54 protein-coding genes and 1 tRNA gene (2 of these 55 only partly in view) are annotated in these 54,550 nt (G+C 70.9%); 30 read left to right on the top strand and 25 right to left on the bottom strand.

Annotated elements, in window-relative coordinates; translation table 11 throughout:
• Nucleotides 1–2,221, top strand: the 3' portion of a protein-coding gene (locus QSJ33_RS15355) for a helix-hairpin-helix domain-containing protein (protein ID WP_285727821.1). It extends 716 nt beyond the left edge of the window; 2,221 of the gene's 2,937 nt are visible here — the last part of the coding sequence; its start codon lies beyond the left edge, outside the window; the stop codon is at nucleotides 2,219–2,221.
• Between the two features lie 108 nt (nucleotides 2,222–2,329).
• On the opposite strand, the gene QSJ33_RS15350 is transcribed toward QSJ33_RS15355, so the two are convergent.
• The 7 genes from QSJ33_RS15350 to QSJ33_RS15320 all read right to left on the bottom strand — a co-directional run bounded on the left by QSJ33_RS15350 (nucleotide 2,330) and on the right by QSJ33_RS15320 (nucleotide 7,375).
• Nucleotides 2,330–2,926, bottom strand: coding sequence for a hypothetical protein (locus tag QSJ33_RS15350; RefSeq protein WP_285727819.1), 597 nt, complete (start codon nucleotides 2,924–2,926; stop codon nucleotides 2,330–2,332).
• A 124-nt stretch (nucleotides 2,927–3,050) separates the two neighbouring features.
• A complete protein-coding gene (locus tag QSJ33_RS15345; RefSeq protein ID WP_285727817.1) occupies nucleotides 3,051–3,443 on the bottom strand; it encodes a hypothetical protein in 393 nt (130 codons plus the stop codon).
• Between the two features lie 135 nt (nucleotides 3,444–3,578).
• Nucleotides 3,579–3,929: a DUF2200 domain-containing protein gene (locus QSJ33_RS15340; RefSeq protein WP_285727815.1), complete on the bottom strand. Its 351-nt coding sequence runs from the start codon at nucleotides 3,927–3,929 to the stop codon at nucleotides 3,579–3,581.
• Between the two features lie 52 nt (nucleotides 3,930–3,981).
• Nucleotides 3,982–4,563: a dihydrofolate reductase family protein gene (locus QSJ33_RS15335; protein WP_285727813.1), complete on the bottom strand. Its 582-nt coding sequence runs from the start codon at nucleotides 4,561–4,563 to the stop codon at nucleotides 3,982–3,984.
• Between the two features lie 180 nt (nucleotides 4,564–4,743).
• Nucleotides 4,744–5,061 (bottom strand): SdpI family protein, encoded by a 318-nt coding sequence (locus QSJ33_RS15330; protein WP_285727811.1) that lies wholly within the window; start codon nucleotides 5,059–5,061, stop codon nucleotides 4,744–4,746.
• 27 nt (nucleotides 5,062–5,088) lie between these two features.
• Nucleotides 5,089–5,778: an HNH endonuclease gene (locus QSJ33_RS15325; RefSeq protein WP_285727809.1), complete on the bottom strand. Its 690-nt coding sequence runs from the start codon at nucleotides 5,776–5,778 to the stop codon at nucleotides 5,089–5,091.
• A 316-nt stretch (nucleotides 5,779–6,094) separates the two neighbouring features.
• Complete coding sequence (locus tag QSJ33_RS15320) at nucleotides 6,095–7,375, bottom strand: M20 metallopeptidase family protein (RefSeq protein ID WP_285727807.1); 1,281 nt, start codon at nucleotides 7,373–7,375, stop codon at nucleotides 6,095–6,097.
• Nucleotides 7,376–7,493: 118 nt separating this feature from the next.
• Here QSJ33_RS15320 and QSJ33_RS15315 point away from each other — a divergent pair, with 118 nt between their 5' ends.
• The 19 genes from QSJ33_RS15315 (at nucleotide 7,494) to QSJ33_RS15225 (ending at nucleotide 26,057) form a co-directional block, all read left to right on the top strand.
• On the top strand, nucleotides 7,494–8,276 hold the full coding sequence (locus QSJ33_RS15315; RefSeq protein ID WP_285727805.1) for an SHOCT domain-containing protein: 783 nt from the start codon (nucleotides 7,494–7,496) through the stop codon (nucleotides 8,274–8,276).
• A 7-nt stretch (nucleotides 8,277–8,283) separates the two neighbouring features.
• Nucleotides 8,284–9,066, top strand: a complete 783-nt coding sequence (locus QSJ33_RS15310) for an NlpC/P60 family protein (RefSeq protein WP_285727803.1) — start codon at nucleotides 8,284–8,286, stop codon at nucleotides 9,064–9,066.
• A 145-nt stretch (nucleotides 9,067–9,211) separates the two neighbouring features.
• Nucleotides 9,212–9,415 (top strand): cold-shock protein, encoded by a 204-nt coding sequence (locus QSJ33_RS15305; protein ID WP_285727801.1) that lies wholly within the window; start codon nucleotides 9,212–9,214, stop codon nucleotides 9,413–9,415.
• A 108-nt stretch (nucleotides 9,416–9,523) separates the two neighbouring features.
• Nucleotides 9,524–10,267 carry a flagellar hook-basal body protein gene (locus tag QSJ33_RS15300; protein WP_285727799.1) on the top strand — a complete coding sequence of 248 codons (744 nt, stop codon included), beginning with the start codon at nucleotides 9,524–9,526 and terminating at the stop codon, nucleotides 10,265–10,267.
• A 30-nt stretch (nucleotides 10,268–10,297) separates the two neighbouring features.
• Complete coding sequence (gene flgG / locus QSJ33_RS15295; protein ID WP_285727797.1) at nucleotides 10,298–11,086, top strand: flagellar basal-body rod protein FlgG; 789 nt, start codon at nucleotides 10,298–10,300, stop codon at nucleotides 11,084–11,086.
• Nucleotides 11,087–11,090: 4 nt separating this feature from the next.
• Nucleotides 11,091–11,804, top strand: coding sequence for a flagellar basal body P-ring formation chaperone FlgA (flgA, locus tag QSJ33_RS15290; protein WP_285727795.1), 714 nt, complete (start codon nucleotides 11,091–11,093; stop codon nucleotides 11,802–11,804).
• A gap of 57 nt (nucleotides 11,805–11,861) precedes the next feature.
• Nucleotides 11,862–12,215, top strand: a complete 354-nt coding sequence (locus tag QSJ33_RS15285) for a DUF1292 domain-containing protein (RefSeq protein ID WP_285727793.1) — start codon at nucleotides 11,862–11,864, stop codon at nucleotides 12,213–12,215.
• A 61-nt stretch (nucleotides 12,216–12,276) separates the two neighbouring features.
• Entirely contained in the window at nucleotides 12,277–13,536 is a 1,260-nt protein-coding gene (larC, locus tag QSJ33_RS15280) for a nickel pincer cofactor biosynthesis protein LarC (RefSeq protein WP_285727791.1), read from the top strand.
• 85 nt (nucleotides 13,537–13,621) lie between these two features.
• A complete protein-coding gene (locus tag QSJ33_RS15275) occupies nucleotides 13,622–15,046 on the top strand; it encodes an aspartate ammonia-lyase (protein WP_285727789.1) in 1,425 nt (474 codons plus the stop codon).
• Nucleotides 15,047–15,238: 192 nt separating this feature from the next.
• Nucleotides 15,239–17,185 (top strand): aconitase family protein, encoded by a 1,947-nt coding sequence (locus QSJ33_RS15270; protein ID WP_285727787.1) that lies wholly within the window; start codon nucleotides 15,239–15,241, stop codon nucleotides 17,183–17,185.
• Between the two features lie 2 nt (nucleotides 17,186–17,187).
• Complete coding sequence (locus QSJ33_RS15265; RefSeq protein WP_285727785.1) at nucleotides 17,188–19,134, top strand: L,D-transpeptidase family protein; 1,947 nt, start codon at nucleotides 17,188–17,190, stop codon at nucleotides 19,132–19,134.
• Nucleotides 19,131–19,919 (top strand): nucleoside triphosphate pyrophosphohydrolase, encoded by a 789-nt coding sequence (mazG, locus tag QSJ33_RS15260; protein WP_285727783.1) that lies wholly within the window; start codon nucleotides 19,131–19,133, stop codon nucleotides 19,917–19,919. The genes QSJ33_RS15265 and mazG overlap by 4 nt, the downstream gene beginning before the upstream one ends.
• Complete coding sequence (locus tag QSJ33_RS15255; RefSeq protein WP_285727781.1) at nucleotides 19,919–20,428, top strand: hypothetical protein; 510 nt, start codon at nucleotides 19,919–19,921, stop codon at nucleotides 20,426–20,428. The genes mazG and QSJ33_RS15255 overlap by 1 nt, the downstream gene beginning before the upstream one ends.
• 4 nt (nucleotides 20,429–20,432) lie before the next feature.
• Entirely contained in the window at nucleotides 20,433–21,803 is a 1,371-nt protein-coding gene (locus tag QSJ33_RS15250; RefSeq protein WP_285727779.1) for a type I 3-dehydroquinate dehydratase, read from the top strand.
• A 12-nt stretch (nucleotides 21,804–21,815) separates the two neighbouring features.
• Complete coding sequence (locus QSJ33_RS15245) at nucleotides 21,816–23,072, top strand: sigma-54-dependent transcriptional regulator (RefSeq protein ID WP_285727777.1); 1,257 nt, start codon at nucleotides 21,816–21,818, stop codon at nucleotides 23,070–23,072.
• Entirely contained in the window at nucleotides 23,069–24,043 is a 975-nt protein-coding gene (locus QSJ33_RS15240; RefSeq protein ID WP_285727775.1) for an AAA family ATPase, read from the top strand. The genes QSJ33_RS15245 and QSJ33_RS15240 overlap by 4 nt, the downstream gene beginning before the upstream one ends.
• Complete coding sequence (locus tag QSJ33_RS15235; RefSeq protein WP_285727773.1) at nucleotides 24,040–24,840, top strand: helix-turn-helix domain-containing protein; 801 nt, start codon at nucleotides 24,040–24,042, stop codon at nucleotides 24,838–24,840. The genes QSJ33_RS15240 and QSJ33_RS15235 overlap by 4 nt, the downstream gene beginning before the upstream one ends.
• Before the next feature lie 2 nt (nucleotides 24,841–24,842).
• A complete protein-coding gene (locus QSJ33_RS15230) occupies nucleotides 24,843–25,946 on the top strand; it encodes a hypothetical protein (protein ID WP_285727771.1) in 1,104 nt (367 codons plus the stop codon).
• Between the two features lie 36 nt (nucleotides 25,947–25,982).
• Nucleotides 25,983–26,057: transfer RNA gene (locus QSJ33_RS15225), tRNA-Gly, on the top strand.
• Nucleotides 26,058–26,636: 579 nt separating this feature from the next.
• Here the strand turns inward: QSJ33_RS15225 and QSJ33_RS15220 are convergent.
• The 5 genes from QSJ33_RS15220 to lpxK form a co-directional block, all read right to left on the bottom strand.
• A complete protein-coding gene (locus QSJ33_RS15220; protein WP_285727769.1) occupies nucleotides 26,637–27,353 on the bottom strand; it encodes an ABC transporter ATP-binding protein in 717 nt (238 codons plus the stop codon).
• A gap of 11 nt (nucleotides 27,354–27,364) precedes the next feature.
• A complete protein-coding gene (locus QSJ33_RS15215; RefSeq protein ID WP_285727766.1) occupies nucleotides 27,365–29,308 on the bottom strand; it encodes a branched-chain amino acid ABC transporter ATP-binding protein/permease in 1,944 nt (647 codons plus the stop codon).
• 4 nt (nucleotides 29,309–29,312) lie between these two features.
• Entirely contained in the window at nucleotides 29,313–30,191 is an 879-nt protein-coding gene (locus tag QSJ33_RS15210) for a branched-chain amino acid ABC transporter permease (RefSeq protein WP_285727764.1), read from the bottom strand.
• A 63-nt stretch (nucleotides 30,192–30,254) separates the two neighbouring features.
• A complete protein-coding gene (locus tag QSJ33_RS15205) occupies nucleotides 30,255–31,475 on the bottom strand; it encodes an ABC transporter substrate-binding protein (RefSeq protein WP_285727761.1) in 1,221 nt (406 codons plus the stop codon).
• A gap of 120 nt (nucleotides 31,476–31,595) precedes the next feature.
• The gene (gene lpxK / locus QSJ33_RS15200; protein ID WP_285727759.1) at nucleotides 31,596–32,645 is read right to left on the bottom strand and encodes a tetraacyldisaccharide 4'-kinase; all 1,050 of its coding nucleotides are present in this window, start codon (nucleotides 32,643–32,645) and stop codon (nucleotides 31,596–31,598) included.
• Nucleotides 32,646–32,710: 65 nt separating this feature from the next.
• Here lpxK and QSJ33_RS15195 point away from each other — a divergent pair, with 65 nt between their 5' ends.
• The 3 genes from QSJ33_RS15195 (at nucleotide 32,711) to QSJ33_RS15185 (ending at nucleotide 34,261) form a co-directional block, all read left to right on the top strand.
• Complete coding sequence (locus tag QSJ33_RS15195) at nucleotides 32,711–33,190, top strand: GAF domain-containing protein (RefSeq protein WP_420801419.1); 480 nt, start codon at nucleotides 32,711–32,713, stop codon at nucleotides 33,188–33,190.
• Nucleotides 33,191–33,243: 53 nt separating this feature from the next.
• The gene (locus tag QSJ33_RS15190) at nucleotides 33,244–33,966 is read left to right on the top strand and encodes a cyclic nucleotide-binding domain-containing protein (RefSeq protein ID WP_285727756.1); all 723 of its coding nucleotides are present in this window, start codon (nucleotides 33,244–33,246) and stop codon (nucleotides 33,964–33,966) included.
• A 67-nt stretch (nucleotides 33,967–34,033) separates the two neighbouring features.
• On the top strand, nucleotides 34,034–34,261 hold the full coding sequence (locus tag QSJ33_RS15185) for a hypothetical protein (RefSeq protein WP_285727754.1): 228 nt from the start codon (nucleotides 34,034–34,036) through the stop codon (nucleotides 34,259–34,261).
• Nucleotides 34,262–34,562: 301 nt separating this feature from the next.
• Here QSJ33_RS15185 and QSJ33_RS15180 read toward each other — a convergent pair whose 3' ends face one another.
• Both QSJ33_RS15180 and QSJ33_RS15175 read right to left on the bottom strand, forming a co-directional pair.
• The gene (locus QSJ33_RS15180; protein ID WP_285727752.1) at nucleotides 34,563–35,534 is read right to left on the bottom strand and encodes an electron transfer flavoprotein subunit alpha/FixB family protein; all 972 of its coding nucleotides are present in this window, start codon (nucleotides 35,532–35,534) and stop codon (nucleotides 34,563–34,565) included.
• A gap of 42 nt (nucleotides 35,535–35,576) precedes the next feature.
• Entirely contained in the window at nucleotides 35,577–36,326 is a 750-nt protein-coding gene (locus tag QSJ33_RS15175; protein ID WP_285727750.1) for an electron transfer flavoprotein subunit beta/FixA family protein, read from the bottom strand.
• Between the two features lie 201 nt (nucleotides 36,327–36,527).
• Between QSJ33_RS15175 and QSJ33_RS15170 the strand changes: the two genes are divergently transcribed.
• Entirely contained in the window at nucleotides 36,528–37,607 is a 1,080-nt protein-coding gene (locus tag QSJ33_RS15170; protein ID WP_285727747.1) for a UDP-N-acetylglucosamine--N-acetylmuramyl-(pentapeptide) pyrophosphoryl-undecaprenol N-acetylglucosamine transferase, read from the top strand.
• Nucleotides 37,608–37,614: 7 nt separating this feature from the next.
• On the opposite strand, the gene tatC is transcribed toward QSJ33_RS15170, so the two are convergent.
• From tatC to QSJ33_RS15150, 4 genes are all read right to left on the bottom strand, one after another.
• Complete coding sequence (gene tatC, locus QSJ33_RS15165) at nucleotides 37,615–38,388, bottom strand: twin-arginine translocase subunit TatC (RefSeq protein WP_285727746.1); 774 nt, start codon at nucleotides 38,386–38,388, stop codon at nucleotides 37,615–37,617.
• A 64-nt stretch (nucleotides 38,389–38,452) separates the two neighbouring features.
• On the bottom strand, nucleotides 38,453–38,641 hold the full coding sequence (locus QSJ33_RS15160) for a Sec-independent protein translocase subunit TatA/TatB (RefSeq protein ID WP_285727744.1): 189 nt from the start codon (nucleotides 38,639–38,641) through the stop codon (nucleotides 38,453–38,455).
• Between the two features lie 34 nt (nucleotides 38,642–38,675).
• Entirely contained in the window at nucleotides 38,676–39,023 is a 348-nt protein-coding gene (locus tag QSJ33_RS15155) for an AtuA-related protein (RefSeq protein WP_285727741.1), read from the bottom strand.
• Nucleotides 39,020–40,375: a UDP-glucose dehydrogenase family protein gene (locus QSJ33_RS15150; protein ID WP_285727739.1), complete on the bottom strand. Its 1,356-nt coding sequence runs from the start codon at nucleotides 40,373–40,375 to the stop codon at nucleotides 39,020–39,022. The genes QSJ33_RS15155 and QSJ33_RS15150 overlap by 4 nt, the downstream gene beginning before the upstream one ends.
• A 74-nt stretch (nucleotides 40,376–40,449) precedes the next feature.
• On the opposite strand from QSJ33_RS15150, the gene QSJ33_RS15145 reads away from it, so the two are divergent.
• Complete coding sequence (locus QSJ33_RS15145) at nucleotides 40,450–41,145, top strand: MotA/TolQ/ExbB proton channel family protein (protein WP_285727737.1); 696 nt, start codon at nucleotides 40,450–40,452, stop codon at nucleotides 41,143–41,145.
• Nucleotides 41,142–41,960, top strand: coding sequence for a polysaccharide deacetylase family protein (locus tag QSJ33_RS15140; protein WP_285727861.1), 819 nt, complete (start codon nucleotides 41,142–41,144; stop codon nucleotides 41,958–41,960). Before QSJ33_RS15145 ends, QSJ33_RS15140 begins: the two co-directional genes overlap by 4 nt.
• A 1-nt stretch (nucleotide 41,961) precedes the next feature.
• Here the strand turns inward: QSJ33_RS15140 and QSJ33_RS15135 are convergent, their stop codons facing one another.
• Nucleotides 41,962–42,423 carry a hypothetical protein gene (locus tag QSJ33_RS15135; protein ID WP_285727735.1) on the bottom strand — a complete coding sequence of 154 codons (462 nt, stop codon included), beginning with the start codon at nucleotides 42,421–42,423 and terminating at the stop codon, nucleotides 41,962–41,964.
• 106 nt (nucleotides 42,424–42,529) lie between these two features.
• On the opposite strand from QSJ33_RS15135, the gene yaaA reads away from it, so the two are divergent.
• The 3 genes from yaaA to nadB are packed head-to-tail and all read left to right on the top strand — an operon-like array spanning nucleotide 42,530 to nucleotide 45,599.
• Nucleotides 42,530–43,255, top strand: coding sequence for a peroxide stress protein YaaA (yaaA, locus tag QSJ33_RS15130; protein WP_285727733.1), 726 nt, complete (start codon nucleotides 42,530–42,532; stop codon nucleotides 43,253–43,255).
• Nucleotides 43,252–44,028, top strand: a complete 777-nt coding sequence (locus QSJ33_RS15125) for a DUF309 domain-containing protein (protein ID WP_285727731.1) — start codon at nucleotides 43,252–43,254, stop codon at nucleotides 44,026–44,028. Before yaaA ends, QSJ33_RS15125 begins: the two co-directional genes overlap by 4 nt.
• Nucleotides 44,025–45,599 carry an L-aspartate oxidase gene (gene nadB, locus QSJ33_RS15120; RefSeq protein WP_285727730.1) on the top strand — a complete coding sequence of 525 codons (1,575 nt, stop codon included), beginning with the start codon at nucleotides 44,025–44,027 and terminating at the stop codon, nucleotides 45,597–45,599. Before QSJ33_RS15125 ends, nadB begins: the two co-directional genes overlap by 4 nt.
• A gap of 20 nt (nucleotides 45,600–45,619) precedes the next feature.
• On the opposite strand, the gene QSJ33_RS15115 is transcribed toward nadB, so the two are convergent.
• From QSJ33_RS15115 to asnB, 6 genes are all read right to left on the bottom strand, one after another.
• On the bottom strand, nucleotides 45,620–47,833 hold the full coding sequence (locus tag QSJ33_RS15115; protein WP_285727728.1) for a carbohydrate binding family 9 domain-containing protein: 2,214 nt from the start codon (nucleotides 47,831–47,833) through the stop codon (nucleotides 45,620–45,622).
• Nucleotides 47,834–47,934: 101 nt separating this feature from the next.
• Nucleotides 47,935–48,639, bottom strand: coding sequence for a hypothetical protein (locus QSJ33_RS15110; protein ID WP_285727726.1), 705 nt, complete (start codon nucleotides 48,637–48,639; stop codon nucleotides 47,935–47,937).
• Nucleotides 48,632–49,630: an NAD(+) synthase gene (nadE, locus tag QSJ33_RS15105; RefSeq protein ID WP_285727724.1), complete on the bottom strand. Its 999-nt coding sequence runs from the start codon at nucleotides 49,628–49,630 to the stop codon at nucleotides 48,632–48,634. Before nadE ends, QSJ33_RS15110 begins: the two co-directional genes overlap by 8 nt.
• The gene (locus QSJ33_RS15100) at nucleotides 49,627–49,881 is read right to left on the bottom strand and encodes an acyl carrier protein (protein ID WP_285727722.1); all 255 of its coding nucleotides are present in this window, start codon (nucleotides 49,879–49,881) and stop codon (nucleotides 49,627–49,629) included. Before QSJ33_RS15100 ends, nadE begins: the two co-directional genes overlap by 4 nt.
• Entirely contained in the window at nucleotides 49,878–51,482 is a 1,605-nt protein-coding gene (locus QSJ33_RS15095; protein WP_285727720.1) for a class I adenylate-forming enzyme family protein, read from the bottom strand. The genes QSJ33_RS15100 and QSJ33_RS15095 overlap by 4 nt, the downstream gene beginning before the upstream one ends.
• A complete protein-coding gene (asnB, locus tag QSJ33_RS15090; protein WP_285727718.1) occupies nucleotides 51,482–53,494 on the bottom strand; it encodes an asparagine synthase (glutamine-hydrolyzing) in 2,013 nt (670 codons plus the stop codon). The genes QSJ33_RS15095 and asnB overlap by 1 nt, the downstream gene beginning before the upstream one ends.
• Before the next feature lie 255 nt (nucleotides 53,495–53,749).
• Here asnB and QSJ33_RS15085 point away from each other — a divergent pair, with 255 nt between their 5' ends.
• Nucleotides 53,750–54,550 carry the 5' portion of an L-serine ammonia-lyase gene (locus tag QSJ33_RS15085; RefSeq protein ID WP_420801418.1) on the top strand. Its footprint extends 600 nt past the window's final position, so 801 of the gene's 1,401 nt are visible here — the first part of the coding sequence; its start codon is at nucleotides 53,750–53,752; the stop codon falls past the right edge of the window.

The raw sequence follows: 54,550 nt of genomic DNA, 5'->3' as shown, positions 1-54,550 counted from the left end.
GGTGGCCGGCTGGTCCCTCCACTGGGGCGGCTGGGTGCTGCCGGATCCCCTGGGCCGGGAGGGCGCGGATCTGGATGCCCTCCTGCGTGAGCGGGTGCGGGCGGGCGTGGCCGCGCGGTTCCCGAAGGCGGACGGTGCGGTGCTGGCCCGCATGGAACAGGAGCTGGACCTCATCGCCTACAAGGGCTTCGCCCGCTACTTCCTGCTGGTGCAGGACATCGTCCGGGCCGCCCAGGGCGCGACACCCCGCATCTGCGGCCGGGGCAGCGGCGCGGCCTCCCTGGTGAGCTACGCCCTGGGCCTCAGCAACGTGGATCCCGTGGCCACGAACCTCATGTTCGAGCGCTTCCTCACGAAGGAGCGCAAGGATCCGCCGGACATGGACATCGACTTCGCCTGGGACGAGCGCGACGCCGTCATCCAGTCGGTCTTCGCGCGCTACGGCCGCGACCGGGTGGCCATGGTGGCCAACCACGCCTTCTTCAAGCCCAAGGGCGCCCTGCGGGCTGTGGCCCAGGCCCATGGGCGGCCCGACAGCGAGCTCAAGCAGCTGGCCCGGTTCGTCCGCGGCTGGGAGGGCGGCCTGGACCGGGCGGCGGAGAACCCCGCCTGGGACGTGATCCTGCGCCAGGCCGCGGCCCTGACGGGGCACTTCCACCAGTTCTCCGTGCACCCCGGGGGCACCGTCGTGACGCCCGGCCCCTTCTGGGAACACGCGGCCTTCCAGCCCGCGCCCGCCAAGGAGGGCGTGTCCACCACCACCTGGGACAAGGATGGCGTGGAGAACTACGGCCTGGTGAAGATCGACCTGCTGGGGAACCGCAGCCTGGCGGTCATCCGCGACGCCTACGCCGTGCTGGGGGACCGCGTGCCGGGCGATCCCGGCACCCATGCCCGGAACGACCCCGCCACCCGGGACCTGCTGGCCCGGGGCGACAGCATCGGCGTCTTCTACGTGGAGAGCCCCGCCACACGCCAGCTCCAGCAGCGGGTGGGGAAGGGGGACTTCGAGACCCTGGTGATCCACTCCAGCCTCATCCGCCCGGCGGCCTACCGCTGGGTGGACCGCTACGTGAAGCGCAGCCGGGGCGAGGAGGCCTGGGAGCCCGGCGACCCCGTGTTCAACGAGCTGCTGTCGGAGAGCTTCGGCGTGCTGGTGTACCAGGAGGACGTCATCAAGGTCTGCGTGGCCCTGGCGGGCTGGAGCCACCACGACGCCGACCAGCTCCGCAAGCTGCTGGGCAAGCCCGACTGCGAGGCGAAGCTGCCCCTCTTCGAGGCACGGTTCCGCCGGGGCTGCGCCGAGCGCGGCGTGCGGCCCGCCACCGTGGAGGAGGCCTGGGACATGATCCGCACCTTCACGGGCTACTCCTTCTGCAAGCCGCATTCGGCCAGCTACGCCCAGGTGAGCTTCGAGAGCGCCTGGATCAAGGCCCACCATCCTGCCCTGTTCTTCGCCTCCGTCATCACCAACCAGGGCGGCTACTACCCGGCCATCGCCTACCTGGGCGACGCCCGCCGCCACCGGCTGGTGGTGCGGGGCCCCGACGCCAACGCCTCGGCCTGGGCCTTCACCGCCGAGGGCGAGCAGGCCGTCCGCGTGGGCCTCCTGCAGGTGAAGGGGGCCCGGGAGGCGGAGGTGCGCGCCCTGCTGGAGGAGCGCGAACGGCACGGCCCCTTCGCGGACCTGGACGACCTGCTGGGCCGCACGGCCCTCTCCGTGACCACCGCCGAGGCCCTCTGCGCCGCCGGGGCCTTCGATCGCTGGTCCCCGGACGGCGACCGCACCCGCCTCATGTGGGCGCGGCTGGGCGGCGTCCCCGCCGGCGTGCGCCCCCGGCCCACGGACCCCTTCGACCGCGCCGACCTGGAGATGGCGACGATGGACCTCACCCTGGAGCTCCACCCCGCCGCCCTCGCCCGCGTGCGCCGGGGCGGCGGCCCCGACCGCGCGGCGGATGTGGCCAAGGCCGGCGCGGGCGAGAGGCCCGGCCGCGACCTCCGCTTCTGGGCGCTGGTGGTGGCCGACAAGGACGTCGCCACCGAGCAGGGCCAGCGCATGCAGTTCGTCACCTTCGAGGACGAGACCGGCCTCGCCGAAGCCGTCGCCTTCCCCCCCGTCCTCAAGCGCCGGCAGCGCCCCTTCCGCGTCGGCGACGTCGTGCCCGTGCGGGGCCGCACCACCCTCCAGGACAAGCTGCCCGTGCTGGAGGTGCTGTGAGGGTCAGGGGCCTGGAAGGCGGAACACCGATGGACACCGATAAAAGCTGATGAACACCGATGAAGAAGGATGAAGGAAAGAGGGAGGTGGGACGGGCGGGGGCCGGGTTCAGGGAACGACGCCGGTGGCCGGTCGGGGCCTTCGTCCCCGCGAGGCTAGGGCCGCGAGGGTGCCGTTGAGGAGGAACAGGTAGGCCACGAACGCGGTGGCCTCGAAGGTGTGGGCCTGGACGGACAGGAGGCTGATCCCGAAACCGGCGGCGCTGACCGCGTAGGCCACCCAGCTCTCGGACCGAGGGTGGCGGTACGCCTTGAGGAGGGTGGGGACGCTGGCCAGCCCATCGGCCAGCAGCGAGAAGAGCAGGGCCAGGTTGGGCTCGTCGGTGAGGGCCCACAGGAGGAGGCCCAGGACCGCCGCCGCCATCAGGCCGTAGTCGCGGGGTTCGCTCTTCCAGTAGGCCTTCCGGTTGAAGAAGGAGGCCGCGACGACCAGCAGCGGCGTCAGGCCCGCCACGAAGGACGCCCACGACACTTCCGCGACCCCCTGCGCCCGCTGGGCCACGAAGATGACCATGGGGAAGAGCCCCCACAGCAGCCACGTGATGCGGTTGGGCTGGGCCCGGCCCACGAGCGTCTCGGCCAGGTAGTAGCACCCGCCCAGCGAGCCGATGAGGGCGCCGACGATCGCGCAGGGTTCAGGAAGCATGGCGGGGCCGAAGGAAGGAAGCTGGCGGGACCGCCTGCCCCGAAGCAGGGAGCGGCCTCGGGAACGCGGGACACGGAGAGCGCATGGGGTCAGGTGCGACGGTTACCGGGGAGCGATGGCCAGCTCATTCCACCGGCTCGGCATCCGGGTCGCTCTGGAGCCACGCCGAGGCTTGGGTGGGGTCATAGAACAGGCCCACGGTGACGGTCTTGGGAACGAGGGTCGTCCAGATTCCGGCGTATTTTTCATGCTCCTCGTTGGCCACAAGAATGGCGACTTTTAAAGGCTTATGTTCGATGACGTCTCGGTAGTGATGATCGATGGTTCTCCAGAATTCAGTATTCGAGAATGCGAACGTGGATTCCCTTAAATCCGTGATGGCGCGTGCGATGTCATGGAAGGCGTCATCCTTCAGCAAGGTGTCCCAATGGCGCGCCAGTTCCTGGAGCGAGACCTCCCCGCGCCAGGTCACCAGGAGGGTTCCCGCCTCGACATCGATGGTGTAGGTGATGGGCATGGACCCTCGGGTGGGAACGCCTGCCGGAAGCGAAGGTCGGAACCGCCAGACCGGGACATGGAAGGCAAACAGCAGGCCGCGCGGACGGGATTCGAGCCAGGCGGGGGGGCGAAGGGCCAGGCCGCAGCCTGCGCGTCAACGACGTAGAATTTTGTCCATGGCCTTGCCCTTGGCAAGCTCGTCGATGAGCTTGTCGAGGACCCGGACCTTCTGCGTGAGGGGATCGGAGATGTCCTCGACCCGGACCCCGCAGACGGTGCCCTTGACCTGGGCGCTGTTCGGGTGGATCCGGGGGGCCTGGTCGAAGAAGGCCTGGAAATCGATGGCCACGCGGGCGTGATGGGCGAGCTGCTCGCGGTCGTAGCCCGTCAGCCAGCAGATGACGGCGTCAACCTCCTCCCGGGTCCGCCCCTTGCGCTCGGCCTTCTGCACATAGAGCGGGTAGACGGTCGTGAACAGCAGCTTCGAGATGTCCCGAGGGGTCATGGGGTCCTCGCGAAAGGCCGGGCGGGTGGGGCCGCGGGTCCGGGATGGGGCTTTATCCGTGCTTCAGCGCCCCGGCGGCCCGGTAGGTCGTGAGGAGGATGCCGGAGGGCAGGGCCTGCGTGCGGACGAGCTCGAAGGCGCGGGGCGGGGTGCCCTCCGCGAAGAGGCGCTTCCCCGTGCCCAGCAGGACCGGATAGACGGCCAACAGGACCTCCTCCGCGAGCCCCTGGTCGAGCAGCGGGGAGGTCAGCGTGGAGCTGCCCGAGAGGATGAGGTCCGGGCCGTCCTGCGCCTTGAGCTGCCGGAGGCGTCCGAGGGGGTCCGGCCCCAGGCCCTCGAAGGGACCCCAGGCCAGGCTCTCCGGGCGGTGGGTGGCGACGTACTTGGTGGCCGCATTGAGGGCGTCCGCCATGGGACTGCCCGGCGCCTTCGGCCAGAACCCCGACCAGAGGTCGTAGGTGCGGCGCCCCAGCAGCAGGTCGAAGCTCCCCCCATAGGCCGCAAGCATCGCCTCCCGGCCCTCGGGCGTCCGGTAGGGCCCCGTCCAGTCGCTGTACGGGAAGCCATCCTCATCCGCCGAGTGCTGGATCACCCCGTCCAGCGAGATGTGTTCGATGATCCTGAGCCTTCGCATGGGCGTCTCCGGGTCCGGGGGCATTCAAAAGGCACGGTGGGCGTCAAAACCTGGAAAAGCGGAACACCGATGAACACCGATCAAAGCTGATGAACACCGAAAAAAGATGATCAAACGTGAACGGGATTAAGCCGACATGGCTGTACCGAGGCGACGGGTGGGGTTGAGTGGAAGGCAAGGTTAGGTCTGCCGGTTTGCATAGGCCAGGGTGGCGACCACGGTGAACACAATGGGCAGGACGAACACAGACAGGTAGAGGTGAGAATCCTTTTGACCGGCAATCCGGAGGGCGACCAGGCCGGCGATGCTCAGGCAGGACGTGACCGCCAGGATCTTGCCGCCGAATGAATTCACCCGATACCAGGCCTCTTCGCTTTTCATGGCCGCGGGAAGCCTGAACCCGTAGATGGAATTGATCGGGACTTCCCTGCGAATGAGCGGGATGCAGAGAGCCGCGAACAGCGCGTTGATTGCGATGAAGACCATCCATTGGTTCATACGGCCCTCCTGCGGCGGAGTGAACGCTCATTGGATTTTTGAGCTTTTTGCAAGATTATGCCGAGCACAAAGGAGCTGAACATTCTCGGCAGTCAGTGAAGTACCGCCCTTTGAAAACGGGAGAATATGATCAAAATGCAGCTCATCGGTGGCGCCACATTCTGTGCAGCGCCCCTTGTCACGCTGCCATACCTGGAGCTTGACGCTCGAAGGAATAATTCTTCGCCGATCAAAATTCGTGAGAGCAGGAATTGAGAAGTCCTCATCACCCTCGATGGCGATAAGTCGAAATCGAAATACCTCCCGCTTCCCATCGGACTGAACCCAGGCATCGACGAGATGGAACACACCGTTGTATGACCAGATGCCATCTTTGATTTTCTCATACACCCTGACACGCTCAGCCTGCCGAGAACCATTCTTGTAAGCCAAGGCGGCTTGCCTGAACTTGCCATTCTCGGTTGGCCTACCAGATGGAAGATTCCCGAGTTGATCTAGGCTTTTTGGATCTGTGATGCCAACTTTTCTAGGTTGATCGTGACCTTCATAGATCAAAACAGTGCCATCTTCTTCAATTCGATCTTGGTAGGGTGCATTCGGGCGAATGGACATCAAAATTACGGAATGATTCCCTCCTAGCCCAAAGTTCATGCCTCTTTGAAGGCTGGCGCCTTCTCTTTGACACATCTCAATGTAGGAAATGATGTTGTCGGCCAAGGGATCCACCTTTGAAATGAGCCCTAACAAAGATCAGACGTATTTCGGGAAGACAAAATACGGTGACATGCTCCAGGGATTGGTGATGCCAGATGGAAGCCGAAGCCCGAGATGACGTGCCGATGCTGCCAGGGCGCCGGTCGAATTTCTACGTCAATCGAGTTGAATTGCATACATCAATGATCCCTTAAAGCCTGATCGGTGTTCATCAGCTTTTATCGGTGTCCATCGGTGTTCCCTCTTTCGCCCTTCCGCTTTTCTCTGCGCGCTCTGCGTTCTCTGCGGTGAATCGGTGGTTGCTTTCCCGTGATGCGCCTCAGGGCTTCGCAGCCCCCCGCTCCAGGTAGTCGAGCAGCACGCCGCTCATGGTGCGCACGCCCACGACGAGGGCTTCTTCGTCGAGGTCGAAGTCGGCGGTGTGGACGCCGGCGGTGATGCCGCGGGCGGGGTTGGTGACGCCCAGCCACAGGTAGGCGCCGGGGATGCGCTGCTGGTAGAAGGAGAAGTCCTCGGCGCCCATGACGGGGCGGGCGTCGGTGACGAGGCGGGCGCCCAGGAGGCGGCGCAGGGTGGGCTGGGTGGCGGCCACCAGGGCGGGGTCGTTCACGGTGGCGGGGTAGGCGGCGTTGGCCTGGAAGGCCAGCTCGGCGGTGGCGCCGTTCGTCCGGGCCACGCCCTCCAGCAGCGTCTGCATGAGGGCTTTGGCCTGGGCCCGCACCTCGGGGCTGAGGGTGCGCAGGGTGCCGGTCATCACCACCTTGTCGGCGATGACGTTCTCCCGCACGCCGCCCTGGATGGTGCCCACGCTGAGCACCAGGGGCTCGAGGGGATCCACGCGGCGGCTGCGGATGGACTGGAGGGCCTCGATGGCCTGGGCCGCGACGTAGATGGCGTCGATGCCCTTGTGGGGCGCGGCGCCGCCGTGGGACATCTTCCCGTGGATCACGGCCGACCAGGTGTCCACGGAGGCCAGCATGGCGCCGGGGATCAGCGCCATCGTCCCCGCGGGGTAGGCGTTGGTGACGTGCAGGCCGAAGATGGCGGCGGGGGCCGGCTGCTCCAGCACGCCCTCCTTCACCATGAGGGCCGCGCCGCCCTCCTCGCCCTCCGGCGCGCCCTCCTCCGCGGGCTGGAAGAGGAACTTCACCGTGCCGGGCAGGCGGTCGCGCATCCCCGCCAGCACGGCGGCCACGCCCAGGCCGATGGTGGTGTGGGCGTCGTGGCCGCAGGCGTGCATGACGCCGGGGTTCAGCGACCGGTAGGGCACGTCGTGGGTCTCGGGGATGGGCAGGGCGTCCATGTCGGCGCGGTAGGCCACCACGGGGCCGGGCTTCCCGCCCCTGAGCAGGGCCACCACGCCGTGGCGGGCGATGCCGGTGTGGACCTCCAGGCCCAGGGCCCGCAGCCGCTCGGCCACCACCTTGGCGGTGCGGACCTCGCGGTTGGAGAGCTCGGGATGCTCGTGGAAGTCCCGGCGCTCCGCCACCAGGGTGGGCCGCAGGGCCTCGGCGGCGGCGGCCACCCGGGCGTCCCGGTCGGGGGCGCCGGCCACCAGCGACACGCTGAGGCAGAGAAGGGAAGCCACCGTTCGGCGCATGGTCGGACTCCTGGGGGATGGGACTGCCAGTGTAGCCGCCGCGGTTGGGGGTAAGCTCTCCGGGAACCCTTTCCACCACCTGATACCCGCGGGGGACGCCATGCCGAGGATCAACGGGATGTTTCGGACGATGGGATGGGCCCTGGCGGCCCTGCCGGTCCTGGCCGGGGATCCGGGCCAGTGGCGGTGGCAGCCCGCGAACTTCACCTGGGTGAAGCGGGTCCCTGCCGAGGCCGGTGCGCCCGCCAACGACCAGCCCGTGCGCCTGGCGAAGGAGACCCTCGCGGCGGCCCTGGCCTCGGTGCGGTTCTCGGCGGACGGGAAGGACACCCCCCTCTTCGTGAAGGACGAGGTGCCGGTGCTGGCCAAGATCCTGGGCGAGGCCTTCGCCCTGGCAAAGCCGGACGAGGACCTCGTCCTCCTCAGCACCGCCCGGCGGGGGGGTGGCCTCATGGCCGCGGCCCAGGGCGTCACGGCCCGGCTCTTCGTGAAGGACGGCGCCCTGAACCTCCTCGTCCACGACACCCGGCAGGACTTCATGGACCGCTACCTCGTGGAGGGCGCCCAGCCCTCCTTCACCTACGGCTCGCGCATGGCCGCCGCCCAGGTGAGCCTCGAGGCCCCCGGCGCCACCCGCCTCCGCGGGGACTGGCTGGCCCTGCCCCTGGCCGTGCCCCCGGCGGCGCCCGCGGCTCCAGTTCCGGCCCCGGCGGCGGCGCCCGCGCCCCAGCCCGCCGCGCCGGCCGCGGCCCTGACGCCCGCCGCCGCCGGCCCCCGGGACGCGGCCTTCTACGAGGCCCAGACCGAGCGGCTCCGGGCCCTCAAGAAGCTCCGGGACGAGAACCTCATCACCGAGGCGGAGTACCAGGCCCGGCGTGAGGCGATCCTGAAGACGTTCTAGGCGGCCCGTGTCGCTCCGCGACCGCCGGCACCTGGGCTGGGCTCCCCCCGCGGCGGCCCTGCTCCTGCTGGCGGCCTGCGGGCGGGCGCCGCGGCCCGTGCCCGAGGCGCCGCGGGCGCGGCCGGCCGCACCTCTCGCGCGGCTGGGCTACACCCTGCAGGCGGGGGCCTTCGCCAAGGTGGAGAACGCGGCGCGCTTCGCCGCCGCCCTGCAGGCCCAGGGCCTGGAGGCCACCTACTACGGCTCCCGCGACGGGTTCTACCGGGTGCGCTTCGGCGACTTCGCTACCAGGGCCCAGGCCCGGGAGCGGGGCGAGCGCCTGAAGGCCGCCGGGGTGATCGAGGCCTACTGGGTGGTGGCGCCCGAGACGGGGGCGCCGGGGCTGGGCCCGGAGGCGGCCCGGCCCACGGACGAGCGGGGCCTGCGGGCCAGCCTGGTGGACACGGCCAAGGGCTACCTCGGCGTGCCCTACCTCTTCGGGGGCACCACGGAGAAGGGCTTCGACTGCAGCGGGCTCACGGGGGCCGTCTACCGGCTGAACGGCCTGCGGCTGCCCCGGTCCTCGGCGGACCAGTACCAGGCGGGCCACCCGGTGGACCTGGACGAGGCCCGGCCGGGGGACCTCCTCTTCTTCGCCACGGGGGGCGGCCGGCGCATCACCCACGTGGCCCTCTACCTGGGACGCGGCACCTTCATCCACGCCCCCAGCCACGGCCGGACCATCTGCGAGGACCGGCTGGACGAGGCCTACTACCGGAGGGCGTTCGTGGGGGCCCGGAGCTATTTTTGAGGCCAATCGATTTTTTGAAAATCCTGGCCAGGGTTCCCCTATACTGAAACCTGCCCGCCAGTCGTGCGGACAAATCACCCGCGTTGCTGCCTCGCCTGGAAGGAACAATGCATCCCATTCCAGGAATAGTACATAGGTAGGCAACATGGCCAAGGGAACCGTCAAGTGGTTCAACGCCGAAAAGGGTTTCGGATTCATCACCCCCGATGACGGCGGTGCGGATCTGTTCGTCCATCACTCCGCCATCGAGTCCACGGGCTTCCGCTCCCTGGACGAGAACCAGCGCGTGGAGTTCCAGGTGGCCCAGGGGCAGAAGGGCCCCCAGGCGACCCACGTCACCAAGATCTGACCTCACCCGTTCGATCGGATCGGTCCCCCGCGGGGGACCGATTTTTTTTTGGCATCCCTTTGGCGGTGATCCCTCCGTCCCCAGCGCTCGCTGGGCGAGAGGTGCCCAATGGATCCCGGATACTACGTCGCCGCCGGCAGCCTGAAGGCCAGGTCCTTCCAGCTGGACGTGGTGGCGAACAACCTGGCCAACGCGGCCACCGTGGGCTACAAGCCCGACCAGCCCTTCTTCGCCGTCTTCAACAAGGCCGGCGCCAGCGGGCGTGGCCTGCCCCTCACCCCCTACGTGAACGACGGCGTCGTGTTCGGCGAGACCGGCGTGGTCTTCAAGCAGGGCGCCCTCCGGGCCACGGCCCGCCCCCTGGACCTGGCCGTCGAGGGCAACGGCTTCTTCACCGTCCGGACCGCCGACGGGGACCGGGTCACCCGGGACGGCCGGTTCCAGATGGGCGTGGACGGCCAGATCCAGGCGGAGGACGGGTCTCCGGTGCTGGGCAAAAATGGCCAACCCATCAAGGTCGACCCCAAGCAGGGGAATGTCACCATCGCCGCCGACGGCTCCGTGAGCCAGGGCGGGCAGGCCCTGGGCCAGATCGCCCTCACGGCCTTCGAGAAGCCCGGCGCCCTGAAGCGGACCGGGAACCTGCGCTTCGATCCCGCGGGCCAGGCCACGGCCCCGGTCAAGGCCACCGTGGCCCAGGGCCACGTGGAGGAGAGCGGCGTGGACACGGCCTCGGCCATGGTCGAGATGATCCGCCTGAACCGGCTGTTCGAGATCAGCCAGAAGGTGGCCTCCACCATCAGCTACGACCTGGATTCCCGCTCCATCAACGACGTCGCCATCAGCAAGTAGCCCCCCACCCCGTTCCCGAAGGAGTCCCCCATGATGCGCGCGATGTGGTCGGCCGCGGCCGGCATGGCGGTCCAGCAGTACAACATGGACGCCATCTCCAACAACCTCGCCAACGTGAACACCACCGGCTTCAAGAAGGGCCGCGCGGAGTTCCAGGACCTGCTCTACCAGACGGTGAACCTGGCGGGCACCAGCTCCAGCACCAACACCACGCTGCCCGCGGGCATCCAGCTGGGCCACGGCGCCAAGCTGCAGAGCGTCGTCCGCGACTACAGCACGGGCAACCTGAAGCAGACGGGCAACCGCTTCGACCTGGCCATCGAGGGCGACGGGTTCTTCCGGGTGACCATGCCCGACGGCACCCTGGGCTACACCCGGGACGGCAGCTTCTCCACGGACCAGAACGGCACCCTGGTGAACGCGGCGGGCTACATGCTGGATCCCCAGATCACCGTCCCCCAGGACGCCCTCAGCGTCACGGTGGCCTCGGACGGCACGGTCACCGTCACCCAGCCGGGCCAGACCCAGCCCCAGCAGATCGGGCAGATCACCCTGTCCCACTTCATCAACCCCGCCGGCCTGAACCAGATCGGCCACAACCTGGTGCAGCCCACCCTGGCCAGCGGCGACGCCATCGACGGCAACCCCGGCACAGACGGCATCGGCACCATCAACCAGGGCTTCCTGGAGGTCTCCAACGTCGACGTGGCCGAGGAGATGGTGAACATGATCATCGGCCAGCGGGCCTACGAGGCGAACTCGAAGACCATCCAGACCGTGGACAACATGCTGAGCCTGCTCAACCAGCTGAAGCGGTGATCCCGTGCGCGTCCTGCCCCTCCTCCTGACCGCGGCCCTGGCCTGGGGCCAGGCCCCGGCGCCCGCCGCAGCCGCCGCGCCGACGGCCGCCCCGGCCTCGGTGGAGCAGCTGGTGGACACGGCCCTGGCCTTCGCGAAGAAGACGGCCGCGGACGCCGGCGGCACCTACCGCTTCCACCTCGTGCAGCCCCCGCGCCTGCCCCTGCTGCCGCCCGGGAAGCTCGGCTTCGAGGCCTCGCACCTGAGCAAGCGCGATCCCGTGGGCCGCTTCTTCGTGGTGGTGGCCGTCAAGGTGGACGACCAGCGGGCGGCCATGGTCCGGGTGGACCTGGAGGGCGCCTGGGTGGGCCAGGTGCTCAGGGCGAAGCAGGACCTGGCCCGGAAGACCGAGCTGAGCATGGACCAGCTGGAGGCCACGCCCTTCGACGGGGTGCCCCCGGAGGGCGCCCTGTCGGAACTGCCGCCCGGCCAGCGGCTTCGGGGCCCCCTGGCCGAAGGACGCATCCTGACCCGGTCGGACCTGGAGCCCATCCCCCTGGTGCAGTCCGGGGACAAGGTTCGGCTCACGGCCACCTCGGACGTCCTGACCGTCTCCCTGGACACCGTGGCCCGGAGCCGGGGCGGCCTGGGGGACCACGTGCGCCTCGAGGCCCCCGGTTCCCGCCGGACCGTGGTGGCCGTGGTGACCGGCCCGGGTGAGGCGCGACTGGAGAATTAAGTCCTGGATGCCCCTCCGGTTCGATCGTACTCTGGTCCCTTGCGCGAGGAGGAGCCCATGGCTCACGAGGGTCACGAACACGGACCGGACTGCAACCACGACCACGACCATGACGAGTCCTTCGAGATCGAAGTCGTCGAGCTGGAAGACGAGAACGGCGAGAAGGAGGAGTTCGCCATCCTCGAGGAGCTGGACTTCGAAGGCCGCCGCTTCGCCATCCTCGCGCCCCTGGCCGAGTTGCAGGCCCAGGAGGAAGGCACCGCCGATCCCGAGGCCGGCCTCTCCCTGGAGATCTTCGAGGTGAAGGACGACATGTTCACCCCCCTCGAGGACGAGGCCGTGGCCGAGCGCCTGATGGCCCACCTGGACGCCCAGGAGGCCAAGCTCAAGGCCGAGGAAGACAAGGACTGACCCTGATTCCGGGCATCCTGGAGGCCCCCTTCGCGGGGGCCTCCGCATTCCAGGAGTTCCTGTGACGCACCTCTGGGTGGATCCCTTCAGCGGCCTCTCCGGCGACATCTGGATCGGGGGCTTCCTGGGCCTCGGCGTGCCGGAGGCGGAGCTACGAGCCATCCTGCGCCAGCTCCCGTTCCCCGAACTGGACCTGCGGGTGGAATCGGTGATGCGTTGCGGCCTGCAGGCCACCCGGGCCAGCGTGCTCATCCACGGCGAGGTGGACCGCGGCGGCACGCCCCACCTGGAGCTCCCGGCCCCCGGGGCGCGCCGCCTCGTCCGCCGCCGCACGGCCCGGCCCCAGGGCCACGTCCACGGCTTCACCTGGCGGGAGGTGGACGCCCTCCTCCAGACGCACCTGCCGGCCCGCATCGGGGCGACGGCCCGGGGCGCCTTCGAGAAGCTGGGGCAGGCCGAGGCCCGGGTGCACGGCATCCCCCTGGCGGAGGTCCACTTCCACGAGGTGGGGCTGCAGGACTCCATCGCCGACGTGGTGCTGGCCGCCGCAGGCTGGGTGCTCCTGGGGGAGCCCGAGGTCTGGGTGGGCCCCGTGGCCGTGGGGAAGGGCCACACGCGCATGGCCCACGGGATGTTCCCCATCCCCGCCCCCGCCGCCCTGAACCTGCTGGACGGCTTCGAGCTCACGCCCGGCGTGGCCCCCGTGGACAAGGAGCTGACGACGCCCACCGGGGCCGCCCTCGCGGCCCAGCTGGCCACGGTCCGGCACGCCCCGGCCCGGTTCATCCCCGCCCGTTCCGTCTTCGCCACGGGCAGCTACGACTTCCCCCATACGCCCGCCGCCTGCCGCTTCGTGCTGGGCCGGATCCCCGAGGCGGCGCCGGACCTGGTGCAGCTGGAGACCAACCTGGACGACGCCACGCCCCAGCAGGTGGCCCACGCCCAGGCCCGGGCCCTGGAGGCGGGGGCCCTGGACGTGTGGGTGGTCCCGGCCACCTTCAAGAAGGGCCGCAGCGGCTGGGTGCTGGGCGCCGTGCTGCCCGGGCCCCGCCTGGAGGCCGTGACGGCGGTCCTGACGGCCGAGCTTCCCACCCTCGGCCTGCGCTGGTGGCCCCTGCAGCGCCTCGAGGCCGAGCGGTCCTTCTCGACAGCGGATGTCCAGGGCCAGCCCGTGGCCGTGAAGGAGGGCCGCTGGCCCGGGGCCACGGTGGTCCAGCCGGAGTTCGAGGACGCCCGGCGGGCGGCGGAGGCCCTGGGGGAGCCCCTGCGGAAGGTGCAGGCCCAGGCGGCTCCGAAGGCCGGGAAACCCCGGCGGTCGTGACCCGGGCCACACGCGATCCCGGGGACTTCTGCAAGACTGGAGGCCGCGCGGAGCCCGACGCGGGCCGGCGCCACGGAGTCCCCCCATGAGCAAGAACGCGACCCTGAATTCGGATGTCCGCATCGAGCACGACCTCATCGGCGAGCGGGCCGTCCCCGCGGAGGCCTACTACGGCGTGCAGACCGCCCGGGCCATCGACAACTTCCACATCTCCGGGGTGCCCCTCTACCACTACCCCGAGCTCATCAAGGCCAACGCCATGGTGAAGCTCGCCGCGGCCCGCGCGAACCGGGACTGCGGCCTGCTGACCGACGAGATCCTGCGGGGCATCACCGGGGCCTGCGAGGAGCTCATCGAGGGCAAGCTGCACCACCAGTTCCCCCTCGACGTGTTCCAGGGCGGGGCGGGCACCTCCACCAACATGAACGCCAACGAGGTGATCGCCAACCGGAGCCTGGAGATCCTGGGCCACCGCAAGGGCGAGTACGAGTTCTGCGATCCCCACAACCACGTCAACTGCAGCCAGAGCACCAACGACGCCTATCCCTCCGCCCTGAAGCTGGCCATGGCCCTGGCCAACCGCGACCTCGTGGCCGAGATGGGCGGGCTGGTGGCGGACCTGCGCGCCAAGGCCGCGGAGTTCCGCCACATCATCAAGATGGGCCGCACCCAGCTGCAGGACGCCGTGCCCATGACCCTGGGCCAGGAATTCGGCGCTTGGGCCGCCAGCCTGGAGAACGAGATCGAGGCCCTCAAGCAGATGAGCGTCCTCCTGCTGACCGTGAACATGGGCGGCACCGCCATCGGCACGGGGCTGAACGCCCCCGAGGACTACCCGGAGCGCTGCGTGGTGCACCTGGTCCAGATCACGGGCATGCCCATCCGCCTGGCCACCAACCTCATCGAGGCCACCCAGGACACCCAGCCCTTCGTGATCTACAGCGCCGGCATGAAGAGCCTGGCCATCAAGCTCAGCAAGATCTGCAACGACCTGCGCCTGCTCAGCAGCGGCCCCCGCTGCGGCCTGCACGAGATCAACCTGCCCCCCATGCAGCCCGGCAGCAGCATCATGCCCGGCAAGGTGAACCCGGTGATCCCCGAGGTGGTGAACCAGGTCTGCTTCCGGGTCATCGGCAACGACCTCACCGTGACCATGGCCGCCGAGGCCGGGCAGCTGCAGCTCAACGTCATGGAGCCCGTCATCGGCCTCGCCATCCTGGAGAGCATCAAGCTCTTCAAGAACGCCGCCCACACCCTCCGCCACAACTGCGTCCGCGGCATCACCGCCAACGAGGAGCGCTGCCGCCTGGGCGTGGAGCACAGCATCGGCGTGGTGACGGCCCTGAACCCCTACCTGGGCTACGACGTCTGCACCGACCTGGCCGCCGAGGCCCTGCGCACCAACCGCGGCATCGTGGAACTGGTGCGGGAGCGCGGCCTGCTCACCGAGGACCAGATCCGCGACATGCTGAACCCCGAGAAGATGCTCGGGCCCATGCGGCGGATCTGAGGCCGGGCCTCCAGGAGAAAGTTCTCCACGAAGGGCACGAAGACGCCCTTCGGGCGCACGAAGAGTACGAAGGCGTACAGGGTTGATCCAACAAGCCTTCGTGCTCTTGTTTTGCCCTTCGTGTCCTTCGTGGAGATCCTTGGCCTCTCCTTGGGGTGATCTGAACCTCGGCCGGGACCGTATCCTGGAAGGATGCTGCCGGACCGGATCGCCTTCCCTGGACGCGTGCTGTTCCTCTCCGAGGACCCGGACAAGGTGCGCCGCCAGCTGGAGGGCGGGGACCTGGCGCTGCCGGAGGCGCTGCCCCTGCGGGACCAGGTCAGCACCGACGAGATCACGCCGGCCTGGATCTGCTACCACTACGACGAGACCCTGGGCGAGTTCCCATACCTGGGCCTGAAGTGCGGCGAGCGCTTTCCCGTGAAGGCGGGCTCCGTGAAGGCCGGCGGCTTCGCCGTGAGCGTGGCGGGGAAGCGGCGCGGCAAGGGCAGCAGCCGCGAGGCGAGTCCGTACGCCGAGTGGTGCGCGGGCCTCCGGCTGGTGATCGCCGAGAGCTTCGAGCGGATCTACCGCCAGAACTGCCAGAACCTGGGCCTGCTCACGAGCACCGACCTTGGCCTGGTGGCCCGGATCCGCGCCGGCGAGGCCATCCCCCTGGCCGAGTTCACGGACGGCCTGGATCCCATCACGGCCGGCCTCGTGCGCCACGGCGGCCTCTTCGCCTACAACGCCGCCCGCCTGCGGGGCGAGGAGCAGCCACCGCTGCCGGACCCCGGGCCGCGGCCCATGACCTACGCGGAGAAGCTGCTGGCCCGGCATGCCGTGGTGGACGCGGCGGCCGGCCGCTCGGGGTTGCCCGCGGTGGCGCCCGGCGACGGCCTGTTCGTGAAGGCGGACTGGCGGTTCTCCCACGACTACGTGACGCCCATGGCCGCCAGCTTCCTCGAGAAGGCCCTGGGCCCGGAGGTGGCGCTGCGGGATCCCGGCACCATCCTGGCCTTCCGCGACCACCTCACCTTCCTGCACCACAGCATGCGGGCGGAGCACCGGGCCCAGGGCCTGCTGGACGTGGCCCAGCGCCTGAAACCGGCCCAGGAGGCCTTCTGCGCCCGCCACGGCATCCGCCTGCACGGGGAATTGCCGGACGGCTCGGGCAGCGAGGGCATCTGCCATGCGGTGATGGCGGAGCGGTACGTCCTGCCGGGCCAGCTGGTGGTGGGCACGGATTCCCACACGCCCCATGCCGGGGCCCTGGGCTGCCTGGCCTTCGGCGTGGGCACCACGGACATCGCCGCCGCCTGGGTGACCGGCGACGTCCGCGTCACCGTGCCGCCCACGCTGCGGGTGCGCCTGAACGGCCGCCTGCGTCCCGGCGTCTCCGCCAAGGACCTGGTGCTGCACCTCCTCGCCCAGCCCCTCATCCGGGAGGGCGGCGCCCTCGCCCACGTGGTGGAGTACCAGGGCGAGGCCCTGGCGGACCTGGACACGGACGAACGGGCCACCCTCACGAACATGGCCGCGGAGATCGGCGGCTTCACGGGCCTGGTGGCGCCCGACGCGGAGACGGTGCGCTTCATCCGCGAGCGCCGGGGCGTGGAGATCGCCCTGGAACCCTGGATGCGCGGCGACGACGGGGCCGAGTACGCCCACACCCTCGACGTGGACTGTCGGGCCCTGGGGCCGATGCTGGCCCGCCCCGGCGATCCCGGGAACGGCGTGGCCCTGGCTGACCTGGGAGAGGCCGTGCGCATCGACATCGCCTACCTGGGCAGCTGCACCGGTGGCAAGCGGGAGGACCTGCGCCGGGCCTACGAGGTGGTGAAGGAGGCGGCGGCCCGCGGCCAGCGGGTTCCCGAGGGCGTGGCCTTCTACGTGCAGTGCGGCAGCGAGGACGTGCGCCGGCACGCCGCGGCGCAGGGCTGGATCGCGGCCTTCGAGGCCGTGGGGGCCGTGGTGCTGGGCAGCTCCTGCGGCGCCTGCATCAATGCGGGCCCCGGCGTCTCCACCCGGCCTGACCAGGTGACGGTGAGCGCCATCAACCGGAACTTCCCCGGCCGCAGCGGCCCCGGGCAGGTGTGGCTGGCCAGCCCCGCCACCGTCGCCGCCAGCGCCCTGGCGGGGCGGATCGTGGGGGCCTGACGGTGGACCCCGTCCTCGCCGCCCGCTACCGTGCCCTCCTGCTGGCGGGCCTCGTCCGTCCCGGCGCGCCCGACCTGGATCCGCGGGGCAGGGTGCTGGTGGTGGATCCGGCGCGGCAGCGGCTGGGCCTGCTGGAGGACGGGCGCCTGGCCTTCGAGGCGGGGGTGTCCACGGCCCAGAACGGCCTGGGCTGCGAGGAGAATTCCTTCCGCACGCCCACGGGCTGGCACCGGATCCACGACCGCATCGGCGCGGGCGCGGCGCCCGGCACCGTCTTCCGCAGCCGCGTGGCCACGGGCGAGGTCTGGCGGGGCGAGGACCGGGAGGACGACCTCATCCTCACCCGCGTGCTCACCCTCGACGGCCTGGAGGAGGGCTGGAACCGGGGCTCCGGGCGGGACTCCCTCGCCCGGTTCATCTACCTGCACGGCACGAACCGGGAGCGGGACCTGGGCCGGCCGCGCTCCCACGGCTGCGTGCGGCTCGCCAACGCCGACGTGGCGGCGCTCTTCGATCGCGTGGCCGAGGGCGATCCGGTGCTCATCGCCGCCGAACCGCTGGGGGCGGGCCTCGGCCTGGGTCGTCTCCACTTCGCCGGAGTGGCGGGCAGCGGCATGAGCGCCCTGGCCCAGTTCGTGGCCATGAAGGGCGGCCGGGCCAGCGGGAGCGACCGCAGCTTCGACCGGGGCCAGCGCCCGGAGGCGCGGCGGCAGCTGGAGGCCCTGGGCGTGGCGCTCCACCTCCAGGACGGCTCGGGCCTGGCGGGCGACTGTGCGGGGCTGGTGGTGTCCACGGCGGTGGAAGTGGAGGTGCCGGACGTGGCCGAGGCCCGCCGTCGGGGCGTGCCCGTGCTGCACCGGTCGGAGCTGCTGGCCCACCTGGTGGCGCGGCACCGCACGGTGGCCATCACGGGCACCAGCGGCAAGTCCAGCACCGTGGCCATGGCCTTCGAGATCCTGCGCGGCGCGGGACGCGACCCCTCGGTCATCACCGGCGGCGAGCTGGCCTCCCTGCAGGCGGAGGGCCTCTGGGGCAATGCCTGGGCCGGGGGCTCGGACCTGCTGGTGATCGAGGCCGACGAGAGCGACGGGTCCGTGGTGCGCTACCACCCGGCCGTGGGCGTCCTCCTCAACCTGCAGAAGGACCACAAGGACGTGGAGGTGGTGGCGGAGCTGTTCCGCGCCTTCCGCGCCCAGATCCGCGAGGCCTGCGTGGTGGGCGAGGCCGAGAACCTGCGGGCGTTCGCGGGTGGCGCCGAGGTCGTGGGCCTCGGCCCGGAGGCCTCCCTGCGGGCGGAGGACCTGGTCCTCGATCCCGAGGGCTCCTCCTTCCGGGTGGGCGGGGTCCCGTTCCGCCTGGCGGTTCCCGGGCGCCACAACGTGGAGAACGCCCTGGCGGCGATCGCCGCCTGCCGGGCCCTGGGCGTGCCCCTGGCGGCCATGGCGGCGCCCCTGGCCGGGTTCCGGGGCGTGGCCCGGCGCTTCCAGGTACTGGGCACCCGGGGCGGCATCACCGTGGTGGACGACTTCGGCCACAACCCCGCCAAGGTGGCGGCCTCGCTGCGGACGGCGCACCTCCGCACGGCCGCGGACGGCCGGGTGCTGGCGGTCTTCCAGCCCCACGGCTTCGGGCCGCTGAAGTTCCTCCGGGCCGACTTCGTGGACGCCTTCACCGCCGAGCTGGCTCCGCGGGACCGGCTCTGGTTCCTGAAGGTCTTCTACGCGGGCGGCACCGTCACCCGGGACATCAGCAGCGCCGACGTGGTGGCCGACCTCGTGGCCCGGGGCGTGGCCGCCGAGGTGGCGCCGACGCGGGAGGGGCTGGTGGCCCGCCTGGCGGCCGAAGCCAGGCCCGGCGATCTCATCCTCGTCATGGGCGCCCGGGACCCCTCGCTCACGGAGCTGGCGAAGGCCATCCTGGAAGCGCTTCGCGGTACCCTGGAGGCATGAAGCCGACCACCCTCCGCGCCGTGATGGCCGCGCTCCGCAAGCCGGAGACGGGCTGCCCCTGGGACCTGAAGCAGGACCACCAGAGCCTGGCCCGCTACCTGCGCGAGGAGGCCGCGGAAGTGCTGGACGCGCTGGCGGCCCACGTGCCGGGAGACGCGGGCCGGGAGGCCCACCTCTGCGAGGAGCTGGGCGACCTCTGGCTGCAGATCGCCTTCCACGCCCAGCTGGCGGCGGACCGGGGCGCCTGGGACCTCCACGACGTAGAGGCCGGCATCGTGGCGAAACTGGTGCGCCGCCACCCCCATGTCTTCGCGGAGGTGGCGGTGGCGGGCGCCGAGGAGGTGCTCACGAACTGGGCCGCCATCAAGCGGGAGGAGAAGGGCCTCCACGGGGAGGAACCGCGCCTGCTGGAGGGCATCCCCGCCTCGCTCTCCCCCCTGGAGGAGGCCCTGGAGATCGGCCGCCGCTGCGCCAAGGTGGGCTTCGAGTGGCCCGATCTGGAGGGCGTGCTCGACAAGGTGAAGGAGGAGGTGGCCGAGCTGCAGGCGGAATCCGACCCCATCCGGGTGGAGGAGGAGTTCGGCGACGTGCTGTTCAGCCTCATGCAGTGGGCCCGCAAGAAGGGCGTGGATCCGGACGTCGCCCTGCGGCGGCAGATGCTGCGGTTCCGCGCCCGCTTCGCGCACGTGGAGGACGACGCCCGGGCCGCCGGCGGCTGGGAGGCGCGCGACCTCGACCAGATGGAAGCCGCCTGGCAGGCGGCGAAGAAGAAAGGGGCGCCCTGATGGCCTTCCTGCTGCTCACCCGGGGCGCTCCGCCGCCATCCGCCGGACCCTGGATCGGACTGGTCCTGTTCCTGGTGCTCTTCCCGCTGCTGAACGCCCTCACCAGCCGGCTCATGGGCATTCCCGCCCTCTACGCTGACTTCCCGGCGGATCCCCAGGATCCCATCGAGGAGAACCTGGGCTGGCAGCAGGTGCGCTTCGGCGGCCTCCGGGGCCATACCCCCATGTCCATGAAGTTCGGGCGGAGGTGCCTCCACCTCAAGCAGCCCTTCCCGTTCCAGGCGGCCTGGTGGCGCGGCCCGGCCTCCATCCCCTGGGCGGAGGTGCGCCTCGTGAAGGCGCTGGATCCCGGCACCTGGGCCGCGTTCCGGTTCGCGGAGTTCCGCCTGGGCCGGGAGGGGCGCCTCATCCGCCTGAGCGGGAAGGCCGCGCGCCGGCTCCAGGCCCGGGTGGAGGCGGGACAGGGGGGCGGGGGTCCCTTCCAGTCCGGGGCCATCCGGCCCAGCTGACGCCATGCTGCCGCTCCCTTTCCACCTCGTCACCCTCAGCCACCCCACCTGGGCGGAGGCCCTGGCCTGCGCGAAGCGGCTGCCGGAGGACGCCCTGCCCGAGGTGCGCCTGGACCTCTTCCCGGAGGAGGACCCCGAAGCCCTGGTGGCGGCCCTGAAGCGGCGCTGCCTGGTGACCTGCCGGCGCGCCTCCGAAGGGGGCCGGTGGCCGGACGGGGACGAGGCCGGGCGCCTGGCCCACCTCCTGCGGGCCCTGCCGGGGCGGCCCCAGTGGCTGGACCTCGAGTGGGACCTGCCGGTGCCCCCGGACCTGCAGGCGGCCCTGACGCATGTGCGGGTCCTGCGCTCGGTGCATGTGGGCGAAGGTGTCTTCGACCTGGAGGCGCGCCTGCGGGACCTGCCGGCGGGCGACGCCTGGAAGTGGGTCGGCCGGGCCGGGCGGCTGGCCGACAATGCCCGCCTGCGGGGCCCCCTGGCCTGGGCCCGGGACCGCGGGCTGCGGCTGTCCGCCTTCCTCATGGGGCCGAAGGGCATTCCCAGCCGCGCCCTCCAGGCCGCCTGGGGCGGGGCGTTCACCTATGCGGCCCCGGACGACGGAACTCCGGCGGCGCCGGGGCAGCTGCCCCTGGCCACCCTGAAGGCCTGGCGCTGCGCCCGGCTCCATCCGGGCCACGGCCTCTGCGGCGTCATGGGAGAGCCCGTCCTGCATTCGAGGGGGCCGGCCTTCCACAACGCGCGGTTCCAGCGGGCCTTCAAGGACCTCCTCTACCTGCCCCTGGCCTGCGCCGACGCGGAGGAGGCCGTGGAGGCCCTGGAGGCCCTGGAGGTGCTGGGCCTCAGCATCACGGCTCCCCTGAAGGAGACGCTGCCGGAGGCCCTGGGCCTTGCCGGTCCCCTCAACACGCTGTGGCGACGGGCCCCTGGGCAGCCCTGGCAGGGGGCCAACACCGATGCGGAGGCCTTCGGACAGGCGCTGTCCAACCTGGCCCCGGGGCCGGTGCTGGTGCTCGGCGAGGGGGGCGTGGCCCGGACCACGGTGGCGGTGCTGGCGGCCACTGGCCGGGCGGTCCTGCAGGCGGGCCGGCGGGCCCCCCTGGCGCCGCGACAGGTGGCGGCCTTCGGCCCCGTGGGCATCGTCCAGGCCACCAGCCTGGGCATGGCCGCGGAGGATGCGATCCCGTTCCCCGAGCTCCTGGAGGCCGCCCGCCCCAGCGCCCGCTGGGCCGTGGAGTGGATCTACAAGGAGGACACGATCTTCGCCGACTGGGCCCGGGAGGCGGGCCTGGCGCTGGTGGAGGGCGCCACGCTCTTCGAAGCCCAGGCCGGGGCCCAGAGCCGGTGGTTCATCGAAGGCTGCGGCGGCGCCGGGACCTGATAGCGTCTACCCATGGACCTCCTGCTGGTCGAGGACAAGGACAGTTTCCGCCGCCTGCTGGCGCGGGCGCTGGAAGGCTCCGTGTGGTCCGTGCGGGCCGTGGCGGACCCGCAGGAGGCGCTGGCGGCGCTGGCGGAGCGGCCGGCCCAGGTGCTGGTGACGGACCTGCGGCTGCCGGGCATGAACGGGCTGGAGCTCATCCGCCGCGCCCGGCGGCTCCAGCCGGGGCTGCGGGTGGTCCTGATGTCGGCCTTCGGGGAGCCGAAGGACATCGTGGAGGCCATGAAGCTGGGGGCGGACGACTTCCTGCCCAAGCCCTTCGACCTCGACGCCTTCCTGGCCCTGCTGGACCGGCTCCGGGCCCTGGTGGGCGCGCCGCCGCCCAATCCGGCGGAGCCGTGGATCGCCTTCAGTCCCGCCATGCTGGCCCTGGACGAGGCCCTGCGCAGGGCCTCGGAGTCCGACCATCCCGTGCTGTTCCGGGGCGAGCGCGGGGCGGGGAAGGGCCGGGCGGCCCGGCGCCTGCACCTGCTGCGCCACCCCGCGGCGCCCTACCTCGTCCTGGCCGCCGCCACCCTGGGGCCGGAGGGGCCCGATCCCACCACCCTGCGGCTCCTCCAGGGGGGAAGCCTCTACCTGGCGGGGCTGGAACACCTCCGGGCCGAAGCGGTGCCGGCCCTGGCCCAGGCCATGGACACGCCCCTGGGCCGGGGTCTGCACTGGATGGCCGGGGCCCCCGAGGGCGTGCCCCTGCCCGATGGGCTGGCCCAGCGCCTGGGGGCCCTGGCCTTGCGGGTGCCGCCCCTCCGGGAGCGGCGGGAGGACCTGCTGCCCCTGGTGCGCCACTTCCTCGAGTGGGCGGCGGCCCGGGAGGGCCGGCCCACGCCCTGGCTGGAGCACGGGGCCGAGCGGGCCCTCCTCGAGCACCGCTGGCCGGGCAATGTGCGCGAGCTGGAGGTGCTCGCCGGGCGGACCCTGCTCTTCGCGGAGGGCCACGCCATCCGCCACTTCCCCGATCTCCGCCTGGGCGAGGCGGTGCCCATGTGCCTGGCCTGGCCGGACCGGGGTTCCCTGGAGGCCATGCTGAAGGCCCTGGGACGGGAGGCCGAGGCCCAGCTCCTGGCCCGGGCCCTGCGCGAGGCCGGGGGGGAGCTCCCCCGGGCGGCGGAAGGGCTCGGCCTCACCCCCCGTGCGCTGGCCCAGCGCTTGCGGGATCATGGAATCCCCCTGGAAGATGAAGGATGGCCCATGCCGAAGAAGGCCCCATGACCCAGGCTCCGCCGGTCCTCGTCCCTCCCCCCCAGCGCGGACAGGAGGTGCTCCGTCCCGCGGTGCGCGCGGGCCTTGCGGCCCTCGAGTCCGTGGTGGTGGGCAAGGGGCCCCAGGTGCGCCGCAGCCTCGCGGCCCTGCTGGCGGGCGGCCACGTCCTGCTGGAGGACCTCCCGGGCGTGGGGAAGACGACGCTCGCCAAGGGCCTCTCCCGGATCCTCGGGGGCAGCTTCCAGCGCGTGCAGGGCACCAACGACCTGCTTCCCTCCGACCTGCTGGGCATGCACCTCTGGGACGCGCAGACCCAGTCCTTCCGCTTCCAGCCCGGCCCCGTCTTCTGCAATGTCCTCCTCCTGGACGAGCTGAACCGCATCGGGCCCAAGACCCAGAGCGCCATGCTCGAGGTGATGGTGGAGGGGCAGGCCACCCTGGACCGCAGCACCCACCGGCTGCCGGATCCCTTCTTCGTCATCGCCACCCAGAATCCGCTGGACCACGCCGGCACCTTCCCGCTGCCGGAGAGCCAGCTCGACCGCTTCTCCTGCGCCCTGCATCTGGGGCACCCGGACCCCGCCGCCGAGCGTCGCGTGCTGAAGGGCGAGGCGGGCCTGGACCGCCTGGACACCCTGGGCCCGGCCCTGGACCTGGAAGGCTGGCGCCAGGCCCGGGCCGCCGTGAAGACCGTGCGGCTCTCGGACCCCGTGCTGGACTACGCCGAGCGGGTGGTGGCGCGCATCCGCTCCGACGGCGGCTTCTGCTCCACCCGTGCGGCGAAGCACTGGCTGGGGCTGGCCCAGGCCGAGGCCTGGCTGGCGGACCGGGACTTCGTCACGCCGGATGATCTGCAGGCCTGCCTGACGGACACCATGGCGCACCGCGGCCAGCTGGACGAGCGGCGGCTGAGCCGCAGCGAGCGGCGGGAGCAGCTGGGCCGGATGCTGAAGGACCTTCCCGTGGGCTGGACCGGATGAGGCACGACGAGACCGTGGGGCAGCTCCTCCGGGAGGCGCGGGTGGCCAAGGGGCTCTCCCGGGAGGCCCTCGCCCACGAGCTGAAGCTCTCCCTGCGCTGCCTGGAATCCATGGAGTCCGACGACTGGGACAGCCTGCCGCCCGGGCGGGCCCGGCCCCTGGCCCGCCAGATCGCCGACCGCCTGGACGTGGACCTGGACCTCCACACCGGGGCCTTCCAGGTGGTCCCGGGGTCGGTGGAGCTGGTTCCGCCGGATCCGCGCCAGGAGCGCCTGGAACGGGTCGTCATGGGCCTGCTGACGCTGGCTTCCGTCGCGCTGGTGCTGTGGCTGGTGGTGCCCGGGCCCAGCCTGGGCCGGAAGTCCGCACCCAGCTTCCTCACGGGCTTCACCCGGTCGCCCCTGCCGCCGCCCCCGCCGCCCGCGGCCGGGCCCTATCCGGTGCTCGGCGAGCTGCTGCCGGAGGCGCCCATCAACGAGCAGGGGATCCTCGTGAGCCTGCGGGGCATGGACACCTGCGAGGCCCGCATCGAAGGGGAGGACGGCACCCACCTCCAGCACACCCTGCGGGTGTCCGAGCCCTGGCGCCTGCGGGTGAGGGGCCCCTTCACCCTCAGCCTCGACAACGCCGGCGTGGTGGGGGTCGAGGTGGCGGGCGTCCGCATCCAGAATGGCGTGAACGTGGGTGCCGCCTGGACCGGGCGCTTCGACGCCCAGGGCCATTGGCTGAAGCCGGCGCCCGATCCCCTTCCGCGCACCCCTGTCCCCCCGCATGTCGGGGAACCCGAGTCCGAGTGAGCATGCATCCGATCGTCGACCGTTTCATCCAGGGGCAGCTCCCCGAACCCATGGCCATGGCCCTGGCGGGGGGCGCCCTCCCCGTCCCGGCACCGGACCTGCTGGCCGCCCTCGCCCACGCCATCCTGAAGGAGACGCCCTACGCGGACCGGGCCATCGGGGCCCTGGAGGCCCTGCCCGAGTCGGTGCTCGCGGGCGTGGTGCTCACGCCGGTGGACCCCCCGTCCGGCCTGCAGATCATCCTCTGCCATCGCAAGGAGCCGGCCCTGCTCGAGGCGGCCCTCCTGAACCCCGCCCTGACGGCGGAGATCGTCGAGGCCTCCATCCCCTCCATGCCCGGGAGCGTGCTGGAGATCGTGCTCAACAACCAGGTGCTGTGGATGCAGCGGCCCCGCATCCTGGACCTGCTCGAGGAGCACCCCGAAGGCGAGTACGTCATCAAGCGGCGCGTGAACGAGTTCCGCTTCGAGGTGCTCCGCCTGGTGCCCGAGGAGGTGAAGCAGGAGCGCCTGGAGATCATCGACGAGGTGGAGGCGGGGCACCTGGACCGGGCCTGGGCCGAGCTGCCCTTGCCCAAGGAGAAGACCCGCGAGGAGGAGGAGGCCGAGGCGGAGAGCGAGGAGCTGGCCGCGGAGCGCCGCCTGCTGGCCCAGAAGCCGCTGCTGGACGAGGAGGGCAACGAGATCAACCTCACCCTCACCCAGCGCATCGCGCGGCTCCGCACCAACCAGAAGATCATCCTGGCCCTCAAGGGCGGGAAGGAGGAGCGCACCATCCTCATCCGCGAAGCCAACCGCCTCATCCAGGTGAACGTCATCCGGAACGGCCGCATCACCGAGGGCGAGATCGCCTATATCGCCCAGATGCGCACGGTGAACGAGGAGGTGCTCCGGATCATCTCGAACACCCGGGAATGGATGAAGAAGTACACCATCACCAAGAACCTGGTGATGAACCCCCGCACCCCCCTGCCCATCGCCATGACCCACTTCAAGCGGCTCCTGGAGTCCGACATGAAGCTGCTGGTGAAGGACCGCAACGTGCCCGAGATCCTGCGCCGCGAGGCCAAGCGGCTGGTCGAGGGCAAGGCCCAGGGGAGGGGGTAGCCCCCCGTCGCCACCTGCGTTAGACTGTCGCTCCGCGCGGGCGTAGTTCAGTGGTAGAACGCAAGCTTCCCAAGCTTGATGTCGTGGGTTCAATCCCCATCGCCCGCTCCAAACGAGAAGACCCGCCGATGGCGGGTCTTCTCGTTTGGAGGATGTAAAGGCGGGGATTGAAGTCGCAGAATCGCTGGCAGGCTGACTCGGGCCTCCGGCCCTCACCCTCTGGGCGGCCTCGCTGATGGCGAGGCCGTCCTATCCTCCTTCCGCTGCGCTGCGGTCGGATGGTGCCGCTCGGAGGGACAGCCCGGGGGGCTGTTCCTCCGGATCAAGCGGCGTGCCAGCGATTCGCGCGGCCGGAGCGGCCCGGAGGGCCGCGGAGGAATCCCCATCGCCCATTTCCAAGCAGGACGCGGGGATTGAAGTCGCAGAATCGCTGGCGGGCTGACTCGGGCCTCCGGCCCTCACCCTCTGGGCGGCCTCGCTGATGGCGAGGCCGTCCTATCCTCCTTCCGCTGCGCTGCAGTCGGATGGTGCCGCCCGCTGCGGCAGCCCGGGGGGCTGTCGCAGCGGATCAGCGGCGTGCCAGCGATTCGCGCGGCCGGAGCGGCCCGGAGGGCCGCGGAGGAATCCCCATCGCCCATTTCCAAGCAGGACGCGGGGATTGAAGTCGCTGAATCGCCAGCAGCCGCGCCTTCAGCCCAGGTAGGCGGACAGCACGCGCTCGTCGCGGTGGAGCTCGGCGGGGGTGCCGTGGACGGCGATGCGGCCGCGTTCCATGACGTAGGCGTAGTCGGCCACTTCCAGGGCGCTGCGGGCGAACTGCTCGACGAGGAGGAGGGTGATCCCGGCTTCCTTGAGCTGCCGGATGGTGCGGAAGACCTCCTGGACGATGACGGGGGCGAGGCCCATGGAGGGTTCGTCGAGGAGCATGACCTTGGGGTTGGCCATGAGGGCCCGGCCGATGGCCAGCATCTGCTGCTCGCCGCCGGAGAGGGTGCCGGCGGTCTGGCGGGCCCGCTCCCGGAGGCGGGGGAACAGCTCGTAGATGCGATCGAGGTCGCTCTTGGCGCGTCGCCGGAAGCCGAAGAACCGGGGCAGGCGGGCGTAGGCTCCCAGGAGCAGGTTGTCCTCCACCGTGAGGGGCCCGAAGACCTTCCGGCCCTCGGGGGCGTGGGCGAGGCCCAGCCGCGCGATGCGCGAGGCGTCCAGGCCCTGGACGTCCCGGCCATCCAGCACCACCCGGCCCCGGCTGGGCCGGAGGGCGCCGGAGACGGCCCGCATGGTGGTGGTCTTGCCGGCCCCGTTGGCCCCGATGAGGGCGACGACGGTGCCCGCCCTCACCTCGAGGGAGAGGCCCGTCAGCACCTCGCTCGTGCCGTAGCCCGCGTGCAGGTCTTCCACCAGCAGCATCCGGTCCTCCTTCACGCGGGCTCGGAGGCGGCATCCCCGGGGCCGGCCTGGCCCAGGTACGCCTCCACCACCTTGGGGTGGCGCTTCACCTCGTCCGGCGAGCCCTCGGCGATGACCCGCCCGCCGTCGAGGACGGTGACGAGGGTGCAGAGCTCGCTCACCACATCCATGTGGTGCTCGATGAGGATCATGGCGATGCCCCGCTGGTGGATGCGCCGGATGGTCTGGATGAGCCGCTGCACGTCCGGATGGGCCAGGCCCGCGGCGGGTTCGTCCAGGATCAGGAGGTCCGGCTTCCGGGCCAGGGCCCGGGCGATCTCCAGGAAGCGCTGGTCGCCGTAAGTGAGGTCCTTCGCGCGGGTGCGGGCCTGGTCCTTCAGGCCGAGCAGGTCCAGCAGGGCCAGGCCATCGGCCCGGGCGCGACGCTCCTCGCCCTTCGCCAGGCCGAGGAGCACGAGGGGGATCGGGCTCCGGTAGACGCCCTTGAGGGCCACCATGACGTTCTCGAGGGCCGTCAGCTCCCCGAAGAGCTGGAGGTTCTGGAAGGTGCGGGCCAGCCCCGACTGGGCCGCCCGGTAGAGGCTCCCGGTGCCGAGGGGCCGCCCCCGCAGGCGCATCCGGCCCGAGGTGGGCGGATAGAGGCCGGAGATGACGTTCACGGCGGTGCTCTTGCCGGACCCGTTGGGCCCGATGAGGCCGTGGATCTGGCCCGAGCGGACGGTCATGGAGAGCCCATCCACCGCCTTCACCCCCCCGAAGTGGCGCTTCAGGTCCTCCAGCTCCAGGAAGGCGGAACCGTCCGCGACCCGCAGGGGGAGCACGTCGTCGAGCGGAGACGGGGCCGGCAGGGGGGAGGGCGCCACCCGGAAGAGCCGGGTGAGGGCCCGTGCGGCAAAGCCCATGAGGCCCTCAGGGAGGCCCACCACCACGGAGAAGAGCATCAGGGCGAAGATGGCCTTGCGCCAGTCCTCGGTGTTCTTCACCAGCAGGCCGCCGACCACGAGGAGGCCCATGGCCACGACGGGCGCCAGGGCCTGGAAGGGGCGGGTGGTCTTCCGGACCAGGCCCCGCGCACCCGAGCCGAGCGCCAGCAGGAACCCGAGGCCGGAGACGGCCAGGAACACGTGCCGGTTGGAGAGGAGGTTCGGCAGGAGCACCACGATGGAGGCCCCCACGAAGGCGCCCCACAGGCTCTTCCGGCCGCCCAGGACCACCCCGAGCAGGAGGATGACCATCAGGTCGTAGACGAAGCTCTGGGGCTGCAGGTACTGGAAGTTGAAGGCGTAGAGGCCGCCGGCCAGGCCGCCCAGGCCCGAGCCCAGGGCAAAGGCCGCCACCTTGTGGCGGTAGGCGCCGATGCCCATGGCATCCGTGGCGATGGCGCTGTCCCGGAGGGCCTCGAAGGCCCGCCCCCACTGGGAATGGAGCAGGTTCCGCATGGTGAGCCACACGAACGCCAGCAGCACCGTGCAGAGCCAGAAGAAGGCCCGGGGCGTGAGGTCGTGGCCGAACAGGGGAGGCCGGGTGAGGCTCAGGCCCTGGGCGCCGCCGGTGAGGCTCTCCATCTCGTTAAGGAAGGTGAAGCTGAGGGCGGTGAAGCTGAGGGTCGCCAGGGCGAACTGGGGCCCCTCCAGGCGGAGGGCCGGGAGGGCCAGGAGGCCGCCCAGGAGGATCCCCACCCCCGTGGCGACGCCCAGCGCGGGAAACAGGCCCAGGCCGAAGCGGGTGAGGCAGATGCCCGCCGCGTAGGCGCCGAGGCCCAGGAAGGCGACGTGCCCCAGGTTGATCTGGCCCAGGTAGCCCACGGTTACGTCCAGGCCGATGAGGAGGATGCCGTAGATGGCCAGCAGGGTCAGCAGCCCCAGGGCGTAGGGGTTGGCAACGGCGAGGGGCACCGCCGCCAGCAGCGCGAAGACCGCGAGCTCGGCGCCGTGGATGAGGAGGAGGCGCTTCACGGGATCACACCTTCCGGATGCCGGCCTTGCCGAACACCCCGGTGGGGCGCACCGCAAGGGCGAGGATGAGCAGCACCAGTCCTGGCGCCTCGCGCCAGCCGCTGCCAATGTAGAAGCTCGCCAGTCCCTCCAGGGCCCCGAGGATCATGCCGATGAGCACGACGCCGAAGCCCGAGTCCAGCCCGGCGACGACGGCCACGGAGAAGGCCTTCAGGATCATCGCCGAGGCCATGGTGGGCCCCACGGTGGTGATGGGCGAGACGAGGATGCCGGCCAACGCCGCCACGGCGCCGGAGAGGCCGTAGGAGAGCATGACGGTGCGGGTGGCGGAGATGCCCATCAGCTCCGCGGCGTCCCGGTCCGCGGAGACGGCCTCGAAGGCCTTGCCCAGGAGGGTGCGCCGCTTGAAGAGCTCGATGAGCCCCATGATGGCGAAGACCCCCACGGCGACGGAGATCTCCATGCGCGTGATGTCGATGCCGAACACCTGGACCGGGTTCTGCGAGAGGGGGGTGGGGAAGGGCCGGTCGTCCCGCCCCCAGATGTTCTCCGCCGCGGAGAAGAAGAAGAGGCCGAGGATGATGGTGAGGAGGACCCAGCCCTCGCTCTTCTCCTCCAGGGCCAGCCGCACGCCGGTGCGCTCGACGAGCAGCCCGAGCAGGGCTCCGAAGATCAGGCCGCCGGGCACCATGAGCGCGTAGGGGACGCCCAGATCCAGCAGGGTGAGGCTGAAGAAGGCCGAGACCATCACCAGCTCGCCCTGGCCGAAGTTGATGCTCTTGCTGGTGGCGTACGTGAGCTGGAAGCCGTAGGCGATGAGGGCGTAGACGAGCCCCATCAGGGCGCCGCTCACGGCCAGCTGGCCGATGATCAGGGCATTCATGCAGGACCCTTCGCGCAGGGAGGGGGAAAGGGGGGCCGGAGCCCCCCCTGGCGGGACGGACCGCTACTTGCCGGCGGCCTTGACGAGCTGGGCCTTCTCGGCGGCGTTGGCGAACACCACGCGGCCGTCCTGGACCATGCCCATGACCACCTGCTGGCGGTGGAAGGCCTCGTGGGTGCGCTCGTCGGCGGGATTCCACTTGCTGAAGGGGTGGTGCCAGGTGGCGATGACGCCCTTCACCGGCTCCTTGAGGTCCTCGAGGGCGGCCTTGATCTTGTGCGTGTCCGTGCTCTTGGCCTGCTTCACGGCGGCGGCGAAGATGTAGACGGCGTCATAGCCCTGGGCGGCGGAGACAGGCGAGGGGATGCGGCCCACATTGAAGGTGCGGTGGTAGCCGTCGATGAAGGCCTTGGCCTTCGGGGTGATGGGGTCCTCGATGAAGGTCTCCGGCATCATGGTGCCGTTGCCGTTCCTGCCGGCGTTGTCGATGAAGTTCGACATGGATAGGGTCCAGCCGCCGATGAGGGGGGCCTTCATGCCGATCTTCGCCATGCCGTTGGCCACGGCCGCCAGCTCGGGGCCGATGCCCCAGATGAGGATCGCCTGGGCGCCGCCGAGCTTGCAGCGGAGCAGCTGCGCGGTCATGTCCTTGTCCCCGATGTTGAACTTCTCCTGGGCCACCACCTGGAGCTTGCCGCCCTGCAGCTTGATCTGGTTCATGAGGTCGTCGCGGCCGGAGACGCCGTAGTTGGTGGAGTCGAAGAGCAGTCCCACCTTCGTGTAGCCGCGGCGGATGGCCTCCTCCACCACCATGGAGGACTGGATGGCGTCGTCCGCGGCGAACCGGAAGATGGAGAGATCCTTCACGCCGGCCTTGCTCCACTGGGTCATGGAGGCGGAGCCGGCGGCGGGGGTGATGATCTTCGTGATGCCCTTCTCCTGGAAGTAGCGGTCGCCGGACATGCAGACGCCGGTGTTCACGGTGCCGATGACGCCGGCCAGGTCGCCCATGGAGGCCAGCTCCTGGGCGATGAGGGCGCCGCGCTCGTTCTTGGCCTCGTCATCGCGCTCGATGGCCTCGATCTTCATCTTCTTGCCGCCCACCTGGATCCCGCCGGCGGCGTTGATCTCGGCGATGGCGAGCTTGGCCCCGTCGCGCATGGAGGTGCCCATGGGCGCGGAGCCGCCGGTGAAGGGGCCGGTCAGGGCGATCTTGACCGTCCCCTGGGCCTGGAGGCCGAGGGCCGCGGTCAGCAGGGTGCTGAAAAGGAGGTGGTGCTTCATCGGATCCTCCGGAAGAGGTTCAGACAGATGGAGTGGAAGGGTGGCCGAAAGCTTACCCCCCTTGTCTGGCCCCGGGAAGGCACCGATTCCTTCCAGTCTGGTGAGAGGAATGGGGGCTGCTCAGGCCCGGGCCGGAGCCATGGATTCGAGGCGCCCGCGGACCCAGGCCAGCAGCTCCTCCCCGCCGGCGATGCCCTGCTCGGCCACCAGCAAGGGCAGGTCCAGGGCCCTGGCGTGGGCCGGTCCCAGCTTCACGGCATCCTTCTCCGTGCAGACCAGCCATCCGGCGCCTTCCGCGCGGGCACGGTCCTGCAGCCGCCGCAGGTCTCCGGGCGAGGGGCCGCGGTGGTCGGGGAAGGACTGGGTGCCCGTCCAGGACTGGCCGGCCACCAGGAGATCGGCGTAGAAGGCCTGGGGGTGGCCCAGCCCGCACCAGGCGAAGGCCGGGCCGAGCTCCGCCAGGGGGAGGTCCCGGCGTTCCCCGGTGTCCCAGCGCCGGAGCCCCGTGAGCACGAAATCCGTCCAGAAGATGGGGCCGCCGGAGCCGTGCCGGCTCCACCAGGCCTCGATCACCCCGCGATCCTGCACCCGGGCGGCGCGGGTGACCACCAGGGCGTGGGCCCGGGCGGCGCACCCGGCAGGCTCGCGGAGGTCCCCCAGGGGCAGCATCCGGCCGTCGCCCCAGCGCCGGACACCGTCCAGCAGCAGCAGGTCCAGGTCCCGGTGCAGGGCCCGGTGCTGGAAACCGTCGTCCAGCAGGAGGCAGCGGAGGCCGGGCCGCTGGGCCAGGGCCCGCAGGGCCGCGGCGTGCCGTCGGCGGCCCACGACCACCCGTCCGGCTCCCAGCCGCCGGGCCATGAGCAGGGGCTCGTCCCCGGTCTGGCGGGGATCCGAGCCGGCCTCCACGCTCATGGGATCCACGTCCCGCCGTCCGCCGTAGCCCCGCGACACCACCGCGCTGGGCCAGCCCGCAGCCTCCAGGCCCTCGGCCAGGAAGAGGGTCAGGGGCGTCTTCCCCGTGCCCCCCGTGCTCAGGTTGCCCACGGACACCACGGGGACCCCGACCCGCGCGATCCGTTCCGGATGGCGGTCGAAGCTGCGGTTGCGCGCCCGCACCGCCAGCCCGTAGAACGGGGCCAGCGGGGCCGCAAGGTAGCGCAGAATGGACATGGCAAGAGCATAACGGAGGGGCCGTGAGCGAGGGCATTCTGCTGGCGAAGGTGGCGCGGGGGACGCTGCTCCCCGAGCCGGAGCGGGTTGCGCGGCTGGAGGCGGCCCTGCCCCAGATCGAGGCGGCCGTGGCCGGCGAGACGGATCCGGTGGCGGTCCAGGCCACCCTCGCCTGCCTCCTCTGGGAGACCCTCGTCCAGGCCAACTGGTGCGGCTTCTACCGGCGGATCGGAGAGGACCTGCTGGCCGTGGGCCCCTACCAGGGCGGCATGGGGTGCCTGCGCATCCCCTTCGCCCGCGGCGTCTGCGGAGCCTGCGCCCGCACGGAAGCGACCCAGCTCGTGCCGGACGTCCAGGCCTTCCCGGGGCACATCGCCTGTGACGATGCCACCCGCAGCGAACTGGTGATCCCGGTGTCGGCGGGGGGGCGGCTCCGGGCCGTGCTGGACCTGGATTCGCCCCACCCGGACGGGTTTTCCGCCGGCGAGGCCCGGCTGCTGGAGGGCCTGGTGGCGAGGGTGCTTGGAAACACCTTGGAATGGTGAGGTTCCATCCCGGGCGCGGGCTGGGGTAGAGTTAGGCACACCCTGGGACATCCATGGCCGAACCCAGCTTCATTGATCAGAGCAAGCTTCGCTTCCGCGAGGGGGAGGTCATCTTCCGGAAAGGGGAGATGGCCCAGCAGATGTACATCATCCTCTCGGGGAAGGTGCGGCTCTACGTCTCAGAGGAGCCCAAGGGCGATTGGCTCGAGGAGCTGGGGAAGGGGGACTTCTTCGGCGAAGGCAGCCTCCTGGAGGCCCTGCCGCGCCAGCACACGGCCCTGGCCCTGGAGGACTCGGACCTCATCGCCATCAACCGGGGCACCTTCATGCGCATGATCCGGCAGAACCCGGAAGTGTCCGTGAAGATGATGCAGCGCCTCGCCCAGCGGCACCGGGAACTGGGGGACCGGGTGGAGAACCTGGACGCCAGCAAGGCGGCCAAGCCCAGCACCGGTCCCGTGGCGAACCTGGTCTCCGTCCTGAGCGGCAAGCCCTACCCCATCCTGTCCCATGGTTCCCTCATCGGGCGCTTCGACCCCACCACGGGCGTGCATCCGGACATCGACCTGACCGACGAGGACCACAACCTCAGCGTGTCCCGCCGGCACGCCCGCATCCTCTGCGAGCACGGCCGCTACTTCCTGCTGGAGGAGCCCGGCGTGGCCAACGGCACCTTCATCCGGGGCGAGCGGATCCAGCCCAGCGAGCCCCGGGAGCTGAAGCACGGCGACCGCGTGGGGTTCGGCATGGTGGTGCTCTTCTTCGAGCGGACCTAACCTTACACCGCAGCGCCCCGGGCGCCAGGCGCTGTGGAAGCCCATTCCGGCGCGGACGGGAGGATCCATGCCCACCGATCTGCACGTGGAGCTCTGGCAGGATGAGCACGGAGCTGTCCGGGAACTGGTCCAGTTCGGCCTGGACGAGATCGGCGGGGCCTGCGTGATCCGCGAGCGCAACCCCCTCGACGCGCTCGATGGCGACGCCCGCGAAGGTGACGACGTCATCGCCCGCTTCGGCGATCCGGAGGACGCCCGGGACTTCCTCCGGGACGAAGGCTTCGAGCCCGTATAGACCCAGCCTGAACGAGCGCGCCCGGCATTCGCCGGGCGCGGACGGGGCAAGGGATCGGGGGATCAGCCCTTGCCGATGCCCATGGCCTGGGCGGCCTTGGTGAGCTCCGGCACCACTTCGAACAGGTCGCCGACGGAGGCTCCACCGCTGCGATCCGGTGCAGCCGGGGAGCAGGAGGACGGCGCGGGGCGCCGTCCGATCGGTGGAGACGTAGCCCCGTTCGTGAAGGCAAGCCGGAGGCGCAGCCTGAACGACAGCGCCCGGCTTTCGCCGGGCGCGGACGGGGCAAGGGATCGGGGGATCAGCCCTTGCCGATGCCCATGGCCTGGGCGGCCTTGGTGAGCTCGGGAACCACCTCGAAGAGGTCGCCGACGATCCCGTAGCTGGCCAGCTTGAAGATGGGCGCCTCGGGGTCCTTGTTGATGGCGACGATGAACTTCGAGCCGCTCATGCCGGCGATGTGCTGGATGGCGCCGCTGATGCCGCAGGCGATGTAGAGGGTGGGGCTCACGACCTTGCCGGTCTGGCCCACCTGCATGCTGTGGGGGAGGCCCCAGCCCGCGTCCACGGCCGCGCGGGAGGCGCCCACCACGCCGCCCAGGGCGTCGGCCAGGTCCTCGAGGATCTTGAAGTTGGCGCCGTCCTTCATCCCGCGGCCGCCGGAGACGATCACGTTGGCCTCGGTGAGGTCCACCTTGCCGCCGGCCTTGGCGAGGATCTCCTTCACGATGGACTTGAAGCTCCCGGCCGGGGCGGCCAGGGCTTCCGCCGCGCCCGCGCCGGCCTTCTCCGCCAGGGCGAAGACGTTGGGGCGGGTGGTGGCGACCTGGACGGCGCTGGTGAAGGTGGTGGTGGCGAAGGCCTTGCCGGCGTAGACGGGACGCACGGCCTGGAGCTTGCCGTCCACCATGGCGAGGCCGGTGACGTCGGAGGCGTAGCCGGCGCCCATGCGCGCCGCGGCGCGGGGCGCCACGTCCTTGCCCATGGCGGTGGCGGCGGCGAGCAGCACGGTGGCGCCCTTGGCCTTCACGGCGTCGGCCACCAGCTGGGCGAAGGCGTCGCTGGAGTAGGAGGCCAGGGAGGCGCCCTCGGCGGTGAGGATCACGTCCGCGCCGTACTTGGCGGCCTCGGCGGAGCCGGCGCAGGAGGCGCCGGCGAAGAGGGCGCCGAGCTTCTTGCCGGAGGCGTCCGCCAGACGGCGGCCCTCGCTCAGGGCTTCGGCGCTGGGCTTGCGGATCTGGCCATCCTTCAGTTCACAGAACACGAGAATCATGGGTGGTCCTTTCGAATCGGATTCGGTCGCGGGAAGGGATGGCTAGAAGACCTTGGCTTCGTCCTTGAGGGCCTGGAGCAGGGCCTGGGCCTGGGCGGCGGGCTCGCCCTCCAGGCGGCGGCCGGCGGGGCGCTCGGGCGGCAGGGCCAGGGCGCTCACCACCGCCACGGCCGGGGCGGCGGCGGCCTCCAGCTCCTCGATGGTCTTCTTCTTGGCAGCCATGATTCCCTTGAGGCTGGCGTAGCGGGGCTCGTTGAGACCTTTCTGGGCCGTGATGACGGCGGGCAGCGAGCCCTCGACCATCTCGGAGCCGCCCTCGATCTCGCGCTCGGCGCGGAAGGTCCCCTCGCCCAGCTCCAGCTTCACGACGACGTTGGCCTGGGCCACGCCCAGCAGCTCGGCGAGCATGGGGCCCATGGCGGCGTTGTCGCCGCCGATGCCCTTGTTGCCGCAGAGGATCAGGTCGAAGCCCTTGTCCTTCGCGTAGGTCGCGATCATCTGGGCCACGGCGAGGGCATCCCCCTGGCCGTCGCCCTTGAGGAGCACGGCGCTGTCGGCGCCCAGGGCCAGGGCATTGCGGAGCACCTCCTTGGCGGTGTCGCCACCCACGGAGAGGGCCACCACCTCGGCGCCCTTGGCCTCCTTGATGCGGATGGCCTCCTCCAGGGCGTACTCGTCGTAGGGACCGGTGATCCACTTGACGTCCGCGGGGTCCAGGGACCGGCCGTCGGCGGCAACCTTGATCTTGGTCTCCGTGTCGGGGACCTGCTTGAGGGCGACGAGGATCTTCATGGATGCTCCCTGGACATGACCCCGATCGGGGTCCCGGACTGAACCGATCAGTCTACCTGGATGGCGGTCTGACGACCACCACAGTCATTATGCACACCGGCGCCATTCCTGCGTTTTCCGACTTCGGGTAGGTTCCGGATGACCTTCCATCGTCCTGCAGGCCCCCTGGGTTCCCGGTGGGCTCTCCGATAGGCTGGTCCCATGTCCATGCCCGACTTTGCCCAGTCCCTGGTCCTCACCGGCGGAGGCACCGGCGGGCACTTCTTCCCGGCCGTGGCGCTCGCCGAGGGCGCCCACGCGCGGTGGCCGGAACGGAAGGTGGTCTTCGTCGGCGCCCAGCGCGGCATCGAGGCCCGGCGTCTTCCCGGCGGCCCCTGGCCCCACCTGCTCCTCGACGTGGAGGGCTTCCTGGGCCGTTCCCCCTTCCGGGCCGCCCGGTCCGCGTGGAAGCTGTGGCGGGCGGTCGGCCTGCTCAAGCGGCAGTGGCGTGAGCAGCGGCCCTGGGTTGTGATCGGCACCGGAGGCTATGCCGCGGCCCCCGCGCTGCTCGCCGCACGGAGCCTGGAGATCCCGTTCTTCCTGCACGAGAGCAATGCCGCGCCGGGGGCCCTGGTGAAGCTGGTCGCGCCGAAGGCCCGGCGTGTCTGGTGCGGCATGGAGGCCGTCCGCGGGCACCTCGCGGGCGCGGATTGCCTGGCCGTGGGCACGCCGGTGCGGACGGCCTTCCTGCGGGACTTCCGGCCCCTCGCGGAGCACCGGCCCCCCTTCCGGCTGTTGGTCCTGGGCGGCAGCGGCGGCGCCCGGGCCCTGAACGAGTCCCTGATGGCGATCGCCTCGCCACTGCTGGAGGCCTTCCCCGACTGGGAGATCCTCCACCAGGCCGGGGCGGGCGACTTCGAACGGCTGAAGGACCGGCCGCGCCATGCCCGCCACACCCTTGTGCCCTTCCTGGAGCGCGTGGACGAGGCCATGGAGGCCGCCAGCCTCCTGGTGAGCCGGGCCGGCGCGAGCACCTGCGCGGAACTGAAGGCAGCGGGAAGAGGGGCCATCCTCGTCCCCTTGCCGACGAGCGCCGGCGGGCATCAGCTCATGAACGCCCGGGCCTTGGCCGCGGAGGGCCGCGCGGTGGTGGAAACCCAGGGTGAGGATCTCGCGGATCGGCTCGAGGCCCGCTGCCGGGGCTTCATGGCCGATGCGGCGGCCCGGATCCGCCTGGGGGGGGACCCGGAACCCAACCGCTCGGTCGAGGCCTGCCTCGAGGACCTCGCGCGGCTCGCCTGAGGCGGGCTCAGTCCCTCGGGGTCTTCGGCTCGGCCAGCCAGGCCACGACCACGGACACGAAGTAGAGGCCGAGGAGCACCACGCTGAAGAAGATCGTGGTCACCACCACGTCGCCCGGCGTGAAGAAGGCGCTGAAGATGAGGATGGCGATGGTGGCGTGGCGCCAGTACTTCAGCATCCACTTCGCCGTGACGAGCCTGAACCGGGCGAGGAAGTAGAACAGGACAGGCAGCTCGAACATCACGCCCGTCATGAGCACCGTGGAGATGAAGATGTCCAGGTAGGTGTCCACGCTCAGGTTCGCCCGCAGGCCGGCGCTCTTGGCCTCCTGGAACAGGATGTCCCCCAGGAACTTGAAGGCGCTGTAGTAGGCGAAGGCGGCTCCGGCCAGGAAGCACGCGGAGGTGACGAACACGAAGGGGATGACCAGCTTGCGCTCCTTGGGCAGGAGGCCGGGCCGGATGAAGGCCCAGAGCTGGTAGAAGAGGAGCGGCGCGCAGAGCACGGCGGCGGCCCAGAGGCTCAGCCGCATCAGGGAGAAGAAGGGTTCCGTGAGGCTCGTGAAGGCCCAGGGCTGCAGCTCCGCGATGGGCTTGCCCACCTGGCGCGACATGGCCTCGAGGAAGGGCCGCTGCGCCCAGTCCCAGATCCTGAAGCGGAAGGCGTACGTGAGGGCGAAGCCCCCGGCCACGATGAGCAGGGAGCGCACGAGCCGCACCCGCAGCTCCTGCAGGTGCTCCCAGAAGCTCATCTTGTTGGGCGGCGTAGCCGGAATCGCCATGGTCCCCGCGGTAGAAAGGGACCGGCCTCCCGAGGGAGGCCGGCCGTGTTCCGGGTCTGGGGCCCTACTTCTTGTCCTTGTCGGAGGACGTCACGTCCTCCTTCACGGAGTCCGTCAGCTCACGGCTGGCCTTCTTGAACTCCTGGATGCCCTTGCCCAGGCTCTTGCCGAGTTCCGGCAGGCGGGAGGGGCCGAAGAAGATCAGCAGCGCGACGCCGATCAGCAGGATTTCCGTGATTCCGAGATTGCCCATGAGGGTGCTCCGTTGAGAGAGGAATGGCCGGGGTTCAGGGGTTCAGGCCGGTCAGCGGGACATCCGCGGGCAGGTCCAGTTCCATTCTAAGCAGCGCCTGCCCGTGGGTCTTGCCCTGGGCGTCGGTTTTGACGCTCTCGCTCCCACCGCCTCCCAGGGAGTCGTGCAGGATGAAGTTGAGGGCCTTGAGGTTAGGTACCTCGAAGCGTTCAACGCTACCTAGGCATATGCTTGAAAAGTGATCTTTGACACGGGCCACCGTCAGCTCCTGGAGCAGGAACCGGTAGCCGGCCTCCGTGTAGGCGATGATGCCCACATTGGAGCCGTCCCCCTTGTCCCCGCTGCGGGCATGGGCGATGTCCTCGAGGCGGATCCTGGTCATTTCCCCTCCACGGGCCTGCGGCCGAGGGAATGGTAGGTCCATCCCCCCTGTTCCATGGCTTCTGGCCGGAAGAGGTTCCGGCCGTCGAAGATGCGGCGCGCCTTGAGGGCTTTGGCGACGGCGGCCAGGTCGGCCTGGCGGTACTGGGCCCATTCCGTGGCGATGAGGAGGGCGTCCGCCCCTTCGCAGGCCTCGAGGGGGGTCCTGGCGTAGCGGACCCGGTCGCCGATCTTCGCCCGCACGGCCTCCATGGCCGCGAAATCATGCACCACCACCTCGGCGCCCAGGTTCACCAGGCCGTCGATGAGCTCCAGGGCCATGCTCTCCCGGATGTCGTCGGTCTCGGCCTTGAAGGCAAGGCCCCAGAGGGCGAAGCGCCGACCCTTCAGGGGCGCGGGAACGCCGGGGGTCACGCCGAAGGCGGCCTTCACCTTGCGGAGGAGCACCTGCTTCTGGTGGCGGTTGGCTTCGACGGTGGCCGACAGCGTCATCATCGGCTGCCCATGCTCCCTTCCGACCTTCAGCAGGGCCTGCAGGTCCTTCGGGAAGCAGGAGCCGCCGAAGCCGGGCCCCGGATTCAGGAAGGCGGGGCCGATGCGGTGGTCTGCGCCGATGGCCGTCTTCACGTGGTCCACGTCTGCGCCCACGGACTCGGCCAGGTTGGCGATCTCGTTGATGAAGCTGATGCGCAGGGCAAGCATGGCGTTGGCGGCGTACTTGGTCAGCTCGGCGCTGGGGGGATCCATGCGGAACCACTTGCCGCCGCTGCGGTCGAGGAAGGGCTGGTAGAGGGCCTTCATCACCCGTTCCGCGTGATCGGACCGGCAGCCGATGACCACCCGGTCGGGCTCGAGGAAGTCGCCGATGGCGGAGCCCTCGCGCAGGAATTCCGGATTGCTCACCACCTCGAAGGCGCGATCGGTGTGGCTGGCGATCTCCGCATGCACCCGGGCCGCCGTGCCCACGGGCACGGTGCTCTTGTCCACCACGATCAGGGGCTTGGCGTCCTTGGCCCGCAGGGCCATGGCGTCGCCGATCTGCCCGGCCACTGCCAGCACATACTTCATGTCGGCGCTGCCGTCCTCGCTCTGGGGCGTGCCCACGCAGATGAAGGCGGCATCGGCCTCCGCCACGCCCTCCTTCAGGTCCGTGCTGAAACGGAGGGTGCCCGAGGCCAGGTACTTCGTCAGCAGCTCGTCGAGGCCCGGCTCATAGATGGGCGAGTGCCCGCCGCGGAGGGCCTCCACCTTGGCGGCGTCCACGTCCACCCCGAGGACACGGTGGCCCGCCTCGGCGAAGCAGGCGGCGGCCACGAGGCCGACATATCCCGATCCGATGACCATCACCTGCATGGGAGACCTCAACGCAAAGGCCCAGTGTAGCCGTACCTGGGGCGCTTGCTATGATGGCCCCACATGGAGGCGGCATGGCGATGCTGGCGGCGCCCACGGGCAACGAGGTGAACCTGCTGGAGGTGATGCTCCACGCGGGGGCGGTCTCCAAGACGGTGCTGCTGATCCTGGCCTGCTTCTCGCTGCTGAGCTGGATGATCATCCTCCGCAAGTCCCTCCTCTACCACCGCAGCCGCACCGTCTCCGAGCAGTTCCGCGGGGCCTTCAAGCGGGCCACGGACTGGCGGGAGCTGAAGCAGCAGGTGGAGAAGTTCGCCCTCAGTCCGCTGGTGGGCCTCTTCGTGGCGGGCTACGGCGAGGTCACCTACCAGCTTCGGCACCTGGGCTCCGACGGCAAACCCCAGCTCCGCAGCATGGAGGCGGTGGAGCGCAGCCTCCAGCGGGCCAGCGTGGTGGAGATGGGCCGCCTGGAACGCAACCTCGGCATCCTCGCCACCGTGGCCGCCGTGAGCCCCTTCATCGGCCTCTTCGGCACCGTGTGGGGCATCATCGATGCCTTCCGCGGCATCGGGGCCACGGGCAACGCCAACCTCGCCACGGTGGCGCCCGGCATCTCCGAGGCCCTGGTGGCCACGGCCATCGGCCTGGTGGCCGCCATCCCCGCCCTCATGGCCTACAACTTCTTCCAGGGCCAGCTGAAGCAGATCCAGACGGAACTGGACGACTTCTCCCTGGAGTTCATCAGCCTCTCCGAGCGGAACTTCACCTGAACCGGCCGCGGCTGCCCCTGTCCCTGGACTGGGAGGACTGGTTCCAGCTCTGCTGCCCGCCCTACGACGCGCCCGAGGCCCTGGACCGGTACGCCTGCCGGCTGCCCCTGGCCACGGACCTGGCCCTGGGGCTCTGCGCGGAGCTGGGCGCCACGGCCACCTGGTTCTGCCTGGGGGACCAGGCCCGACGCCACCCGGACCTGCTCCGCCGCATCGTGGCCCGGGGGCACCAGGTGGGCCTCCACGGCCTGACCCACCGCCGCGCCTTCGAGCTGGACCGCCCCGCCTTCCGCGCCGCCCTGCGCGATGGCAAGGCCCTGCTCGAGGACCTCTCGGGCCGGGCGGTGGTGGGCTACCGGGCCCCGGAATGGAGCCTGCGCGGTCCCGCGGAGGACTGGTGGGAGGAGCTGGCGGAGCTCGGATTCGCCTACGATTCCAGCCGGGCTCCCCTGGCGCTCCTGGGAGATCCCCGGCGGCCGACCAGGGCCCACCGGCTGCCGGGCGGGCTCTGGGAGCTGCCGCCGCCGGTCCTGTGGTCCGGCCCGGTGCGCAGTCCGCTCTGGGGCTGGGGCCTGCGGGTGCTGCCCTTCGGCCTCCTGCGCCGCGCCCTGGAGGACCTGGCCCTCGCGGACGCGGGCACCCCGCTGGTGCTCCATCCCTGGGAGCTGGACGAGGGCCAGCCGGCGCTTCCCGGGGCGAGCTTCGGCCATCGTTTCGCCCACGGGGCGGGGCTCCGGGGCCACGGTGACCGGTTGCGCGACCTCTGGAGGGGCTTCCGCCTGATCAGCCTGGAGGCCTGGCTCGCCGACGCCTGATTCAGGCCAGGAGGTTCAGGCTCCCGGCCCCCTGGGCGGTGGCGGCGGCCTGCTGGACGTAGGCGTTGGCGGTGGTTGGGCCCGATTGCTGGGCCAGGGTGTACTGGAACACGCTCCAGGCGGCGGTGGTGTTCGGATCCGCCACGGGGAAGGCCTGGGACCCGGCGTTCATGCCCGCGGCGAGGAGCATGTCGGCGCTGGGCGACGCGGCCAGGAGGGACTGGATGGCGCTGGCCCCCAGCCCGGCCTGGCTGGCCACCTGGTAGGTGGCGAGGCTCGTGGGCGCCTGGGTGGACAGGTCCAGCAGCGTGGCGTCGGATCCGCCCCCGGCGAGCTGGGCCGTCTGCGCGCCTGCCGTGGAGGCCGCCGCGAAGGCCTGCTGCAGCGCCTGGGCCGGGGTGCCGGTCCTGAGGAAGGTCTGGTAGGTGAACGCGGCCAGGGCCCCAGCGCTGGAAATGTCCATGGCACCCTCCCGCAACCTTATCGGCCGGTCGGTGCCCGTCCTCAAGGGCCCGTCGGTCCCCCGGCCGACGGGGCGCTATCCTTGAGGATTCGAGGTCTTCCCGTCCATGTCCGCCCCCCGGCCCCTCATCCTGCTCGCCCCCTCCGAGGGGAAATCCCCCGGCGGCCAGCCGGGCCGGCTGAAGGAGTCGGCGGCCCAGGCCTGGGTCCGGGAGCGGCTGGAGGAGCTGGTCCGCACCGGCACCCCCCTCGCCCAGAAGCGGGCCTTCGAGGTGAAGGACGATCTCCTCGAGCGGGCCCGGTCCGAGGCCCTCGGCCTGACGGGGCGGGTCCCGCTGCTGCCGGCCCTGGAGCGCTACACCGGCGTGGCCTTCCAGGCCCTGGATCCCCTGGGACTCCCCCGGGACCGGTGGGCCCAGGTCTACATCCTCTCCAGCCTGCGGGGCCTGGTGCGGGGCGACGACCCGGTGCCCTCCTACAAGCTCAAGCTGACGGGCCTCCCGGGCCTCAAGTCCCACTGGCGGGACCGGCTGGCGCGGCCCCTGGCGGCCCTGCCCGAGGGCCCCGTCTGGGAGCTGCTGCCCGAGGAGCACGCCGCCCTCCTGAAGGGGTGGCCGCGGCCCCGCCACACCCTCGAGATCCTCGACTCCCGCGGCCGGGCCATCACCCACTTCTCCAAGCGCTACCGGGGCCTGGTGGCCCGCTGGATCCTGGAGCACCAGGCGGGCGATCCCGCGGCGGTGCTGAAGGGACGCATCCCCGGCTGCACCTGGGAGGGCGCCGCGGCGAACGACCGGGGCGGTCTGGCCCTCACCCTGCGGATGGAATCGTGAGCGACGACTGCAACCGGACGCCCTTCTGGCAGCGCCAGCCCATCCTCCCGCTGGAGATCCAGGGGGTGCTCCGGACACGGATGGAGGCCGCCCTGGCCGATCCGCGCGCCCGGGAGGCCCTGGTGTGGCCCACCATCCTGGGCGCCCCGCGGTTGCGGCAGGCCCACCCCGACGGCCTGCCCGAGGAGGATCTGCTCGCGCACGCCGCGCGCCTGCTGGCGCCCCTGGGGATCTTCGATCCCGGGGCCGCCTGGCGGACCCACCGCGAAGCCTGGGCCGACACGGCGGAGGCGGGTCCCCGAGGCTGGCGGCCCGCGGCCGCCTGGGGTGCCTGGGGACCCCTGGTGAGCCTGCGCTGCGGTTGGCAGTTGGCGGCCCTCACGCCCCTGCCGCTGGACGACCGCTATCCCCTGGCCTGCGGCGTCTCCCTCTTCAACCACGGGCTCTTCTACGAGTGCCACGATGCCCTGGAACCGCTGTGGGACCTGGCCTCGGGCGAGCTCAGGGACAGCCTCCAGGGACTCATCCTGATGGCGGCGGGCCATCACCACCTGCAGCTGCACAACCTCCCGGGGATGCGGGCGGTCTGGGAGGACGCCCTGGCCCGCCTGGCGCCCTGCGGCGGCCTCGTCGCCACCCCCTGGGGCGAGGTCCGGGCCGAGGCGGCCCTGGACCTCACGGCCCGGCGGCTGGAGCGGGCCCGCCTCGCCACCGGCGGGGGGGACCTGACGGATCTCTGGGCGCTGGACCGCCCCACCTGGGAGCTGCGATGAACGGGACGACCGACCTTCTGGTGCTGGGGGCGGGCATCGCCGGTTGCTCCGCGGCGCTTCGGGCCGCCGATCTGGGCGCCTCGGTGGTGCTGGTGGCGAAGGACGACCTGGGCGCCAGCAACACGGCCTGGGCCCAGGGCGGCATCATCGGCCTGCCTCCGGAGGAGGAGGGCGATTCGCCGGCCCTGCTGGCCTCCGACATCGAAGCCGCCGGGGCGGGGCTCTGCCGGCACGAGGCGGTGCGGCTCCTGGCGGAGGAGGGTCCCCGGCTCTGCCGGAGCTTCCTCTGGGAACGCCTGGGTGTGCCCTTCGACCTGGGGACGGACGGCTCGCCCGATCCCACCGCCGAGGCCGCCCACAGCGCCCGGCGGATCTACCACGCCAAGGACGCCACGGGCCTGGCCATCCAGACCGCCCTCAGCGAGGCGGTCCGCAACCACCCCGGCATCCAGGTGCGGGAGAACCTCTGCCTGGTGGACCTCATCACCAGCCCCCACCACTGCCTCAGCCCCGTGCGGGTGTACGAGCCGATCCAGGTGCACGGCGCCTACCTCTTCGATCCGGCCACGGGCGCCGTGGAGGGGCAGCTCGCGAAGCGCACCCTGCTGGCCACTGGCGGCCTGGGCTACCTCTACCTGCACACCACGAACCCGCCGGGGGCCACGGGCGACGGCCTCGCCGCCGCCTACCGGGCCAGCGCGCGCATCGTGAACTGCGAGTACCTGCAGTTCCACCCCACGACCCTGTATGTGCCGGGCAAGCCACGGACCCTGCTGACCGAGGCCCTGCGCGGCGAAGGCGCCCACCTCGTCAACCGCAAGGGCGAGCGGTTCATGGCGCGGTACGCCCCGGAGCAGATGGAACTCGCCCCCCGCGACGTGGTGAGCCGGGCCATCTTCCAGGAGATGGCGGCCAGCGGCGAGCCCTGCGTGTTCCTGGACCTGGCCCCGGTGGCCGCGAGGCTGGACCTGGACTCCCATTTCCCCACGGTGCTGGCGGCCTGCCGCGCCGAGGGCCTGGATCCCCTCCGGCAGCCGATCCCCGTGGTGCCCGCCGCCCACTACTTCTGCGGCGGTGTCCTCGTGGACCTGGAGGGTCGCACGAGCCTGCCGGGCCTCTACGCCGCCGGCGAGGTGGCCTGCACGGGCCTGCACGGGGCGAACCGCCTGGCCTCCACCAGCCTCCTGGAGGGCCTGGTCTGGGGCTTCCGGGGGGCGGAGGCGGCCGTCCGCGAACTTCCAGGGCTGTCGCTGCCCGATGCCGGTGACCTGGCTCCCTGGCGCACGCCGGAGGATCCCCAGGAGACGGATCCGCTCCTCATCGACCAGGATTGGGGCCTCATCCGCAGCACCCTGTGGAACTACGCCGGCATCGTGCGGACGGGCGCCCGCCTCCAGCGCGCCCGGGCCGACCTGGAGTACCTCCAGCACCGCACGGAGCGCTTCTACCACGAGGCCAGCCTCAGCAGGGAGCTGCTGGATCTGCGCAGCGGCATCATCTGCGCCCGCCTCATCCTCAACGCCGCCCTCCAGAATCCGGAGAGCCGGGGCTGCCATTACCGGGTGGACTGAGTCGGGTCCGGCACCGGAGTTCACCTCCTCCAGAGGTACGAGGCCTTGAAGAACAGGCCCCGCTGCATCTCCAGGAAGCCCCGGGCGTCGCGGTAGACCCCGTCCTGCCAGGCTTGCTGCTTGTAGAGGGAACCGTAGCCCAGGTAGACCACCGTGCCCGGAATGTAGGTGTACGCGGCGAGGAGATCGGCCAGGAGCTGCCGGTGGAAGGCGTTGTACTCGACGATCCCGCGGAAGTAGAGGCTGGCGTTCACCTGGTAGGTGAGCCGGCTGCGGTAGATGTGGTAGTCGTACACCTTCGCGCCGGTGTCCTCCCGGAACAGGTCCGCGTGGCTCCAGTCCAGCTCCAGGTTGAGGTTCTCGGTGGGCTGGCAGATGGCGGAGGCGCTGGCCTGGGAGCCGGTCCCCTGGAAGGGATCGGCGGTGTACCGGATGGCCTTGCCCTGGCGGTAGGTCGCCTGAAGCGAGAAGGCCTTCGTGAACTGGTCCCGGGCGGACAGGTTGAATCCGTCGGTCCGGAACCGCTGGCCGAGGAAGACCTCCGTGGCGTCGTGGAGGGCGAGGGAGAGGGCGGCGTTGCCCTGCAGGATGCCCGTCACGCCGATGGAATGGTCATGTTCCAGGAGTCCGCTCGGTTCGTCCTCGAGGACAGAGACGGTGCCGTTCCAGTCCACGCGCCGGAGCCATGACGAGGCGGGATAGACCTTCGGCGTCACGGACAGGCTCCCGCTGGCCAGCCCCGTGCGCGTGAGGTAGCCCGTGTCGTTCTCGAAGTGCTGGGAGACCTCGTGGGCGGCCGCGCTGATCCCCAGCCGGCTCGTGTCGTAGAGGTACTCGAGGCCGAGGGCGTGCCCATCCAGGCTCTCCAGGTCTGGTCCCTGCCGGGTGGAGGACCCGAAGGCGTGGAAGCTCAGCATCCCGGAGGGGCTGAGGCGGATCTGGCCGTCCGGACCGGCCACGCGATTGACCCGCGTGTCCTGGGCCCGCTCGGTGAAGAAGGCGCCGAGGTAGCCGTCCTCCGTGGTGGTCCGCTTGTACCGCAGGATCGTGAAGCGGGCGTCGGGGGGGCGGGGGGCATCCGGTCCGGCATCCGGAGGGGGAAGCGGCGCGTCGGTGGCGTAGAGGGCGGCCAGGGTGTTCTCGGCGCCCACCTTGCCCGTGAGCTTGAAGCCGGCCTTGGGATCCTGGATGGTGCGGGTGTGGACGACGGTCTGGAGGGCGCCGGTGGACGTGGCGCCGACATTGAAGGTCTCGCTGCCCTCGAGGAAGAAGGGGCGCTTCTCCGGGAAATAGAGGCCGTAGCGGAGGTTCGCATCGATCTGCCCCGCGTCCGCCTCCACCTGGGAGAAATCCGGATTGAGGGTCGCATCCAGGATGAGGCTGGGGGTGAGACCGTACTTGGCGGTCAGGCCCCAGTCCCGCGTGTCGGGCTCCTTCACGAAGGCCCCGTTCTGGCGGAGGTGCTTCTGGGAGTAGGTGAAGGAGGGGAGCAGCTCCAGGATCGTCGGCCGGGCCAGTCCGACGAATTCCATGGGCGCCATCTGGGGGAGGAAGGCGTAGCCCCTGGCGGCATCCATGGCCGGGTAGGAGCCGTGTTCCTGGCGCCGGCTGATGCAGCGCTCGAAGAAGACGGACATGCGCACCTTGTCCCCCTGGTTGTACCGGATGCTCTTGAGGGGGATGCGGACCTCCACGGCGTAGCCTTCCGCATCGATGCGCCCGGCGCTGTCCCACACCAGGTCGACGCTGAAATCCTCCTTGCCGCTGGCGAACCGGCTGTCGCCCTGGATGCCGAGGGGATTCACGTAGAAGGCATAGAGGGACTGCTGGTCGTCGAAGGTGTCCAGGTTGATGCAGATGAAATCATCCCGCACCATGTCGTCGCGCTTGGCGACCGAGGCCTTGATCTTCTCCGGATGGGGATCGAAGCACCGGAAGGCGAAGTACAGGTTGTCCCGGTCGTAGGCCATGTAGGCGACCGTCTTCTCCTGCTGGGGGTGGCCGAACTCCGGGATGAAGGTCTGGAACCCGGTGACGGAGCTCGCGTGCTGCCAGACGGGGTCGTCGAGCCTGCCGTCCAGGACAGGGGGCTGATCGGTCCTGAAGGGATGGAGCAGGCGCCTTCCCCCAGCTTCCGGGGCGGGACCGGCGAGGAGGGAGATGCAGGCCAGGAGTGCCGCCAGGATGAGGCGGGCGGGGGATCCGGGGATTTTTGTGGGAACAGGTGTATGCATCGCAATACAACATATACGAGCCTTCCGGTCTCCGCAATCCTTCCGGGGCCCCGCCTTCGCGGGGCGTGGGGGAGCCTTCCCGGCCCTGCCGGAAGGCACGCTCAGTTCAGGATGTGCTCCATCACGAGCCGCTCCCTCCCGTCCGGGGCCTGGACCGTCCGCACGGTTCTCGCCCCCATGAGCCGGTGGGTGATCTCGACCTTCCGGTTGATCCGGTCCACCTCGAAGCGCACGGTCTTGATGCCCCTCGCCTTCAGGTACTGAAGGAAGTGCTGCAGCAGGACCGTCGACAGCCTCGAGGCGGACGATTCCGGGTCCCAGCACCAGAAGGAGATGCGCGATCCGCTGAGCCCACCCCAGGCATCAAGCTGGGCGCCCTCGAGGCACCTGATCCGGGCGTAGAGATCATGGACGAGCGCGGGTCTCCGCAGGAGCCGCGGGAGGCAGGACAGGAGCAGGGTGAGCCTCCGTTGGCGCAGCCTATCCATCTCGGCCTGGGCATCGCCGCAGCCGGCCACGAATCCGAGGATGCGCCCGGAGGCGTCCATGGCGGAGAGGACGATGGTGTTGGGGTCAGGCAGGAGGATGCGGTAGTAGGCGCGGAAGAACGGCCGGCCCAGCCTGTGCATGAACCCGCCGGGCTGTTGCTGGGAGCAGAGGTGATGCAGGCGGGCGATCTGGTCCCCGTCCGCCACGGCGGCCCGGCGGAAGGTGATGCCGCCCGTGTCCTCCGGGGCCGTGCCGAAGCGCTTGGCGAGGCCCGCGGGATCGGACGGAAGGGTCTGGCATGCGCCGGGATCAGGCATCGACCTCGACCCCTTCCTCGACCAACAGGGGACGCGCGTGCTGGTAGCGCGTGGCCCGCCGCTTGGCCTCGATGTCGGCGAAGACGCGGCCCACCTGGTCCTCCGAGAGGCCCGTCCCGACTGCCGTTTCGGCGGGCGTGAGCCCCCGGTCGTGCGCCCAGAGGCACCGGTCCATGAGCCCGTAGGGGAGCGAGAAGTAGAATTCCTCCTGGCTCTGGGGCAGGGAATAGGTGTCGGTCGTCGGGGGACGGTCGCGGATCGCGCGGGGAAGGTCGAGATGCTCCGCCAGCGCATAGACCTGGGTCTTGTAGAGGTGCGCGATGGGCTTGAGGTCGGCGGCGCCATCCCCGTTCTTGACGAAGAAGCCCTGGTCGTACTCCAGGCGGTTGGGGGTGCCGAGCACCGCGTACACGAGGCGGTCGGCGTGGTGGTACTCGAGCATCTTCCGGACGCGCTGCTTGAAGTTGGTCGCCGCGACCAGTTCCAGGTAGGCGGTCGGCGTGAGGCGGACACGGAACGACTCCCCTTCCGGGGACTGGGCCACCAGCGTGAACAGCCGGTAGCTGTCGCTGTCCACCACGCTGGGGAGCACGATCTTCGAACGCCAGCCCTCTCCGTAGCCCGGGAGCACCCGACGGATCGCGGCCTCCTGCCGCCGGTAGCACCCCAGGGCCTCCAGGACGGGAGTGATGTCCTCGATCAGGGTGGGGATGCCGAGGTGGTCCGCGGCGAGCTGCCCGAGCGGGGTGCTTTCCTCGGCCGAGTGGCTCTCGGGCATCAGGAGCCCCAGGACCCGGTCCGGCCCCAGGGCGCGCGCCGCCAGCGCCGCGCAGACGGTGCTGTCGATGCCGCCGCTCAGGCCCAGCACGACGCCCCGGCGGTGGAGCCGTTTCGTGACCTGATCGCGGAGGGTCGAGGTGATGCGCTCCACCGCGGCTGCGCGATCGAAGTCGACCAGGTCCTCCGCGAAGGCTGCACCGGGCGCCTTCATGCAGACACCCGGTTCTCCGCCTGGCTCACGTACCGGACCAGGTTGTCGAGGGTGTCGAGGTTCTCGGGCGTGATCTCGTCGTCCGGCACGCTGATCCCGAACCGCTCCTCGAGGAAGAGAAGGATCTCCATGACGCCCGTGGAATCGATGATGCCCGAGCGGGTGAGGGAGATCTCCCCCCGGAGATCCCCGTCCTCGACGAAGAAGTTCTCCGTGATGAAGGTCCGGAGCTGCTGCTCGACGGGGTTCATGGGGCCTCCGATCCTGCTGGGGTGTGGGGTGGCGGGGAAGGGTCTGGACGGCGCGCGCCCAGGAGATCCAGCTTCCGGATCTTGCCGGTGTCCGTCCGGGGGAGTTCGGGGAGGAGCACGATCTCCTGGGGGACCATGAATCCTTCCAGCCGCGCCTGGCAGGCCCGGCGGATCTCCCGTTCCCCGATCCGGGAACCCGGGGCCAGCGAGACGTAGGCCCGGATCGCCTCCCCCAGGGCCGGGTCCGGAACGCCGACCACGGCGGCATCCCGGACGCCGGGGATGCCGTGCAGGACATTCTCCACTTCCACGGGGCTGACCTTCTCCCCGCGGGACTTGATGATGTCGTCACTGCGTCCCACGAAATACAGGTAGCCCTCCCCGTCCATGCGGAAGAGGTCGTGGGTGCACAGTACGCGGTCCCCGGGATGGCGCCCGGAACGCAGCATCTCCGCCGTCTTCTCGGGCTGGTTCCAGTAGCCCACCATCACATGGGGCCCGCGCACGTGCAGGATGCCGGTCTCGCCGGGCCCCAGGGAACGGCCCTGGGGATCCCGGAGGAAGACCTGGGTGCCCGGGATGGCCTTGCCCACGGATTCGGGCCGGGCGGCCAGCTCCTCCGGCTCGAGGTAGCACACCCGCTTGCACTCCGTGAGCCCGTACATCCGGAAGATGAGCGCGTTCGGGAACAGGCGCTGGAGGCCGGGCACCAGGTCGGGGGCGAGGGCGGCCGCGGTGTTCGTCACGGCGCGGACGGAGGGGAAACCGGGTTTGTCCTCTCTGGCCCGGGCCAGCAGGGAAGTGAAGACCGTGGGGACGCCCGGGAACACGGTGACCGCTTCCTCCCGGATCCGCTGCTCGATGACGGCGGGGTATTCGAACCCCGGCTCGAGGACGAGGGTTGCGCCCAGCCGCACGGCCATCAGCAGCTGGTAGAGGCCGTAGTCGAAGGCCAGCGGCAGGAGGTTGAGGATGCGCTCGTCGCTGCCGAGGCGCAGGTATTCGAGGAGGCTGCCGAGGGTGAAGGTGACGTTCTGGTGGGTGACCATCACCCCCTTGGGCTCGCCGGTGCTGCCTGAGGTGTAGATGAGCGCCGCGAGATCCGTCGCCACGGTCCCCGGATCCCCCGGGTCGCCCCCGGTGCCGGGCAGCAGGGTCTCGAAGGTGGTGTCGCCGCGCCTGGGGTCCCCGTCCGACACCACCAGGAAGGGGCGTGGGCTTGGCTGGAGCTCCTCCAGCGCCGGCAGGACCACGCGATGCAGCTTCGACTGGGACAGCAGGAAGCGCGCGCCGCTGTCGGCCAGGAGGTAGGCCAGCTTCCGGGCCTTGGTCTGGGGATTCACCACCATCACCACGCCGCCTGCGATCCAGGTCGCATAGATGGAGACGACCGCGTCCACCCCGTTGTCCATGAAGATCGCCACGCGATCCCCGGGCTCCAGCCCCCGGTCCCGGAGGGCCCGGGCCAGGCGCTGGGCGCGGTCGAGCAGCTCCACGAAGCTGAGGCGCGCCCCTTCGGTGACGAGGGCCTCCTTGCGACCGGCCAGGCGGGCGGATTCGTAGAGGCCATCCTGGACCAGCCGGTGGTGATGCCTGGCCATCACAAGACCTCCTGGAAGGGGCCGTGGGCCACGAGTCGGTCGCCGACGACGCGGCGCGTGACCTCGGGGAGGGCGGCCAGGCGGGGCGACTTCACCATGCGTTCATGCAGGAGCTGGATGGAGAGGATCCCCACGAAGGCCATCTCGTCCATTTCGCTGACCTCGTCCTCCCGGCTCCGGCGGCACTTGTCCCGGAGCAGCCCCACCGAACGGCCCGAGAAGACGCCCGTCTCGGCCAGGCGGGCCGGCTCGAGCAGGTCGGCCACGTATTCCGGAGCTCCCGGCCCCAGGAAGGCACCGAGGATCGGGGCCCGGTACGGCCGCTTGGGACGGGAGACGACATCCGGCGGGAGCAGGGGGGCCATGGCCTTGCGCAGGACACGCTTGTCGCGGAGGCCCCGGAGGCGCATGGCATCGGGGAGGGCGGCCGCGAACTCGGCGATGCGATGGTCCAGGAAGGGGAAGCGCCCCTCCACGGAGCGGCCCATGAGCATCCGGTCTCCCTGGCTGTGGAGCAGGTAGCCCTGGAGGAAGGTGATGATCTCCAGGTACTGGGCCTTGCCCAGGTCGCTGAAGGTCCCGAAATCCCCGGGCAGACGCGCGCGCAGGCGCTCCGTGGGCATCTTCCCGGGCGCGATGGCATGGAGCAGCGCCGGGTCGAGGAAGCGGAGCAGCCGGGAGGTGGTCCCGAACCGGATGCGATGGCTGTAGAGCGGATCCTCCGCGTCCAGCATCCCCTGGCCGAAGAACTGGCGCGTGAAGCCGGGGGCGCTCGAGACGCTCCGTGTGAGCCAGGGGTAGATGCGTTCGAAGAGGCTGGGGCGGCGCGTGGATCCGGGCTCCCTGGCCCAGAACCGCCGGATCTGGGATTCCCGGAACAGGTCGTAGCCCGCGAAGAGCTCGTCGGCGCCTTCCCCCGTGAGGACGACCTTGAACCCGTGCTCGTGGACGAGGGCGGCCAGGGCCAGCATCGGCGCCGGGGCGGTGCGGAGGAGGGGCTTCTCCGCCAGGGAGACCACCTCCGGGAACAGCGCCGCGATGTCGGGGGGCGAGATGGAGATGCGGTTCAGCTCCACCCCCAGAGCCCCGGCGATGCGGTCCTGGTAGGGGGACTCGTCGAAACGCGGATCCGTGAATCCGATGCCGAACCCCTGCAGACGGGCGCCGCCCGCCTTCCGGGCCAGGGCAGCGATGGCCGAAGAATCGAGGCCCCCGCTCACGTAGGCGGCCACGGGGACATCGGCCCGCAGGCGCAGCCGGGTGGCGTCCTCCAGGAGCCAGGCCAGTTCCTCGGCCTTCTCCTCCTCGGAGGCCGGGGGCGGCCCCCCGGGAGGCCGGAAACGGAGCTCCCACCAGCAGCGCTCCTCCTGGCGGCCATCGGGGCCGATCCGGAGCCAGTGGCCCGGCGGCAGCTCCCGGATCCCGGGGAAGGCGGTGCAATCGGGCAGGGGCGCCCAGAGCGTGAAGGTGTCCACCAGGCTCAGGGGGTCCAGCTCCCGCCGCGCACGCGGATGCCGCAGGATCGCCTTCGCCTCGGAGGCGAAGACGAAATCGGGGCCGAACCGGGCCAGGAAGAGGGGGCGCACCCCGAACCGGTCCCTGGCCAGGAAGAGGGTCCGCGCCTGCCGGTCCCAGAGGGCGAAGGCGAAGGGGCCATTGAAGCGGTCGAGGCAGGCCAGGTCCCAGGCCTCGTAGGCATGGACGATGACCTCCGTGTCGGAGTCGGTGCGGAAGCGATGCCCCAAGGCCTCGAGTTCCCGCCGCAGTTCCGGATGGTTGTAGATCTCGCCGTTCTGGACCACCCAGCAGCGCCCGTCCTCGTTTCCGATGGGCTGGTCCCCCCCCGCCAGATCGACGATGGAGAGACGCGTGTTCACCAGGCCGAGGCCGGCATCGAGGTACAGCCCCACGCCATCGGGTCCCCGGTGCCCCAGCTCCCCGGCCATGGCCAGCAGCAGATCCTCCGACGGGGTTGAACCCGCCCCAGCAAGGAGACCTGCGATGCCGCACATGATGGGAGACCCTTCCTGGTAGGTGCTGATCACTCCTTGGGTCGCGAGCCCCCGTGGGACGAGGCGATGTCAGGGGGGGGTCTTCGGCCTTCATGCGGATGCCCCGGCCGACAGATGTGCATGGGCGGTTGGAGGCCGAAGACGGGGTTCTCCGGAGAATATATTCCAAAGATGATCTTGTGCTCGTCATTCTTTTTCCCATGTCCGTGGCCGTTCCAGTGACGCAGTTTCAGGGACAATGAAGGCGGCATGGCCATGACCCTCTCTGTCTTCGATCTCTTCCGCATCGGCATCGGCCCGAGCTCCTCCCACACGGTGGGGCCCATGCGGGCGGCGCGGGCGTTCGTCCTGGCCCTGGAGGCGGAGGGGCGGATTGGGGCCGCCGCGGCGGTGAGGGCCGAACTCTTCGGCAGCCTGGGCGCCACGGGCCGGGGTCACGGCAGCGACAAGGCGGTGCTCCTGGGCCTGATGGGTGAAACCCCCGAAGCGGTGGATGTGGAGGGCGTGGAGGGCCTGGTGGCCGGGATCCGCGCCTCCGGCCGCCTCCCGCTGCTCCGTCGGCACGAGGTGGCCTACCGGGAGGCGGAGCACCTGCTCCTGCTGCACAAGAGCCTCCCCTTCCACCCGAACGCCCTGCGCTTCACGGCGCTGGACGGCGCCGGGGCAACGCTCGGGTCCCGGACCTACTACTCCGTGGGGGGCGGTTTCGTGGTGGAGGAGGGCGCGACCCGGACCGGGGCGCCGCGCACGGACCCCCCGTTCCCGTTCCGGAGCGGCGGGGAGCTCCTGGGTCTCTGCCGCGCCCACGGGCTCAGCGTGAGCGCCGTGGCCCTCCGGAACGAGTGCGCCTGGCGCCCCGAGGCGGAGGTGCGGGAGGGACTGCTCGGGATCTGGGCCGTGATGCAGGCCTGCGTCTCCCGGGGCTGCGCGACGGAGGGGATCCTCCCGGGCGGCTTGCAGGTGCCCCGCCGGGCCCCGGGTCTCCACCGGCAGCTGATGGCCGCGCCGGAGGCCGGCTACCGGGATCCCCTCACCGCCATGGACTTCGTGAGCCTC

It is taken from the genome of Geothrix rubra (assembly GCF_030268065.1).
Lineage (GTDB): Bacteria > Acidobacteriota > Holophagae > Holophagales > Holophagaceae > Geothrix > Geothrix rubra.
The sequence above is the reverse complement of the archived record's forward strand: the minus strand, read 5'-3'. Positions and strand labels throughout refer to the sequence as shown.

What these genes read in the sequence shown, in the direction of transcription:
- QSJ33_RS15300 (WP_285727799.1), top strand. Translation starts at nt 9,524, where the DNA reads ATGGATCCCGGATACTACGTCGCCGCCGGCAGCCTGAAGGCCAGGTCC.
- QSJ33_RS15220 (WP_285727769.1), bottom strand. Translation starts at nt 27,353, where the DNA reads ATGCTGCTGGTGGAAGACCTGCACGCGGGCTACGGCACGAGCGAGGTG.
- QSJ33_RS15170 (WP_285727747.1), top strand. Translation starts at nt 36,528, where the DNA reads ATGTCCATGCCCGACTTTGCCCAGTCCCTGGTCCTCACCGGCGGAGGC.
- QSJ33_RS15350 (WP_285727819.1), bottom strand. Translation starts at nt 2,926, where the DNA reads ATGCTTCCTGAACCCTGCGCGATCGTCGGCGCCCTCATCGGCTCGCTG.
- QSJ33_RS15180 (WP_285727752.1), bottom strand. Translation starts at nt 35,534, where the DNA reads ATGATTCTCGTGTTCTGTGAACTGAAGGATGGCCAGATCCGCAAGCCC.
- QSJ33_RS15115 (WP_285727728.1), bottom strand. Translation starts at nt 47,833, where the DNA reads ATGCATACACCTGTTCCCACAAAAATCCCCGGATCCCCCGCCCGCCTC.
- QSJ33_RS15095 (WP_285727720.1), bottom strand. Translation starts at nt 51,482, where the DNA reads ATGGCCAGGCATCACCACCGGCTGGTCCAGGATGGCCTCTACGAATCC.
- lpxK (WP_285727759.1), bottom strand. Translation starts at nt 32,645, where the DNA reads ATGTCCATTCTGCGCTACCTTGCGGCCCCGCTGGCCCCGTTCTACGGG.
- QSJ33_RS15330 (WP_285727811.1), bottom strand. Translation starts at nt 5,061, where the DNA reads ATGAACCAATGGATGGTCTTCATCGCAATCAACGCGCTGTTCGCGGCT.
- QSJ33_RS15305 (WP_285727801.1), top strand. Translation starts at nt 9,212, where the DNA reads ATGGCCAAGGGAACCGTCAAGTGGTTCAACGCCGAAAAGGGTTTCGGA.
- yaaA (WP_285727733.1), top strand. Translation starts at nt 42,530, where the DNA reads ATGTCCGCCCCCCGGCCCCTCATCCTGCTCGCCCCCTCCGAGGGGAAA.
- mazG (WP_285727783.1), top strand. Translation starts at nt 19,131, where the DNA reads ATGAAGCCGACCACCCTCCGCGCCGTGATGGCCGCGCTCCGCAAGCCG.
- QSJ33_RS15135 (WP_285727735.1), bottom strand. Translation starts at nt 42,423, where the DNA reads ATGGACATTTCCAGCGCTGGGGCCCTGGCCGCGTTCACCTACCAGACC.
- QSJ33_RS15160 (WP_285727744.1), bottom strand. Translation starts at nt 38,641, where the DNA reads ATGGGCAATCTCGGAATCACGGAAATCCTGCTGATCGGCGTCGCGCTG.
- QSJ33_RS15240 (WP_285727775.1), top strand. Translation starts at nt 23,069, where the DNA reads ATGACCCAGGCTCCGCCGGTCCTCGTCCCTCCCCCCCAGCGCGGACAG.
- QSJ33_RS15205 (WP_285727761.1), bottom strand. Translation starts at nt 31,475, where the DNA reads ATGAAGCACCACCTCCTTTTCAGCACCCTGCTGACCGCGGCCCTCGGC.
- QSJ33_RS15245 (WP_285727777.1), top strand. Translation starts at nt 21,816, where the DNA reads ATGGACCTCCTGCTGGTCGAGGACAAGGACAGTTTCCGCCGCCTGCTG.
- tatC (WP_285727746.1), bottom strand. Translation starts at nt 38,388, where the DNA reads ATGGCGATTCCGGCTACGCCGCCCAACAAGATGAGCTTCTGGGAGCAC.
- QSJ33_RS15210 (WP_285727764.1), bottom strand. Translation starts at nt 30,191, where the DNA reads ATGAATGCCCTGATCATCGGCCAGCTGGCCGTGAGCGGCGCCCTGATG.
- QSJ33_RS15315 (WP_285727805.1), top strand. Translation starts at nt 7,494, where the DNA reads ATGTTTCGGACGATGGGATGGGCCCTGGCGGCCCTGCCGGTCCTGGCC.
- QSJ33_RS15270 (WP_285727787.1), top strand. Translation starts at nt 15,239, where the DNA reads ATGCTGCCGGACCGGATCGCCTTCCCTGGACGCGTGCTGTTCCTCTCC.
- QSJ33_RS15320 (WP_285727807.1), bottom strand. Translation starts at nt 7,375, where the DNA reads ATGCGCCGAACGGTGGCTTCCCTTCTCTGCCTCAGCGTGTCGCTGGTG.
- QSJ33_RS15275 (WP_285727789.1), top strand. Translation starts at nt 13,622, where the DNA reads ATGAGCAAGAACGCGACCCTGAATTCGGATGTCCGCATCGAGCACGAC.
- QSJ33_RS15230 (WP_285727771.1), top strand. Translation starts at nt 24,843, where the DNA reads ATGCATCCGATCGTCGACCGTTTCATCCAGGGGCAGCTCCCCGAACCC.
- QSJ33_RS15145 (WP_285727737.1), top strand. Translation starts at nt 40,450, where the DNA reads ATGGCGATGCTGGCGGCGCCCACGGGCAACGAGGTGAACCTGCTGGAG.
- QSJ33_RS15150 (WP_285727739.1), bottom strand. Translation starts at nt 40,375, where the DNA reads ATGCAGGTGATGGTCATCGGATCGGGATATGTCGGCCTCGTGGCCGCC.
- QSJ33_RS15255 (WP_285727781.1), top strand. Translation starts at nt 19,919, where the DNA reads ATGGCCTTCCTGCTGCTCACCCGGGGCGCTCCGCCGCCATCCGCCGGA.
- QSJ33_RS15185 (WP_285727754.1), top strand. Translation starts at nt 34,034, where the DNA reads ATGCCCACCGATCTGCACGTGGAGCTCTGGCAGGATGAGCACGGAGCT.
- QSJ33_RS15285 (WP_285727793.1), top strand. Translation starts at nt 11,862, where the DNA reads ATGGCTCACGAGGGTCACGAACACGGACCGGACTGCAACCACGACCAC.
- QSJ33_RS15335 (WP_285727813.1), bottom strand. Translation starts at nt 4,563, where the DNA reads ATGCGAAGGCTCAGGATCATCGAACACATCTCGCTGGACGGGGTGATC.
- QSJ33_RS15340 (WP_285727815.1), bottom strand. Translation starts at nt 3,929, where the DNA reads ATGACCCCTCGGGACATCTCGAAGCTGCTGTTCACGACCGTCTACCCG.
- flgG (WP_285727797.1), top strand. Translation starts at nt 10,298, where the DNA reads ATGATGCGCGCGATGTGGTCGGCCGCGGCCGGCATGGCGGTCCAGCAG.
- QSJ33_RS15100 (WP_285727722.1), bottom strand. Translation starts at nt 49,881, where the DNA reads ATGAACCCCGTCGAGCAGCAGCTCCGGACCTTCATCACGGAGAACTTC.
- QSJ33_RS15155 (WP_285727741.1), bottom strand. Translation starts at nt 39,023, where the DNA reads ATGACCAGGATCCGCCTCGAGGACATCGCCCATGCCCGCAGCGGGGAC.
- QSJ33_RS15235 (WP_285727773.1), top strand. Translation starts at nt 24,040, where the DNA reads ATGAGGCACGACGAGACCGTGGGGCAGCTCCTCCGGGAGGCGCGGGTG.
- QSJ33_RS15110 (WP_285727726.1), bottom strand. Translation starts at nt 48,639, where the DNA reads ATGCCTGATCCCGGCGCATGCCAGACCCTTCCGTCCGATCCCGCGGGC.
- QSJ33_RS15175 (WP_285727750.1), bottom strand. Translation starts at nt 36,326, where the DNA reads ATGAAGATCCTCGTCGCCCTCAAGCAGGTCCCCGACACGGAGACCAAG.
- QSJ33_RS15190 (WP_285727756.1), top strand. Translation starts at nt 33,244, where the DNA reads ATGGCCGAACCCAGCTTCATTGATCAGAGCAAGCTTCGCTTCCGCGAG.
- asnB (WP_285727718.1), bottom strand. Translation starts at nt 53,494, where the DNA reads ATGTGCGGCATCGCAGGTCTCCTTGCTGGGGCGGGTTCAACCCCGTCG.
- nadE (WP_285727724.1), bottom strand. Translation starts at nt 49,630, where the DNA reads ATGAAGGCGCCCGGTGCAGCCTTCGCGGAGGACCTGGTCGACTTCGAT.
- nadB (WP_285727730.1), top strand. Translation starts at nt 44,025, where the DNA reads ATGAACGGGACGACCGACCTTCTGGTGCTGGGGGCGGGCATCGCCGGT.
- QSJ33_RS15250 (WP_285727779.1), top strand. Translation starts at nt 20,433, where the DNA reads ATGCTGCCGCTCCCTTTCCACCTCGTCACCCTCAGCCACCCCACCTGG.
- QSJ33_RS15345 (WP_285727817.1), bottom strand. Translation starts at nt 3,443, where the DNA reads ATGCCCATCACCTACACCATCGATGTCGAGGCGGGAACCCTCCTGGTG.